Source organism: Aerococcus sp. BD502 (assembly GCF_057919555.1).
Genome location: NZ_CP147972.1, coordinates 403,701 through 459,361, shown reverse-complemented (window position 1 = coordinate 459,361; position 55,661 = coordinate 403,701). Strand labels below are relative to the sequence as shown.

The window sequence follows — 55,661 nt, the reverse complement described above, 5'->3', positions numbered from 1 at the left end:
TACTTCGAAAACTCCTTCCAAGAAACAGGCGCGATCGACCGTTCCGTTATGTTTGTGAACTTGGCGGATGACCCAGCGATTGAACGTTTGGCCACGCCAAAAATTGCCTTAACGGCTGCCGAATACCTCGCTTATGAAAAGGACATGCACGTTTTGGTTATCTTAACGGACATGACGAACTACTGTGAGGCCTTGCGGGAAGTTTCCGCTGCCCGCCGTGAGGTGCCTGGCCGTCGTGGTTACCCAGGCTACTTGTACACGAACTTAGCTACGCTTTATGAGCGGGCCGGTCGGATTCGTGGCGCCAAGGGTTCAGTGACCCAGATCCCAATTCTCACCATGCCAGAAGATGATATCACCCACCCTATTCCTGACTTAACAGGTTATATTACGGAAGGGCAAATCATTCTGGATAATGAGTTGAATAACAACGGGATCAAACCACCAATCAACGTTTTACCTTCCCTATCTCGTTTGAAGGATAAGGGGACTGGGGCGGACAAGACGCGTGAAGACCACGCCGACACCATGAACCAGTTGTTCGCTGCCTACGCTAAAGGTAAAGAAGCGAAAGAATTGGCTGTTGTTTTAGGGGAATCAGCCCTTTCTGATACCGACCGCCTCTACTTGAAATTTACCGACCGCTTCGAAAACGAATATGTCAACCAAGGCTTCGATACCAACCGGGACATTTTTGAATCCTTGGAATTAGGCTGGTCACTCCTCTCCATCCTACCGAAGGGTGAGTTGACCCGGATCAGTGATAAATTGGTCGACAAGTATTATCCAGAAACTGATAGCGAAGCCAAAGGAGCGTGATGCATTATGGCTAACGCCTTAAATGTGAAGCCAACGCGGATGGAGTTGAGGAATCTCAAGAAGTCCTTAACGATTGCCACGCGTGGGCATAAACTCCTCAAGGATAAGCAAGACGAATTGATGCGCCAATTCATTGACCTCATTAAGGAAAATAATGAATTGCGGAAAGATGTCGAAGATGGCTTAACCGGAGCCCTGCAAAATTTTGTCTTGGCTTCCAGCTTGATGAATGAGGCTTTCATCGATGAATTGACGGCCATTCCCACCAAGGAAGTGAGCTTGCATATTCGCAAGGAAAACGTCATGAGTGTTGACGTCCCCAAAATGGACTTCAATTACTCCGAAGAGCAGGAGAGCAAAAATGAAAAATTTGCTTACGGCTACTTAAATACCTCCAGTGAATTGGATGAAGCTATTGACGTTTTGAGTGCGATGATGCCCAAATTACTGGAACTGAGTGAGATCGAAAAAACTTGCCAATTAATGGCAGACGAAATCGAAAGCACCCGTCGCCGAGTTAACGCCCTCGAGTACCGGATGATTCCTGATACTGAAGAGACGATTGCTTATATTGAAGCCAAATTGGAAGAAGAAGAAAGATCCACGAAAACTCGGATTATGAAGTTGAAGGATATGCAAGAAGCTTAAGCATTATATGCCCAGATCGTGTGATCTTGGGCATTTTTACTTGCATAAGTAGGAAAGCTTTGCTATACTATAATTGTCGAAAGACCTTATGGCAAAGATGGAAGTGTGAACCGGGTCAGATCGGGAACGAAGCAGCCCTAAGCATTTTCCTTCTTGTGCTGTAAGCTAGGAAGAGGCCAAGCCTCTTTTTTTATTTAAATTGCTTACTCACATTTTGTTATAGCCAAAGGGCTGGGAGGTTAGCATGCGGGAATTAATCTTGCGCCAGAAATTGTTTAAAGTGTTTGATCAATACGAAGTCAAAGACGATGCGGGTGAAGTGCGCTACCAGGTGAAGCAAAAATTTAGCTTGTGGACCAAGCGTTTCAAGGTTTGGGATGCTGAGGGCCACGAAGTTTTCGCCTTGAAGAAATTACATTTTCATATTTTTCCGCATTTCCGCTGCCGCCTTGCTTCGGGCGAGGAGTTAACCTTGAAGAGTAAATGGTCGCCCATGCGGCGTCGCCTGCAAGTGGACAGTGATGCGGGTACCGTACAAGTCAAGGGGAATTTGTTGGATTACAATTACCACATCAATGTGGACGGGGACCGGATTGGTGAAATTCGGCGGAAATTTTTAAGCATTGGGGATAGCTTTGTTTTAAGTGTCAAGGACCAAGCTGCTGAGCCTTTGGTGTTGGCCATTGCCCTTGTTTTAGATGTCCTTGTTGATGGGGAAAAAGAAGCTGAAGAAGAAAAAACGTCTAGTGAAGACTAGACGTTTAAGGACGTGATGCCTTGCTCTAAATTGAGCAGGGCTTTTTTCATATCTAAGCCACTGGAGAAACCAATTAAATGGCCATTTTTGCCAATGACCCGGTGGCAGGGGGTCACGATCAGATAGGGATTGCGACTGATTGCTTGGCCCACCGCCTGGCAAGCAGTTGGCTTCCCTATTTTTCTCGCAATATCTTGGTAAGTGCGTGTTTCACCATAGGGAATTTGCCGGAGGGTTGCCCAGATTTGCTCCTGGAAGGGGGTTCCCACCGCCTTGGGGTAGTGTAGTTGGAAATTTTTTAATTCCCCAGAAAAATAAGCCAAAAGCTGCTGGACGACGGGTTGGACACTCTCCGTGGAACGGACATAAGTGCCAGGAATTTCCTCTAAATTAAAATTCTCAACGTCTTGCTCCCGCCGAATAAAACGCAGGTGTTTTTGGCGGTCAACGCCGATCCAAAGGTGAAATTGGTGCCAGGTCATATCATCATAGAAAATAACCATCCCAAACCCTCCTCTCTCCCTGAAATGTGCTTTATTGTAGGGCTGTAGCGGAAACGACGCGGTGCATGCTAAATTGCCCGTAGCCGGTGATGACACGGTAGTAGCCGCAGACTTTTTGGTCAATGGCTTCGTCACCGGTATAGACAATTAATGGCCGGCCCTCTAGGGTATGTAATTTGCTAGGCGTGGAGACAATGGTAATATCTTCCTTAGCAATTTTAGCGAGCACGGCGGCAGAAATTTGCTGATTCCCACGGCCGAAGAGATAGCCTTGGCCTCCCATAGGCGTGACCACTAACTTCGTAGGCGCGTCTTTGATAATCTCTAAAATTTGCTGGTCATAGACGTCTTTGGCAACCAGTTCCTTATTTTTAATGATATCGACCCCCAGCATGGTGACGGGCAGGTCTAATTCTTCCATAATGCGACTGGTGGTGGAGCCTGAGCCAATAATGTAGTAGACGTCATCTTCCATCTGGTCAATGACGGTGAGGGCCGCTGATTCTTGGGCGGCTTGGTCGGATTGCGGGGAAATGGATTTCGTCACCTGCATGAAGGATTCATCGTAAGGCACATTCAGGAAGCCGTAAACCTTCGTATGAATTTCATCACGGCGGAAGGCTTCTTCCTCAATATCGATCACTTCTTCTTCTTGCAGGGCGATGCGTTGGTCGGTTAAGACTTTTAAGGCTAACTCTCCTGCATTTTCTGGGGTGCGCCCATAGACGGGAGAGTGAATCTTCACACCGGCCGGAATACCGATGACTGGAATTTTTAGCCCGATCGTATTCACGAGATCACGGGCAGTGCCATCACCCCCAGCAAAAAGGATTAAATCTAGATCTTTGTCTAGGAGGCGCTTGGCTAATTCATAGGTATCTTCTTTTTGGCTTTCGCCTTCTACTTCATAGACGCATTCAAAATTCAGGCCGGCTTCTTGACAAGGTTTTTCGCCCATGTCGCCACTGGCTCCGTAAACGATCAGGTCATCCTTGATTTCTGCTAGGGCACTCAGGGCTTTGGCAGCCTTTTTGGCGCTTTCTGGTTGGGCGCCCCGCCTACGCGCTTCTTCGAGAACCGCTTGGCCATCTGTTCCTTTTAAGCCAACCCGGCCCCCCATCCCTGCGATGGGGTTAATCATAACTCCTAATTTTTTCATGTTATCCTCCTTCAGCTTAGTGGGCGTTTCGTAAACGCTCTAAGTACATTCATTGTACCGATATTTGGGCAAAAAAGCTATTCCTATGCTAAAAAATCCTCCCCCAGAAGCGGGGAGGATTCACCCTTAAAAGTCATCATAAGTCCCGTCTTGCCATAGGACCAGTTCGTTTTTGGCCAGCGAGGCGGGCACATCAATAATTCTTTGGTTAGAGCTGCCACGAAAACGCAAGGTTAAATCCATTTTGGCCAATTCAAAACGCCCATCGACAAGGACATCAATATGCTTTAAAAGCCAAAGTTTGTCTTCGGTTTCCTGGAGCAATTCTTCATAGTAATAGCCGCTCCAACTCCAAATATCTTTTTGGTCGCCAAAACGCTCGCGTACCTTTTTAACGAGGCGGTTCAGGACTTGGGTATTTAAGAAAGGCTCGCCGCCCAAGAGCGTTAGGCCCTGGCAGTAGGGTTTGGCGAGATCACTGAGGATGCGCTCCTCCAATTCGTCGGTATAAGGCACGCCATAATTAAAGTTTTGCACAATTTTATTATAGCAACCCTTGCAGGCGAAGGGGCAGCCGCTCACGTAAATACTGCAGCGCACCCCATCCCCGTCCACAAAATTGAAGGGCTTATAGTCAGCAATCATCTGTTTAGAAAAGCGTTCTGCGGTCCATTCTTTAGGTTTTGGATTGCGCAAAGTCTCACCTTCCTTATCTAAAGCTAATCAGTCGGCATATGTTTCACGCGGGAAGCAATTTCCTTGTGGCGGCCTTCTGCCATGGGTCGAATATTAGGATTGCCTAAGTAGCCGCAGGTCCGCTTGACCACGTCACAGGTTTCCGGATCGGTGTTCCCGCATTGAGGGCATTTAAAGCCATGTTCTGTGGGTAGAAATTCGCCCTTAAAATCACACTCATAACAGCGATCAATCGGAGTATTGGTTCCTAAGTACCCCACCTTGTCATAAGCAAAGTCCCAAACTGCTTCTAGGGCTGTTGGATTTTGCCGCAGGTTGGGGTATTCGCAGTAGTGAATGAAGCCACCGCTACAATACTTGGGATAAGGACTTTCAAACTCTAATTTTTCAAAAGGCGAAGGATTTTTCCGGACGTCATAGTGGAAGCTATTCGTATAGTAGCCTTTGTCGGTGATGTCTTTGACTAGGCCAAATTTCTCCGTATCCAAGCGGCAGAAGCGATCCGTCAGGCTCTCACTTGGTGTGCTATAGACACTGAAATGATAGCCGTATTGCTCGCCCCAGCGATCGGCAGCTTCCTTCAAGCGGCGCACAATGTCCACGGTGAAGGCCTTGGCTTCCTCATTGTGCTCCCAATTGGGACCATAGAAGCAAGTCGCTGCTTCATAGAGGCCAATATAGCCTAGGGAAACAGTCGCACGTTTATTTTTGAAAACTTCATCGACGTCGTCTTCTTCATTGAGTCGTTTGCCAAAAGCGCCATATTGGTAGAGGATGGGGGCATTTTCTGGTTTGGCTTCCTTGGTACGTTCCACTCGGTAGAGGAGGGCTTTTTCCATGAGCTTTAAGCGTTCCTCTAAGAGGGCGTAGAAGTCTTCCTTTTTATGGTTGGCTTCCATAGCAATGCGGGGAATATTTAAGGTCACGACCCCTAAATTCATGCGTCCGCTATTAACTTCTTGGCCATTTTCGTCCCACCAGCCTTGAAGGAAGGAACGGCAGCCCATTGGTGTTTTAAAACTCCCCGTCAATTCGATTAATTTGTCATACATTAAAACATCTGGGTACATCCGTTTGGTGGCACATTCGACCGCCAATTGCTTAATGTCGTAGTTGGGGTCCCGCGGTTCGAGATTGGTGCCCCGGCGAATAGAGAAAATCAATTTAGGGAAGATAGCAGTCCGCTTTTCCCGGCCCAGGCCTCCAATGCGGACATTGAGGATGGCTTTTTGAATTTCTCGGGCAAACCAATCCGTCCCTAAGCCAAAGCCCAAAGTGGTGAATGGCGTTTGCCCATTAGAGGAGTAGAGGGTATTAATCTCATACTCCAGGCTTTGCATGGCATCGTAAATGTCTTTCTTGGTTTTAGTATAGGCATATTGCTCCCTTTTTACTGCATCCTCAATCCAATCCTCACTAAATTGGAGGTGCTTTTGGAAGTTAAGACGGGCGTAGGGAGCCAAGAGTTCATCAATTCGGTCGGCCGAGCATCCCCCATATTGGGAAGAGGCTACGTTAGCAATAATTTGCGCAATTTGAGCGCAGGCCGTGTTAATGGATTTGGGTGACTCAACTTCCGCATTCCCAATGTGAAAGCCATTGGAGAGCATTTCATTAAAATCAATTAAGCAGCAGTTGGTCATCGGTGAATAGGGTGAGTAGTCGAGGTCGTGGAAGTGAATATCTCCCTTCAAGTGGGCATTGGCCACGGCCCAGGGCATCATATTCAAGCCGAGCGCCTTAGCACTCACGCCGGCCGTCAAGTCCCGCGTGGTATTGAAAACCCGTGAGTCCTTATTGGCATTCTCGTTCAAGACGCGTTTATCACCGGCTCTAAATTCCTTTAATTTCACATTGACATCCATTTGCCGGTCGTGGTCATTAATTTTATGGCTGCGGTATTTCTGAAAACGATGGGCCGCCTCCGTATAGGAATGCGCCTTTAAGACATGAACGATGGCATAGGCCATGTTTTCAGTCGTTTTTTCTTCATATTCCGTTTGGTAGTAAGCCAAAACTTCCTCATAGAGAGTTTTAATATCTTGGTCCGCATTGCCAAGGGCTTTTTTTAGAGCGACTTGCACTTGTGAAGGTCGAAAGTTCACCCGGCGGCCATCACGCTTGGTGATTTGCTTTAAACCCACAGCGATTTTGGTGGGAACTGCCGTGTTAGTGGGGTGTTCTTGTAACATAATAATCCTCCTTGGCTTAAAGTAGGCACAACTTATAGTGTTTGCCTTAGTCACTTAATACTATATCTGGTATCTCAGGAAAAATCTAGAGGCTTTGAGAAGATTGCTTACCAAAAAGTAAATATTGTTCCTACTCCCGACCCTCAGGACAAGCTTTCATGAAAAATTTGTTTATTTGCATTGGGAAAAGAAGGCGTCTGAAAAGCATTTTTTGTTTTTAGTCGAAAAATTTGAGGAGCTGATCCACCGTGTCTTGTGACGCAAAATTTGTTATACTATAGAAGAGTATCTAGAAAGGAAGCAGGTGACCTCATGAGCTATCAGGCCTTATATCGGGTGTGGCGGCCCCAGCGTTTCAGTGATCTGGTGGGCCAAGATGCCGTGGCTAAGACGCTGAAAAATGCGATCCGCCACCAGCAAACCAGCCACGCCTATCTCTTTACCGGTCCGCGGGGGACGGGGAAAACGAGTGCGGCAAAAATTTTTGCCAAGGCCATTAATTGCCCCAATCAAGAAGATGGGGAGCCTTGCAATACTTGTGAGCTTTGCCAAGCAATTACCCAGGGCAGCTTGGCCGATGTGATTGAGATTGACGCCGCGTCAAACAATGGGGTGGAGGAGATTCGGGATATCCGGGATAAAGCCCGCTATGCGCCTACTGAGGCTACTTACAAGGTGTATATTATTGATGAGGTGCACATGCTCTCCCAAGGGGCCTTCAACGCCTTACTCAAAACCTTAGAGGAGCCTCCTGAGAATGTTATTTTTATTTTAGCGACGACGGAGCCCCATAAAATTCCCGCTACGATTATCTCCAGAACCCAGCGTTTTAATTTCAAGCGCCTGGATACGGCTGATATTGAAAAGCATTTAGAAAAAATTCTAAAAGAAGAAGGCCTAAAAGCGGAAGACGAAGCCCTCCATATTATTGCTCGCACGGCGAATGGGGGCATGCGCGACGCTTTGAGTTTACTGGATCAAGTGTTATCCTTTTCGGAAGGGAAAATTGCGGCAGAAACAGCCCGCACTATTACGGGGAGTTTGAACGAAGACCAATTGACCGCTTATATTAAGGCGGTTCATGAGGAAGACGTGGAGGCGGCCTTAGCCACTTTAGAAGGTATGCTGGCAGCGGGCGGCGAGCCACATCGCTTCCTCGAAGAATTGCTCTTTTTCTTGAGGGATCTCTACTTGGCGAAGATGCTGGGCGCTGATGCTGACGTTTGGAGCCGGCCTTATCCTGATGCCTTCTTCACTTTGAGTGCGGCCTTGACGCGCGAAGAATTGAATGGCATGCAGGAGCTTGTATTAGAGCGGGTGAGTGACTTACGTTTTGCGAGCCAGCCGCAAATTATTTTGGATTTACTGACGATGCAATTAGCCGCTAGTCACTTTAAGGCTAGCCAAGCCCCCAAGGAAAAAGAAGCCGAAGCGGCTGACCACATGCAGGTGAAACAATTACAAGCCGAAGTCGCCGCCTTGAAAAAGGCGGTCAAGGAAGGGCCAGTGGCGAGTGAATCCACCCAGCCCCTACCGCAAGCACCCAGTCGGCCTAAGGCTAGGGGGCAGGTCGCTGAATTTGAACCCCGCTACCATTTGATTTTTAAAACCTTGCAAGCCGCGACAAATACCGATCGCCGGCAAATCGAAGCCGTTTGGCCGGATATTATCGCTTCCCTGCCTACGGTACAGGCTGCCCTCTTGCAGCAGACTTTCCCAGCAGCTGCTTCCCCCGAGTACTTTGTTTTGCGCTTTGATTATGATTTGCTTTGCCAGAAGGTAGCCGATGACCAGGCCTTACAGCAAACGGTTCAGGAGAAAATTGAGGCTTGGACTGATCATCCGGGGAAAATGCTTTTGCTGACTACAGAGCAATGGGAAAAAGCCCGGGCGCGTTATGTGAAAGCCATGAAGGCTGGTCAGTTGGCTAATTTGCTTGGTGATACGGGGGCACAAGATGCCAACACTGACCCAGATGAAACTGTCCTGGAAAATACAGCTTCAGCTAAGGACGGGGGCAACGAAGCCGTGAAAATGGCAGAAGAAATTTTTGGTAAGGACAATATTTATATTATTGATGACGATGAGACCGTAGAGTAAAGGAGTAAATTATGGCAAATAATATGATGAACATGCAAAAAATGATGAAGCAAGCACAAAAAATGCAGGCGGATATGGAGAAGAAGAGTAAAGACCTCGAGCAGCAGGAATTTACGGGCCAAGATCCCACCGGCATGGTCCAAGTGAAGGTTAACGGGGCTAAAAAAGTCCTCGCCATCGACTTGAAACCCGAAGTGATTGACCCCGAAGATCCAGATATGTTAAGTGATTTAATGCTAACAGCGGTAAATGAAGCCTTAGCCAAGGTGGATAACAAGCAAGCTGATCTCTTCAAAGGACTCGGCGGGGGCTTGCCCGGCTTTTAGGTCGACGGTATGGTGAGGCGAGAGGAGGTTTTCCATGCTGCAATATCCAGATCCCATCGCGCGTTTGATGGAAAGTTTGAAGATGCTGCCGGGTATTGGGAGTAAAACAGCGGCGCGCTTAGCCTTCTATATTTTAGATATGAAGGAACAGGACGTTTTAGATTTTGCCCGCGCCCTGGTCGATGTCAAACGCGAGCTTACTTTTTGTGAAATCTGCGGCAATATTACCGAAGCGTCCCCCTGCTGGCTATGCCGGGATGAGGAGCGTGACCGCAGTTTAATTATGGTCGTGGAAACCTCCCAGGATATCATTGCCATGGAACGCATGCAGGAATACCGGGGCCTCTACCACGTGCTTCACGGCGTACTGTCGCCTTTGGAAGGGCGGGGGCCAGAGGATTTAAATATTCGAAGCCTGCTCGAACGCCTGCAAGATCAGGAGGTCAAGGAAGTGATTATTGCCACCAATGCCACGGCTGAAGGAGAGGCCACCGCCACTTACTTGAAGCGTCTCATTCAGCCGGCCGGTATTAAGGTCAGCCGCATTGCTTATGGCTTGTCGGTGGGCAGTGACATCGAGTACGTCGATGAAGTCACACTGTTTCGGGCCTTGGAAGGTCGGCGGGAGATGGATTAGAAGGAAGGGTAGCTTGTGTTTATCACTTTTGAAGGGCCGGATGGCTCGGGAAAAACGACGCTCATTAAAAAACTCGTGGCCTATTTTGAGCCGCAGTTAAAACGTCCGCTGCTGGTGACGCGTGAGCCGGGGGGAGACCCCTTGGCCGAGGAAATTCGCCAAGTTATTTTGGATCCTAAGCATGGGGCCTTGGATCCGAAAGCCGAGGCGCTTCTCTATGCGGCGAGTCGCTGCCAGCACTTAAGCCGGGTGATCACCCCGGCTTTGGTACGTGGGCAGGTCGTTTTTTGTGACCGTTATGTGGATAGTTCCCTCGCCTACCAAGGCTATGGCCGGGGCCTGGGTGTAGAAGCGGTGCGCGCCATTAATCGCTTTGCCCTGGAAACAGTCCAACCGGATCTCACTCTCTACCTGCGCTTGCCTGCTACTGTTGGCTTGGAGCGGATTCAAGCCCATCGTTCTGAGGAAATGAATCGCTTAGATTTGGAGGCCTTGGCCTTCCATGAACGGGTGGTGGCAGGTTACGAAGCCTTGTACCAGGCGGAGGGCCAGCGGATAGTCGCCTTGCCTGCCGAAAAAAATCCGGCTGAGGTTTTTACCTTGGCTAAACAAGCGATTGAGGAACGTTTTCCCCAAGGTTTAGAAGGTGAAGGAGGCTAGCATGACGCAAGCAGATGGCCACGTGTGGGCCCTTGAACATCAGCAAGCAGCAATAAAACGAGCCTTTGATGGGGTGCTGGAGCGTGGGCAATTGGCCCATGCTTACTTATTTACGGGCCTCCCTGGCAGTGGGCAGGAAGCCTTGGCGGAGTATTTGGCTTGTGGGCTTTTTTGCGAACGCGGTCCCTTGCCTTGTGGAGAGTGCCGGACTTGCCGGCTCATTCAAGCGGGGGCTTTTCCCGGCGTTTTGACTTTAGAGAATCAGGGCGAAAAGCTAAAAATAGATGAAATTCGGCACATCAAGGAAGAACTAGCCCTTACCTCCATTAACCAAGGGCAGAAGGTCATTGTTTTAGAAGATGCGGAAAGGTTGACGACCCAAGCGCAAAACAGTATGCTGAAATTTTTGGAGGAGCCTTACCCTGGGGTCTACCTGTTTTTGACCACCAGCCAGCCCCAAGGCCTCCTGCCGACCATTCAATCCCGCTGCCAATTGATTAATTTGCCACCCATACCCAAAAAAGAGCGCCTTGTCTGGCTAAAAGAAGAAAACTTGCCGGCCAAAACCCAGGAATTGCTAGCAGAATTAACCCATGATCGGTTGAGTGCTAAAAATTTGCTGGCTGACGAAGTCTTTCAGGGGCAGAATAAGGCGGCCTTGCAGTGGCTTTTGTATATTTTCACAACTGACGCTAGGGCCTTGACCATGATTATAAATACTTGGCTTCCTCTCAGTAAGGAAACGGCTGATATCGAGCGCTTGCTTAACATGCTGCTCCTGTTCTGCCGGGATCTTTTTTACTTGAAATACCTGCAATTAGAAGCAGAAACAGGCGTCCAGGGCTTACTCATCCCTGCCGAGCAAAAAACCTACCAAGATATCCTCCAGCAAGCCAGTGAGCAGCAATTAGCTGGCCTCAGCCGCGCCCTCCCTAAGGCCCAAGCCATGCTCAAAGCTAATGTCCAAGTGCAGAGCGTCTTGGAATACGTCGTTTTAAAAGCCTGGCAGGAGAAACCGGTCAGCTGAGCGGGAGTTTTTCTTTCGGGGGGCATGTGCTAAAATGAAAGTATCATGAGTGAAGTGAGGGAATATTTGTGAATAAGCATCCTATGACCAAGCAAATGGAGCAGATGCAAGATCAGTTAGCCTTGCTTGCGGAAGGTTTGACCCAAATTGAAGAGGAATTGAATGAGCAGATTTTAACTAATCACCAATTGCGGGATGAGAATGCCTACTTGCGGGAAAAATTGCAAAATTATACCGACAAGGAACTGGCCAAGGAGCAGGTGGAGCAAACCGAGCAGCGTTCCAAGGCCATGCAGAATTTGGCTAATATTTATGAAGATGGCTTCCATATCTGCAATATTTCCTATGGCCAACGCCGGCCTCATGGGGAGCAATGCATGTTCTGCTTGGATATTTTAGCAGGAAAACGCGATAAATAGGGGAGGTTGTTGTGGTTTTAGGTTTAGAAGCAGGTGAGCGTGTGGACACGCTCCCAAGTTCTCATCCTCTCAAAATTATTCAAAGCAAAAATTATTTAGCCTATTCAACGGATGCCCTTTTTCTGGCTAAATTTACCCATTTACGAGGCCTAGCCAAGGAAAAGGTCGTTGATTTATGCACGGGGAATGGAGTCTTGCCCCTGTGCTTAGCTGATCGCTATCCGGCCGAGATTTGGGGTGTCGAGATACAAGCGCCCCTCTGTGACATGGCCAGGCGCTCAGTTGCTTTGAATGGTTTTGAGGAGCAAATTCATATTTTAGAGGCTTCCATTACAGAAGCTCCGGAAAAATTAGGCCATGATATGTGTGATATTATCACGTGCAATCCCCCTTACTTTAAGGTTTTCCCTGCCTCCCTAAAAAACCCTAATCCCGCCAAGGCCCAAGCCCGCCACGAGCTTTCGATGACCCTTACAGATGTATTTCGAGTTAGCCGGGTCTTATTGAAAAATCGGGGGCAGTTATTTATGGTGCACCGGCCGGACCGCCTGCAGGAATTAATGGTTGCAGGGGAAGCATTTGGCTTTGGCTTGCAGCGCTTGCGCTTTATCCATCCTAAGCCGGGGACTTTGGCAAATATGGTGCTATTAGCCTGGCGGAAGAATGGGGGCCAGCATGGCCTGAAAGTCGAAGCCCCCGCCATCATGTATGATGAAGCTGATGAACTGAATCCTGCTGTACGGGCGGAGCTTTATGAGTAAAAAAGCCCACTACATGTATGTGCTCTCCTGCCAGGATGGGACCTTGTATACTGGCTACACCCCCCATCTAAAAGCACGCTTAAAGACGCACAATGCTGGGAAGGGAGCCAAATATACCCGGCCTGCCTTTCGCCGGCCTTGCCGTTTAATTTATGCTGAAAAATATGACCAAAAAAGCCTAGCTATGGCCAGGGAATATGCCTTTAAGCAATTGCGGCGCCCGCAAAAACTAGCCTATCTCACCCAGCAAGGTGTCAAGCCGAAAAAGGGCCAAGCCTATGTGCTATGCCCGGGCGTTCAGGCAGCCGATATTAAAAAATTTTAGGAGGTGAACCGATGAAAATTCAGCATAGCTACCGTTCCAGAGAAGAGGGCGTTTTATATTTAGTGCCGACACCAATTGGTAATTTAGGTGATCTGACCTACCGGGCGGTCGACATTTTACAGTCGGCAGATTTACTATTGGTGGAAGATAGCCGGCAGACAGGTAAATTGCGCGCCCATTTTGGGATTGAAACCCCCATGCTAAGCTACCAGGAGCATAAGCATGAGGAGCGCTTGCCGGAAATTTTACAACGTTTAGAAGCTGGCGAAACCTTAGCCCAGCTGAGTGATGCTGGTATGCCCAGCATTTCGGATCCGGGACGGGGGCTGGTGGCAGCTTGCCTAGCGGCCGGCTTTCCTGTCTTACCCCTCCCTGGGGCCAGTGCCGGCATCACCGCGCTGGTTGCGAGTGGTCTGGCTAGCCAGCCTTTTACCTTCATCGGTTTTTTACCCAAGAAGAAAAAGGCCCAAGCCGAAGCTTTGCGGCCTTATGCAAGTCGTCCGGAAACCCTAATTTTTTATGAATCTCCCTACCGCTTGGCCAAAACTTTGGAAAATTTGGTGGGGGTTTTTGGCGGTGAGCGTCCCGCCGTGGTGGCCCGTGAATTGACGAAGAAATTTGAGACCTTTTACCGAGGTCAGCTCGGTGAATTGGCGGCCTACTTTGCGAAGGAAAGTACCAAAGGCGAAATCTGCCTGCTTATTGCCGGCCAAAAAAATGCCCAAGGCCAAGATGAGGATGATTTTTGGGAGCGGCATAAGGCCCTGCCCTTAAAAGACCTGGTCCCCCTAGTGGCAGAGGCCAAGGGCTACCGCACGAACGATGCGATTAAATATGTGGCGAAACGCCTGAACGTGAAAAAGCAATATGTCTACCAAACCTACCATGACCCGAAAAAAGGGGGCGTCTAATGCTTTTTTACTTAACCGGTTTTGCCTTAGTTTTAGTGGCCTTCATCATTTTTGTGATGGCGCCGCGTAATCTTTGGGATACTTTGCTGGCTTTGGTTGGCTTTATCATTTTACTGATTCCTTTTCTCTGGAATTTGAATTGGGCCAGCCCTCCCCTGCAAAGTTTTTTGCTTTTTTTCGAGCAAATGGGCAGTGCCATCGGGCCTCTATTGATGTTTCTCTTCGGCTCCTTTATGGTGGCCCAAGCTTGGACCCTATTTCATAAGGAGCAAAATCTTTTGCAATTATCGATTGGCATTGCCTTAGGCCTCTTGCTAATTTCCATTTGTCTCCTACATTACTTGGCGATTTTTGGCTTTCACGTGGGGGAATTTCAGCGCTGGGTCAAAATTCCCGATTTCATGATGACTTACTATGTCTTATTGTTTATCAACTACCTCGTGGTGACCGTGCGCTTAACCTTCATGGAGGATGAGGGGCCGAAGGACTATGTCTTAATTTTAGGGGCTAATTTGCAGCCGGATGGGAGCTTAACCAATGTTTTAAAGCGTCGGCTCAATCAAGCTTTGAGTTACTTAAGCCGCCAGCAATTTCTCCATAAAAAAGAGCCCAAAATTATTGTTTCGGGAGCCAGAACGCAGCCCTATATGAAAAAGAGCGAGGCTAGCAGGATGCGAGATTACCTTATCGCCCATGGGGTAGAAGAGGAGCGTATTTTGCTGGATGAGGAGGCCGAAAACACACACGGGAACTTCTACTATTGCCGGCTCCTATTAGAAGAGGAGAACTTCTGGTCGGAGAAGACAAAAATTGTTTTTATCACCAGCAATTACCATCTTTATCGCAGCCAGCTCTATGCGAATATGGAAGGCCTCTACCAGATGTCAGGCATCGGCGCACGGGCGAGTTTACGCGAATGGCTGAGGAATGGAGTGCGGGAGTATGTGGCCATTCTCTTTATGCACAGGAAGGGTCATTTTTTCCTAAGCCTCTTATTGCTGCTCGCTGGGCTACTGCGTTACTTGCATTTTTACTAAGGCTTTCTTACACTGAAGGCAGTACAGGATTTGTTTTGGAGGTGCTTGAATGCTGAAAGAATTTCGTGATTTCATTGCCCGTGGTAATGTGATGGACATGGCCATTGGGGTTGTCATGGCGTCAGCCTTTACTGCAATTGTCAACTCCCTCGTCGAAGACATCATTATGCCGATTATTGGAGCCTTAATGGGGAATACTGATTTTACCGGCATTACAATTAATATTTTAGGGGCGAAGTTGACGGTAGGGAATTTCATCCAGGCCATTATTACCTTCCTACTGATTGCTTTGGTGCTCTTCTTTGTCACGAAGGCCGTGGCGAAATTAAAGAATGCCTTCATTAGCGATAGCGATGAGGAGGAAGAAGAGGAACCTGCACCCAGCCAAGAAGAAGTGCTCCTCACTGAAATTCGCGATCTCTTGAAAAAAGATGTGGATTAGCTGTTTGAGTTTAAAAGGCTCGTGCTAGCGCTAAAGTTTGAGGCAAGATTAACAAGTTTTTATGGGGTCTGTTTTCGATATGACGTCGGAAGCAGGCCTTTTTATTTTTATTCCTGCACCTTATCCTACGGGGCAAATTTTTTAAACCTAAAGTTTATTGAAGTTGCGATCGCTTTTTTATGAAGAGTACTTAGCCTTCTTGATATTAAAAAGGCCTCCACTTCTCTGCAGTCATTGAGAAGTGGAAGCCTGGAGTTAGGTTAGCATTTTGCCTGGCCACGTTTAGGCTTGGGCTTTAATATACCGGGCAGGGTCGTAGTCTGCCAGGGGCAGCTGTGTTTTTTCTTGGGCGAGCAGGCGAACCAATTCCCGGCCAATTAAGGGCCCGGTCGTTAAGCCACTGGCTCCTAGGCCAGAGGCTACGAGCAGTTTGGGATGGCCTGGCACCGGCCCAAAGAAGGGGGTATAGTCAGAGGTGTAGGCCCGGGTGCCCACTTTTAAACCTTTGGGCTGCGTGAGGTCCAGTTCTGGGAGCAGTTTGGCTACTTGGCTTAAAATAGGCTTTAATTCGGTTAAAGCTGCCGTCAAGTCAAAGCCTTTGTCATCATCATGGGTGGCACCAATATAGAGGCGGTTTTCCCCATGCGGAATAATATCTGCCTCTCCTTCTGGCATAATGAGGGGCCAAGTTGAAACAGGAACATCATAGTAGGCCAGGGCGCCTTTTTGCGGGCGGACATCCACTGTGACGTTAAGGGGGGCTAGGCACTGGGCTAGCCAGGCCCCGGACGCAAAAATAATGGCATCGTAGGCGGTTCCGTTTAATCGGTAGGTCCCTTTAACCACGTTGAGCTGGGCTTTTTCTTGGCGATAAGTTAGCCCCACTTCCTGGGCGGCCGCTAGGAGGTCATTGACCATGGCCTCCCCATCCAAAATTGCCGCTCCTTTTTCAATGGCTAACACATCACCCTTATAGGTCCAAGCCTTGAGGCGGGCTTTTTGTTCCTCAGGGCCAAGGCGCTTCACCGTTTTGATGAGGGGCGCTTCGGCCTTTCTTTTTTCAACGAGGGCTTCTAATTCAGGCAGGAGGTGCTGGCGTTTTTTTAAGAGCCAGGTGGGCCGTTGTTCATAAGCAGTGGTCGCATGGCCTAAAGCTTTTAAATCTTGGAGGAGGTCCTTATAGAAATGCGCGCCCTGATTGGCTAAGCGGTACCAGGCTTGATTGCGCCGCTTGGAAAACCACGGGCAGATAATACCGGCCGAGGCTTTCGTTGCTTGGCCAAAGCCTTCATCATAGAGGGTGACCTGGGGGAAAATTTGGCTGGCGTAGAAGGCTGCAGTCGCTCCCACAATGCCTCCGCCGACAATCGCAACTTTCATTTTACTCATCACCTTGGCCTTTCTTTTTGGGTCGTTTCAACTTGAAGAGGGGCTTTTTCTCACTTTGCCGTTTGACATGCCAATCGAAAATCCGATCGATGACAGGACCAAAATTGAAATAACGCAAAGCCAAACGGTATAAGCTATAGAGGACAAGTGCCAGCCAGAAGACGCCTACCGGAATCGGTATAAGGAAAACCCGGTAGTGCAAGAGAAAAACTGGTAAGCCTAAAGCAAGCAAGCTAAAGAATATGCCGGCTCCTAATTCGCGAATATTTCGGAGTCGCTTCCAGAGGTAGCCACAAGCGCTCTGCCGGATAAAATTGAAAAAGAAAAAGACCGCACATAAAATGAGCAAGTATTGGAAAATAATTCCTAAAATACTGACCTCAATGGGCATGGTCAAGGCTAAGCTGAGCTGCCCGTAATTATAGAGGCCATAACCAAAAAGATAGAGGGAGTAGAAAAAATAGCTGGCTACCAAATATTGATTAATGAAGCCTAAGTAATGCGGCAGTTTTTTTGTATAGGGAGTCATTGGTAATTGGCGCATCTTCTTCCGCGCCCATTGGTAAGGAGTCGCTTCCAGGGCTTCGCGGGCGGGCTGTTTCGCTTCTGCCGCTGTCTCTAAGGCGGTTAACAGCTCCTTTAAGCATTCGTCAACAAGGTAACTCGGTTCGACAGTTGTCATAAAGTAGCTGAGGGTAGAATAATAGTAGAGGCGCCAGGGTTTGGGGAGGGCCTGGGCCCGTTCTTTGTTTTCTCTTTTAAGGTGTTGGCCGCTAGCTGTGGTCGTCGTGGTCATAAGGTACCTCCTTATCTGGCTGATTCAGGGGGGTCAGAATTCCATATTGAGTTAATTGGTGGATGTCTTTGAGGAGCGGGTCGAAGAGGTTGACATGCTGGTCCTCGGCCAATTCATGGGGGAAGTAAACGCGCTCATCGCCCACTTCCTGGCCGGCAATGGCCCGAATCAGAGGGCTGGCGGCGGATAATTCCACCACTTGCCCGTCCTGGCGCTTGAGTTCAATTTGGGTTCGCGGCGCCTGGTCATTAGGATGGTAGAGGTCATAGGGCAAGTCATAATTACTGCTCTCCGACAAGTAATAGGCAGTGTCATAGCCCAAAGCCTCTAGCCGGGCTTTCAATTGCTTGAGGCCCGTTTTTGCTTCTAGCCCCGGATAAGTAACCGACTTGAAAGGCTTTCGATTCATAAAACGCTCCGCCAAGTCCTTTAAGATGGGATCGGGACTAGTATGCTGCCAGTGGTTAAAATAAGCGACCATCACGTGATCATCAAGGGCGAGGTAGTCTTTTAAGGACCATTGCTGATCCAAGAAAGGCAAGAGTAAGGGGGCCGTTTTCTCAAAATAAGTAGGCTGCTTTTTAAAATAATCGCGGGCTCGTTTGAGTAAATGCTTCAAAATCGTTTCCATGCCCCGGGTCACGGGATGAAAGTAGACCTGCAAGTACATCTGATAGCGGCTGACCAAGTAGTCCTCGATCGCATGCATACCAGCATATTGGTAAATAAGGCCTGTTTTAGCTGGCATCATGACACGTAAAATTCGAGTCTGATCGAAACGTCCATAATTTGTTCCCGTAAAATATGAGTCCCGCAGGAGGTAGTCCATGCGATCCGCATCCAATTGACTGGAAATCATTTGTACCACTTGGCTATTGGGGTGCTGGTGGCTAATAACAGCAGCGACTTCCTGAGGAAAAGTGGGTCCAATTTGGACGAGCGCCTGGTGGACAGTCGTATCTTCATTTAAAATGATCGTTTGGGTCAGTGCTTCATGATCCGTTTTAAAAAGCTGCTCAAAGGTATGGGAAAAGGCTCCGTGGCCAATATCATGCAAGAGGGCCGCTGCAAGGGCCAGCAAGCGATTGCTATCGTCCCAGCCTCCATCGCCGATTTCCTGACTAGGGTAATTGCGCTTGAAACGATCACAAATTTGCTGGGTAATTTCATACACCCCCAAAGAATGGCCGAAGCGACTGTGCTCCGCCCCGTGGAAGGTTAAATGGGAAACCCCGAGTTGCTTAATTCGCCGCAGCCTTTGCATTTCGGGGGTGTTAATTAATTCCAGGATGAGGGGATGGCGGACATGGATATCCGCATGAACCGGGTCTAGAAAGATCTTTTCTCTGGGCAGGCGGGCATCTTTTCGCATCGTAGCCTCCTCAATCTATTGGCCGAGTGCTTTTTTAACTTGCCGGTTTTTCTTCTGCATTTTCTTCAAGTATTTTTCGTAATCGAGGCTTGCCGTCTCTAAGTCAACTAATTGCAGTTGATCAGCTTGGACGAGAGTTTGGGTGAATTTTTCCTTGACCGTTTCGAGGTCATTTAATTCCGGAATAAGATCCCCTAAATTGGCCATCGAAGCAGGATTAATGGCGGGATAAGGGGTTTTTTCGCTGGTGTCTGCTTCCGTCACTTCATAGAATTTCCTGAGCAGTTCCCCGCGCTCCTGTTGGGGGCCATTTAAGCTTAGGTAAATATATAAGCCTACCGTGTCACCAATGCGCCGTTGGGAGAGGCCGGCAACCTTTTTCCCTTGCACCCGCAAATCATAAGTGCCGGGGCAGTAGGAGTCGGGCACTTCGCCGGTTTGCACGGCTTCCCCGTAAGGCTTTAGGAGTTCATTTAAAATATTAACCATCAAGTCATAGGCGTGGTCAATCGATAAGCGGCCCTGATCCGGACGAACAGCTAGGGTCAAATTCAAAATCCCCGGGTCATTGACGACCGCCAGACCACCGGAAGGACGGACCACGGGGGCATAGCCATTTTCTTCCAAGAGTTGAATGCCCGCATCGAACTTAGGCAGGCGGGTATCCACCATGCCCAGGTAAACACAGGGAGCGCCTGGCCAGTAGTAGAGGCAGGCATCAGCCGCCAATTCACCTTTGTTCATTTGATTTAAGATACCGTCCGCCAGGGCAAAGGGGCGGAGGGGTTCACTTGCTTCAATACATTCATCGATCAGCCCCAATTTGAGGGGTTGTTTTGCTTTAGTATATAATGGGTTTAGTAGCATGCCATCACCTTTTCATCTAACGTATTACAGCATTATTATAGCATACCACCCAGGCTTAGCAGCAGTTGAGGAGGCTTTTATGGAGGAAGTTTGGCTTGAATTGTACCAGGAAATTTCAGCAGCTGGCGAAAAAGAAGAATTTACCGCAGCGTGTTGCGGCCAATATTTTACCCTTGGGTCACGTTATTACTTGCGCTACCAAGATAAGGAGGATTCGGTGCAAGTGAAATATGATCCTGAAGAAGAAAGCTTAGAAATTTGGCGTCGAAAGCCCGGGAGTAGTTTCCGCCTGGCTTTAGCGTCCACGCCCCAGGTTTCTGTTTACCGCTTTCCGCGAGGCCAGGGCGTTATGAATTTTAAGGGGGCATATGACAAGATCCATTTTTCGTGGAATGCTGAACAGCAAAGAGGCGAATTAACTTGTGCTTATTATCTTAAAACGCTAAACCCTGACGACCAGGGCAGGAATTACCGATTAAAATTGCTTTTTCAGGGCGGGATAGTGTAAAATGAAAAGGTAATGTCATAGAGAAGCAAGGGGTCAGCGCCACGCGCATTTTGGCGCCTTACTTTTTCATTTGGCAAGAACTGCTGGCTGTAAGAACATGGCCAAAAAGTGATTCATGTGAAAGGATGGCTATAGAGTGGAATTAACCCGTTTAAAAGGCCAAAATAAAAATGAAATAGCAATGATTGAAGTGGCCTATGAAATTTTATTAGAAACGAATCAGGTTCATGATTTTAATAGCCTACTAGAAAGTATTCAAAATTACCTCGAACTCCCTACGGAAGAATTAGAACAGCGCATGGTCAATTTCTATACCCAATTGAATGCGGACGGGCGTTTTATTTCCCTCGGTGAAAACCGCTGGGGCTTGCGCTTGTGGTATCCGGTGGGCGCGATCAATGAGGAAATCATCTCGACTTTTGACGATGATGAATTGAAAGCTAAGCATAAATATCGCGGTAAAAATATCATTAAAGAACAAGAAGACGATGACGATGAAGAAGACGTGATCGACTACAATAATGATGATCCAGAAGATGACGGCATCGTTGAGGATTCTTATGGTGACGGCGATGAGGAAGATGAAGATGATCCGGAATTGCGTGACTATAAAGCCGATCTCAATGCCTTGGGTGAAGAAGAGGATGAAGAATTAGAAGATGGGCTCGAAGGCGATTTGAGTTTGGTCGATGAGGACGAGGAGTTAGACGACCAAGACGATGACGACGAGGACTAGCACTAGGGCTAGTTTTTATTGACGAAAGGAACAAGAATGAAAAGGATTTTAATCAAAGGAGGGCAAGCCCTAGAAGGCGAAGTGACCATTAGTGGCGCTAAAAATAGTACAGTCGCCTTAATTCCTGCCGCAATTATGGGCAGGGGCCAGGTTGTTTTAGAAAGTGTGCCTGATATTTCTGATGTGGCCGCCCTCATTGAAATACTCGAAGATTTCCACTGCCAGGTTTCCTATGATGGCTACCGCTTAGAGATCGATGCCACCGACATGAAAAATATCCCCATGCCCGAGGGAAAAATTCAAAGCTTACGGGCATCCTACTATTTTATGGGGGCTCTCTTGGCGCGTTACGGTGAAGGGGTCGTCGGCTTACCCGGTGGCTGCTCGATTGGGCCGCGCCCCATTGACCTGCACATCAAAGGCTTTGAAGCCTTAGGGGCGATCGTGGAGCATCACGACGGCGCCATCCATTTCAAAACGCCGCATGGCTTGCATGGGGCGGATATTTACATGGACGTGGTTAGCGTGGGGGCCACCATTAACGTCATGCTGGCTGCCACGATGGCAGAAGGCGAAACGGTGATTGAAAATGCGGCCCGGGAACCTGAAATTATTGATGTGGTTTCCCTATTGAATAAAATGGGCGCTAAAATTCGCGGGGCTGGGACCTCAACAATTCGGATTGAAGGCGTGCCTCATTTAGAAGGGGCTACCCATCAGATTATTCCCGACCGGATCGAAGCAGGGACTTTCCTAACCGCTGCCGCCGCGGTTGGCCACGGCGTGACCGTTAAAAATGTTATATTTGAACACATCGAAAGTTTCGTCTCTAAAATGGGTGAAATGGGTGTGGCCATGGAAGTGCGCGAGGATGAAATCTTCGTTCAGCCGGCGGAACGCCGCTTGCAGATGGTAAACATCAAAACCATGCCTTACCCAGGCTTTGCCACCGATTTGCAGCAACCTATCCTGCCGCTTCTTCTGACCGCGTATGGGCAAGGCACTATTGTGGACACGATTTACCCCAAGCGCATTAAACATATTCCCGAATTACGACGCATGGGGGCCAAGGTAGGTGTCGTTAAGGATCAAATCCATGTGGAAGGTCCCAACCAGTTGAAAGCTGCGGAAGTGACTGCTTCTGACTTGCGGGCAGGTGCCAGCTTGGTTAATGCAGCTTTAATTGCCGAAGGAACGACGACCATTTATGGGGTCGACCACATCCTGCGTGGCTATGATAAAATCAGTGAGAAATTAACCCGCTTGGGCGCTTCGATTGAACTCATCGATGCCTAAGTTTAAGATGAGACTTGGCTCTCATCTTTTTTAGTTTTTAACGCTTTTAGCAGCTGCCTTGCCCAGAGGCTCTGAGGTCTTTAAGATAAAGAGAAGAAGGAGGGGTTGGATGAGTCGAAAATTTCCAAAAACGAATGTGATGCGCGTGCTCCAGCAAAATCGAATTCCCTATACCCCTTATTATTGGGATATTGTGGGCGATGTAGCGCGAGAAACGAACAGTAAAATTTTTAAAACCTTGGTGACGGTGGGCAAGTCGGGTGAACATTATGTTTTTGTCGTGCCGGTGAAGCGTGAGTTAGACTTGAAAAAAGCTGCCCAAGCCGTCGGGGAGAAAAACATTCATATGATTAAGCAAGAGGAGCTCAGGCCCTTAACGGGTTATGTGCATGGTGGTTGCTCCCCCATTGGGATGAAGAAGCAGTTGACCACGACCTTTGATATTTTAGCCCAAGAAGAAGAACGCATTGTTTTTTCGGCGGGGAAGGTGGGCTATTCGGTGGCCGTTGATGTCAAGGATATCGAAACCCTCATTCCCTTACAATATGCCGATATCAAAACAGACGCTTAAAAACAAAAACTCGCCAGTTTTGAAGCTGACGAGTTTTTACCTTTTCTAACTTTTCAACTTAGCAAGGAATTTTTTATTATTGATTTTGACTCTTTGGTGACGGCCTTGGGCGATCAGACGACGTCCTTCATAGGCTTCTAGGGCGAAGTTAAAGAGGCGACCGTCTTGTACTTTCACCAAGTGAGCTTCTACCTTAACTTCTTGACCGACGCTAGTGGGGGCCAGATGCTTGATATTGATCGCTCCTCCCACGGTGCCTTCATCTTCCTTAAAACGATCGGCAATGAGGGCCTGGGCGGTGGCCTCCATGTAAGCAACTAGCATGGGGGTAGCGAGCACTTCCAATTCACCCGAGCCGAGAGCCTTGGCAGTGTGCTCGGCTTGCACCGTGAAAATTTTTGTTAATTTTTCCATGATAACCTCCTCAATTTTATTCTTTCTTTTATTGTAGCATAGGTTTTTGGCTTATGAGATAAGCAAACCTTGTGTTAAAGTAAAATGAGGAGGGATAAAAATGGCAAAAGTCGCTGTTTTGTTTGCACCAGGTTTTGAAGAAATAGAAGCTTTAACGCCAATCGATGTTTTTCGGCGTGCGGAGATTCCAATTGATATGGTAGGCTTTGACAAAGAAGTGACCGGCGCTCATGGGGTCACGGTCAAAATGGATCAGACGCTAGCATCAGTGAACTTAAAGCATTATGAATTGCTCATTTTACCCGGCGGCCTGCCCGGCGCTACCCATCTTCAGGATCATGCTGAAGTGACCACGGCCCTGGAGGCCTTGGCGTCACGTGGGGATAAAGTTGCAGCAATTTGTGCAGGGCCTATCGCATTGGCCGAAGCAGGAGTTTTAGAGGGGAAAGCCTTCACGTGCTTCCCTGGTTTTGAAGACGAGATTAAAAGCGGTGATCATCAGGCGGATGAACTGGTAGTGGTTTCTGATAACGTGATTACCAGTCGTGGACCGGCGACCGCCTTAGAATTTGCCTATCAGTTAGTAGATATTTGGGGTGGTGACTCAAAACCGATCCGTTCTGCCATGCAATATGATTTTCTTAGGGAACGATTATAAGTCGCAGGTGGATAAACGCCTTGAGAAAGAGGGCATTGCCCTCTTTTTTTAATATTGATATTTTAAGGCTATTGCAGTTATTGGCTGGGTTGATTAGAATGAACAAGCTAGCAAACTGTTATGGATCAATGGACCAGTAAGGAGCGAGCTTTAGATAGCTAGTCATTTTCTAGTTTTTTCTCATTATTTACACTTGGTAAACCAGGCAAGTTCCGCTGCAAACTATAGAAAGAGGACAGGATGACCCAACACGATCAAGAACAATATTTACGTTTAAAAGAATTGGAACAGATGACCTTAAAGGACATTTATGAATATGCAAAAGCTTATCAAATTCGCTATTATAGTCAAATGAATAAAAAGGAACTCATTATCGCTGTCTTACGTGCCCAAGAAGAAGAGCAAGGATATTTTGAGGTGTCGGGGGTGCTGGAAATTACCGGCCCGGAATTTGGCTTCCTTCGTTCCATCAACTATGCCCCAAGTCAAGAAGATATTTATATTTCCAATTCTCAAATCAAGCGTTTTGGCCTAAGGAATGGGGATTTGGTAACAGGAACCGCCCGGCCCCCAAAGAAAAGTGAGCGCTACCTCGGCCTGATGCATGTGTATGCGGTTAACGGGAAGGATCCTGAGGAAGCGAAGCAACGGCCTCATTTCCCCGCTCTGACACCCATTTACCCTGATAAGCCACTTCAATTGGAAACGCCGGCTGGCCCCTTGGCGCCGCGACTTTTGGATTTGCTGGCTCCCATTGGTTACGGACAACGGGCTTTAATCGCAGCTCCGCCTAAAGCAGGAAAGACGACTTTACTGAAGGAAATTGCCCAGGGCATAACGAGCCAGCAGCCGGCTTGTGAACTCTTAGTGCTTCTGATTGATGAGCGCCCAGAAGAGGTGACAGACTTAGAGCGCAGTATTGCCGGAGAAGTGATCTCCTCTACCTTTGACCAGCGTCCAGAACATCACGTCCGAGTTGCGGAATTGGTTTTGGATCGGGCACGGCGTTTAGTGGAGGATAAGCAAGATGTTGTCGTCCTATTGGATTCCCTGACCCGCTTAGCCCGTGCTTATAATCTTGTCGAGCCGCCTTCTGGTCGGACGCTATCGGGAGGGGTTGATCCCGCCGCTTTATATGGGCCCAAACGATTCTTTGGCTCAGCTAGAAATATTGAAGAAGGCGGGAGTTTAACAGTGATTGCCACCACTCTAGTAGAGACAGGCTCACGCATGGATGATATGATTTATGAAGAATTTAAAGGGACGGGCAATATGGAAGTTCACTTAGAGCGGCGACTTGCAGAGCAGCGTATTTTTCCTGCCATCAATTTGAAAACATCCAGTACGCGGCGTGAAGATCTCCTCCTCACCAAGGAGGAGATGCAGGCACTTTGGCAAATGCGTCGACTCCTTAAGGGTGATCCTGTGCAATTTACCGAACGGCTCCTCCATGAACTCAAAGAAACAGAAAATAATGAGCAGTTTATCGCTCGACTTCTCCAGTTGCACGATTAAAAGCGGAGTAGGAAGTATTAACTTTTTCCTTCGAATGCTTGTCAAGAATGAATTATTATGATAGTATTATGAACGTTATACGACAATAATCTCTGGGTTGCGAAATACTCAGGGCGAAAAGGAGAGAAAATCATGAAAGCAGATATCCATCCCGATTACCATAAAGTTGTTTTTATGGACACGACCACTGGCTATAAATTCCTCTCAGGTTCTACCAAGGAAAGCCAAGAAACAGTTGAATGGGAAGACGGCAATACCTATCCGCTAGTACGGGTAGAAATTTCCTCGGACTCTCATCCGTTTTACACAGGCCGTCAAAAATTCAACAAAGCCGATGGTCGCGTGGATCGTTTCAACAAGAAATATGGCTTGACGCAAGACAAAGAATAAGATTTTTAACTGGCTTACTTAGTCCCCGATAGTTAGAGAATATGATCTAACCGTGGGGGCTTTTTTATGTCTCATTTTTCCTAGGAAAATATCCAACCTTTCAAGCCGAAAATTGGACTGGTGGGCTGTGATCGAGATAATTTGCGCACTTAAAGGATATTCTTAAGGAATGGAGGACTTGAGAATTTAGGGACAAAGAGATGAAAGGAGCTTCTTTCTTCTTAGAAAATAGCTTGAGCCTGAGGGTGGCATCAATTAGGATAAGACCAAAGATTGATAGCTTTTTTATAAAAATATATATTTTTAAAATATTTATTGACATTATTTATTTTTTTTGCTATGTTATACTTGCGTTAAGGGCACCTTAATACTGATATAGGAGAAAGGGTCGAGACGAAATGCGGAAACATAAAAGCTTTCGTTCCTTCATTCTGTTGCTGGTTTTGTGTTGTTCCCTGTGACTCTGGTTTCGGCAGAGACTGTTTACTATCGGGGTTCACGCGTAAATTGGGAATATGGCCGTCGTTGGGGTGTTTATAGCTTCTCAGATGTGCAAAGTCACCACTACGAACATTGTTCAACCGCCAATTCCGTCTTTTCTGGTTGGAAAAAGAAAGGTGTACTAGCTCAGGCTCAAGATTATGTTGGGCCTCGTCAGGCCGTGTGTTATTGGGATTGTCGGTAGATAAAATGTAACCGAATTCTTTGTTAATAGGTAGGAGGTGCCTTTCATGTTTCGTGCTTTGAAATGGACGTGCTTAATGATAGCAGGCTTTTTTGTCTTTGCCCTTGCTAGTCTTCGGATAGTGGCGCTCGGTGATCATTATACGGCCTCTCTGGGACGATACTTGTCCAGAGGGCAAGAAATTCATTTGACCCAATTGCCCGAGCAGACGGCCCAAAAAGCCTACGCCACCCTAGAGGAAGCCGTCGCTCTGCAGGGGGCTTTTTTACTGCGCTTGGATCAACTTACTTTCGGTTCTGATCGCACTCTAAACTGTTATCGTCTGGGTGTCACTGGTCAAACAGCAGGGCATGAGTCAGAGCTACACTGGCAATTTATGGGCCAGTCGATATTAAATGAGGAGGCTTATACGCAGCTCTTGCAAGCTAAGGAAGGTCAGACTTTGGGTTTCAATCCCTTGCCAGGCGAACAGCTGGCCCCTTTGCCGGAGATTCGGAGCAGTATGCAGGTGGTGGTGCACCAAATGGCCGATTTGCAGGAGCAGACGAAGACAGTCACAGGGCAATATCGCGTGCTGGGTCTGACGGCCAGTGCCTACGAATCGTTAATCTCTGACCTCAGCCAAGTGACTGGGCAAAAGCCTGAGCAATTGCGTGGGAATTTGCATGGCGAAATAATCACTCCCGCTCTGGGAAAGACGCTTCTTCTTGCTTCGAGTTTTTTATTACTTTTCCTTTTAGGGGTACTTTGGGTCTTCTTGGCCTTGTTTTGGCAGAAGGACTTTGGTGTTTATGCCCTATTGGGTTGGTCAAAAAAGGCCTTTATATGGCAGAAGGCAAGTCCGACCTTTTTGCTGAGTTGTTTCTTTCTGATCTTTTTGCCCTTTATCAGCCTTTTGTACCTTAAGCATTTTTCCCTCAGCTGGGAGCTTATTTTCTATCATTTGACGGGAATTGCCTGGGGCCTGCTCGCCTTTACGATAGTTTTGGTTTTGGGGACACTCCCTATTCTTTTGATTCAACCGCTCAAGGCCATTAAGGGTCAGGTCAATCATCGCTACCTCCTGATCCTAGCAACTTTGACTTACGTGGCGGCAATCCTTGCGCTTGTGGTTGGACTTCATGCTTTAGATGGGCCGTTGTTTCAATTTGAGAAGTACCAAGACGTTTTGCAAGCTTGGGAGCCGGTTAAAAATTGGCAGGTTTTTTATAAACGAAGTGGTCTCGAGAACAGTGGGGGTCGGGATGCACAAGGTCAGTTTGCCCTGGACTTCTATCACTGGTATGCCAGTATCGAAAACCAGCCTGGCGTTTACTTAGCTAATAGCGACTATATTTCCCAGGAGCTTTTAACGGATTGGTCAGCCCAAGGGATCTACCAGCATGTGCCCGAGCGTCCATTCTGGTATTTAGCGGCCTCCGCCTCCTACCTTAATAATCAGTCCTTTACCCCCTCTATTAAGGATGAGAAGCTTGCTGGGGAGGGTATCAGGGTCTATTACTTACCTAATACCTGGTCGGACCAGGAAAAAGAAGCAGTAAAGGCTTGGTTAGAAGAAGATAATCAGCCCGCCGAAGCGCCCATGATCGACACGGCTTTTGAGCACAAGCCACGCTTTGTTTTTCGGGAGTATGAGCCCCAGCGAGAGATTTTTAATTTTGATCCGCGTGGTGACCAACGTCCCTGGGTCAGAGACCCCGTGATTTACCTAGCAACAGCGAATAATATGCGTTATTTTGAAAGTGAGTCCCTGGGTGCTAGTGGCGCTTTGCAGAATTCTTATGTGAAATTAAGTCCAGAGGCCTACAAAAAGTACACAAGCTCAGCCTATCTGAGTCAATATGGCCTGAATCAGGAGGGCTTAAGCTTTGTCTCGATTGAAGCTGTCATTCAGGGCTTAAGTAAATCGCTTGGTGAATTCTTATTGCTGTTTGGCAGCATTGCCGGCCTACTCGCTTTTTTCGCCTTGCTACTGATATTTGGCTTAACTCTAGTTTATGGTTTAGGCATGGGAAGAGTTCTAGCTGTGAAGCGGTTACTTGGCTTTGGCTTAGGGCGGCTCTTTTTACCACCTTACATTTTAGTTGTTGTTATGAATATAGGTGCTTTATTGGCAGGTGTTTTATTGCGAAGTCGCTTTATTCCTGTCTTCTTTAGTGTTTATATACTTGTTCAAGGGCTCCTGCTGTGGTGGCAGAGTCAGAAGCTGGCTAGGCAGCAAATGAGTCAAATGCTGAAGGAAGGTTAGCGTGTGTGGTAGCAGGACCAAGGGTAAGGAGGACGAGGGCATGGCGGAGATATTACTGGAATGCCGAAATTTAGGGAAAACGTATGGTCAAAGGAAGATTCTAAGGGATGTCAATCTAACGATTATGCCCGGTGAACAATTAGCGATCACGGGTCCATCAGGATCAGGGAAATCGACGTTACTTAATATGCTTGGTCTGTTAGAAAATTCAACGAGCGGCCAAATCATTTACCGAGGAAGGCCTTATCCCAAGGCAGCTTCCCACCAGGCAACTTTGATGCGGCGTTGGCATATCAATTATATTTTTCAAGCCCTGGCTCTCCTACCGGAGGAATCGGTGCAGGCTAATTTAACGTTAGCCATGCATTACCAGCATGAAGCTAAGGACCAGCAGGAAAAAAGGATTAAAGCGGTGTTGAAGGCTTTAAAAATAGACCACTTGCAAGGGGAAAAGGTGCAAACTTTATCGGGGGGTGAGCAGCAGCGAGTTGCTATTGCCCGAGCCGTTTTGAAACCGGGTGAGCTGCTACTAGCCGATGAACCCACGGGCTCTTTGGATGCGGCCTTAGCAGAGGAAGTCTTCCATCTCTTGCTTAATTTAACCGCGGACTTTAAGAAAACGTTAGTGCTGGTGACCCATGATGAGCATTTAGCCAGGCAATGCCAACGAGAATTACATCTAACTGGCCAGGGGCAGCTATTGTGGAAGTGAAAAGTCTGGGTCTTTTTATGAGTCGAAAATAGCCGTCAATCCCAAGGACAACAAAGAAATATCCAAAGAAGAAAAGCTGTTCAATCAGCTTTTTTCTTCGAGAAGAATGACTTATTTTGTCGAAGCGCATTTGGAACAGTCTAAATCACTCAGTTTAATTTCTAGCCGCCTTTCGCCAGCTTTATTAAGCTTAGAAAGAAAGGATTTCCTTAAACATTTGTGAAAGTCATCTTTATGCCTTGTTTTTCAGCCCTATCTTTTGCATAATGAAGCAGTAATGAAGGAGGTGGCCATTTTGCGACAAAAATTTAGTCGAATTATCGGTATCATCATGATCCTAGCTGGTTTGTTTCTCGTTGGTCAGCATTTTTTGAGCGGTTATTTTGTCGGTCAAAACCAAGCTGAAGTTTCAGTGGCGGGTATGAGTGCCGCTGATTTGAAAAATAACCAGGGCAAGGAAGGCGAGTTTGACTACAATGCTGTCCGCAATGTCAGTGAAAAGGAAATTAGAGAATCGCGTGAGCGTATTGAAAAGGGCTTAGCCGGACTGAATGTGATTGGGGCTTTGGCCATGCCAGAAGCTGATATTAACGTGTCGATTATGAAAGGTTTATCGGAAGACGTTTTATTATCGGGTGCCGGAACTTTTTATCCTGACCAGGAAATGGGCAAAGGCAATTACCCGCTGGCCAGTCATAATATGAATACGGTGCGGCGGGGTTTACTGCTCTCCCCCATTCTTGATAAGGCCAAAATAGGGCAGAAAATTTATATGACGGACCTAGATAAGGTGTATATCTATGAAGTGGATATGGCAGAGGTGGTGGCGCCCACCCGGGTGGATTTAGTTTCCCCCGAGGCAGAGAAACCGACAGTCACCTTAATGACTTGTACTGCGGATGGCCAACATCGGATGATTGTGCAAGGTAAATTGCAGAAGACTATCCCCTTCAAGGAAGCCGATAAAAAAATACTTGATTATTTTGATATTGAAGCAGAGAAATAAGAAAAACCATCCAGCTCGCTGAAGCACTGGATGGTTTTTCAGTCGTTAAATTGGGCTTTAACTTGGGGATAATTTTCCGGTAGGGAAGGAGCAAAAAAATCTTCCTGGAACTGAAGAGCCTCTTTGGCGATGTTTCGCTGGCTTATATCAAGAGCAGAAGCGAAATATCCGAGCCAATGGAAGAGCCAGGTTTTATCGAAGTTTGCCTCGGCACGATTAAATAACTCTTGCAATTCTTCGGGCTGGGTAACAGTAAGGAAGGCAGCATTGAAGCGCTGATAACTCGCTTGACTAGCTACCATGTCGAGAGGTGCACCCGGTTGCAGGGCTTGCCAGAAGCTTGCAAAGGAGTGAGCTACTTCCTGCCATTGGTCACATTCAACATCCAAATAGCGGACGCTAGGCTGTCTAAAATGTTTTTGATAGTCAAGAAAGAGCACCCGTTTTTTATCTTCCATTAAAATAATACTTTCTTTTGGCAGGAGTGGTCGGTAATGGAAAGAATTTTGCTGGGCCAAGCTGGGAAGTAAGTAAGCTTTAGTGACGGGTTTGGGTCTTAAGCCAGCCAGGTAAGGGACATAAAAGCCGTCTAAAGCATCGCTAGTGGGTTCAGTGGTGGGGCAGAAATTCTTCTGCAGGTAGCCACCGTTACTCAGGGCGAGAATTTGATGAAGCTCTCGGGGTAAATCAGCCACCGCAATGGAGCCATAAAGTAGGCTTTTCGGTAGGTAAGTCGGATATTGTGTTTGAAAAGGTAAGGATTTTAACATGCTTTAGCCTCCCTGCCCAATATACTTAATGTCATTTTTCTTGTCAAGTTGGCTTAGTGTAAAATTATGCTCGGTAAGACTTGAAAAATAAAAAAAGGACATCTATCTTTAAGTTGATCAAAAAAAAGAAAGAAGATGTCCTCATGAATGATATTATCACAGATATTCTAAAAAAGACGGAAAATTGCTCATCTTTAGGTGACTTTGAAGATCTTGTTTATCCGATATTAAGCAATTTTTGCTGTGAATGTCTTGCAGCGGTTTTCACTCAACTTGATCAGCAATTAATTCAAAGATACCAAGCCGAAGGCTGGAAAATTGCTCGCTATGAACCACGCACACTATGTTTTATGTTTGGTGCCGTCACTTTTAGACGCTGTCGGATGAAAAAAGAAGGTCACTCTAGCTTTCTTCCCCTAGATTTGTGTTTAGGCCTAGAAGCAAGAAGTCATCTTTCTTCTCAGGTCAAAGAAAAAATTGCCCAGCTTTGTACGAAGCAAACTTTTCGTGCGACTGCAGAAGCCTTCAATGCTTTAATGCCTTTTAGTATTTCGCATCAGACCGCACATCATATTGTTCAAGAAATTGGGCAAAAAATTTTAAGCTTTGAGAATAAAAAAGCAGAAGAGAAGGAACTGGCTTACTCTCAAAAACGATCCGTTCCTTTTCTGTACATTGAAGGGGATGGGGTTTTAATCACTAAGAAGAAGAAAAAAGGGAAAAGGACAAAACATCTTCAACTACACCGTGTGACTCTCTATGAAGGCGTCGATCGATCCACTTCGCGGCATCAACTTATTCAAGCTCATTATTTTTCTTCTGTTCAATCTAGTGCAGCCCTTCGAGAAAAAGTTAGCCGATTTCTTAACTCCTACTATGATTTACATCAAACGATTGTGATTTCTAATTCGGATGGTGGCAGTGGTTATACGGAGGAAGATTTTAACGAGATGATTGGGGTATGCCTTCGGCATGAACATTTCTGCGATAAATTTCATGTCATTCAAAAAATCAGAACGCGCCTATTTTTTGATCATAAAATACGTCAATTCGTCATTAAAAAAGTGAAAGCTTATGATTTTGAAGGGATTCAAGTTGCTTTGGAGACATGTGAAAGTCGCTGGCAACATCAACAGGAATTTTTGGCTGAAATTGAAGCTCTAAGAGCTTATCTTCAACGGAATTGGTTACTCATTAAACCAGCAGAGCAGCGAGGCTTACCGAACCATTTTTCCGGTGGCGTTTGTGAAGCAGGCCATCGGCTTTATACTTATCGCATGAAAAAGCAAGGACGAAATTGGACCCGTCAAGGCGCAGCAGCGATGGCTGCTATGATCACCGCTCAATCTAATCATTGTTTTGAAGAAGCTGTTCGATCAGATATTGAAGCTAATACAAGCCCATTTATACCCGAATATCCAGGGCTTGTTAGGGCAATACTATGTCACAGGCCGCAACAAAGTTCTTGTGGTGCCCATCAGGGCACGATTCCAAGTGAAGTGTCAAGCAGTATGGTCGGGAAATTATACCATACATTTTGTTAGCTACTTCGCCAAAAGACACGGAGTGCGTGCTAAAGACCTGCGTTAGCAGTGTTAGCAGGCCGTCCGTATATCTGGCTCTCGGAGTGCTGATAGGGTGAGCGTAGCGAGGCCTATCCAACGACATAGAGCCAGAATAGGACGGTCAGGCGTAAGCTTCTATGAAGCGTAAGCCGGTGCCACTGCTTTTCAACGCAGCGTCCTTTAGCACAAAAACGAAGTGACTTTTGAATAATTAGATACGAGATAGAGTTCTTGACGCTTGACCGAGCATTGCTTGACACTAACTCAAGTTGGCCGTGTATTGCGCACCTCGCTTTTTTTTGCTAGAATTGATACACGTGAAATGAGGTGACATCTTGCTTGATAACTATTTGTATGTATTTGTTGATCGGGTTTCCCATCATACGATAACTCGAGGCGTGGGCTTGCGTTATTTTAGTCAAGCAATTAAAAAAATGCCGCAAAATATTCTTTTGCTGGCAGGGAGTCACCCGCTGGCCCAGCGTGACGAGTATACGCGTTTTTTCACTATTCGGGGCGCGGAAGCCGTGCGTGAATTTATCCAGCAGCAGGAGGAGGAAGAGCATTTCCCAAAGAAGTGGGTCGATTTTACCTCCTATGAGCTCCTGCAGCAACTCAGTGATGGTGAGATCGCGGAGTTGCTGTATTTGGCGCATATGCAGCGGCACTTACATGCCCCATTTTTCTATAAGTTACAAAATCGCTATGTGGTTTTACCCCTTGGGCGGCAGATGGATAAAATATACTATCATGATATTAATGAGTTTTACTTGCAACTGTCGAAGCTCCTAGTCGATTGCGGTAGTAAGGCTAATATGAATTTAACCCAGCAAGTCTTTTCTTGGCTTCGACCCAAAGAGCGGACGCTCCAATTAGTCGGACCCAATTTAGAGGTGATGAAAGCTTTGGAGCCTTTACTGCAAGAGGGCTTAATTTTTGATTTGACAGACTTTGATATTTGGGATTCTGATTCAAAGATTACTCTTTATTTAGCGGAAGATGATTGGGAACGTGTTGTTAACCAGCCCATTGCTCGTGTTCCCTTAGGCACTCTCAGCTACAATAAAATATCTCACGATTGGAAGCTGAATACAGAGCCTTTTGAGCGAATTTATGGAGGTTAATATGGAAGTTGTTTTACTGTATGGCGGCAAAAGTGCTGAACATGAGATTTCAGTTTTAACCGCCAAGGATATTATGGCTAACTTAGATTACGAGGAGTATGACTTACAGCCGGTCTATATTACCCGTGAAGGGGAATGGCGGGCCGCTCCTAAAATTACTGGAGCGCCCCTAGCTAATGAGATGAATTTCTACTTAGAATCAGCAGAGGAAGCGAGCTTTCACCAGGAGCCCGAAAAGTCTCTAGGTGTCGTGGTCAAGCCTTGTGATGTGCTCAACGAGAACACGATTGCTTTCCCGGCCTTGCACGGGCCCAATGGGGAGGACGGTACCATTCAAGGCTTATTTGAAAGCTTGCAAGTCCCTTATGCCGGCGCAGGTGTTTTAGCTAGTGCCGCTGGCATGGATAAAATTGTTTCCAAGCAGCTCTTCCTGCAGGCGCAAATTCCCCAAGTGCCCTTTGTGCATTTAACCCGTGAGCAATATGAAGAGGAACAAAGCGTAATTTTAGCTCAAATTGAAGGGAAATTAATTTACCCGTTGTTCATTAAACCAGCTAATATGGGCTCTAGCATTGGGATCTCCAAAGCTAATAATCGCGAGGAGATGCTGTCAGGCTTGAAGGAAGCCTTTCGCTATGACACACGCTTGATTGTTGAACAAGGTGTGGAAGCCCGAGAAATTGAAGTGGGTGTCATTGGGAACCACAAGCCGGAAGTATCCGTCATCGGGGAACTGATTAAGGCAGAAGGCTTCTATGATTACGAGGAAAAATACATTAACAATAAAACCCAAATGGCGATTCCGGCAGATTTACCCGAGGAGTTAAGTAAGCAAATTCAAACTTATGCCAAGGAAGCCTATTTAGCCATTGCGGGCAATGGCTTAACGCGTTGTGATTTCTTCCTGACTCACAATGATAATGTTTACATTAATGAAGTGAATACCATGCCGGGTTTTACGGAGTTTAGCATGTTTCCCCAACTCTGGCAGGCTAGTGGACTCAGTTATCGAGACATGCTATCGAAGCTATTACGTCTAGGGATGGAACGCTTTGAGAGCAAGCGTCAATTAGAAAATAAATGAGGTCAAAATGAAAGCTTTAAGTATTGAAAAAATTGCCGAAGCGGTCGGGGCGACTGATGTTTTCGGGCCTGCGACACCGGAAGTGACTAGTGTGGTTTTCGACTCGCGCTTAGCCCAGCCAGGTAGCCTTTTTGTGCCTTTACAAGGACAGCTGGATGGCCACCAATTTGCGAAAGCTGCCCAAGAGAAGGGCGCCATTGCTACTTTCTGGATGCGTGATAAAGCAGAAATTCCTGAAGGCTTGAGTGCGATTATCGTCTCTGATACTCTCAAAGCCTTGCAAGATCTCGCCAAAGCTTATCTTGCCCTCATCCAGCCCAAAGTGGTTGCCATCACCGGGAGCGCCGGAAAAACGACAACCAAAGATATGACCGCAGCGGCTTTGAGTGCGGGCTTTTCCGTGCATAAAACAGGCGGGAATTACAATAATGAAATTGGCTTGCCTATTATGGTTTTATCCATGCCGGAGGAAACGGAAGTTTTGGTTTTAGAAATGGGCATGAGTGAGCCAGGTGAGATCGAACTATTAAGCCGCCTCGCAGAACCGGACATTGCGGTGATTACCATGATCGGGGAGAGCCACTTGGCTAATTTTGGCTCCCGTGAGAAGATTGCAGCGGCGAAGTTAGAGATCCTCACGGGCTTAAAAGCCCAGGGGACCTTCATCTATCCAGGCAATGAACCGCTTTTGAGCCAGGCGGTGGCCCAAGCCGATTTTAATTGCATTAGCGTGGGCTTAGAGGAAACGGACAATATTTATGCTTTCGACTGTGAATCGGATCAATACTCCGCTAGCTTTAATACCAATTTATCCCCAGCGACCCGCCTTAGTATACCGGTAACGGGACCCTATAATATCAGCAATGCTCTCAATGCTTGTGCTGTAGCTTATTCCCTAGGCCTTTCGGTTGAACAGATTGCGGAACCCTTAAGTCATTTTGAGATGACGAGCAACCGTTTAGCCTGGGTGACAGGACCGCACGGGAGTATGATTTTAGATGATACGTATAATGCTAATCCCCAAGCGATGACGGCAGTACTCCGTCATTTTACCAGCTTGCCTAGAGCGGGAGAAGATCATGAAGGTCGAAAACTTTATGTTTTAGGGGATATGTTAGAATTAGGAGAAGCGAGCTGGGATCGCCATGCCGCCTTGTCAAACGATATCGACTTAGCCCCTGAAGATCAGATTCTTCTCTTTGGGGAGGAGATGGCAGCCTTAGATCAAGCACTAGCAGCTGATTCTAAAATTCAACCGGGTCAAGTTCATTACTTCAAAACACGTGAGCGTTTAGCTTTAAAGCAATGGCTCTTGGCCAATATTGATACTACCGATCAAGTACTTGTCAAGGGCAGTCATGGCATGAATTTACTGGATCTTGTCCATGCCTTAGCCGAAGCGGGCCAAGAGGACACTGAAACGGATACGACAGAATAAAATAAAAGCCTGCCCGTGCGGCAGGTTTTTTTGAAAGGACATTATGGAGAATTTTGCAACTTTACTTGCTGGTCATGAAGCTTTGGTGAAAAATTGCCAGCATTTAGGCTTTCAAAAGCCCACGGCTATTCAAGCAAAGGTGCTGCCTGAGGCCTTGGCTGGCCAAGATATTTTAGCCCAAGCGCCGACGGGAACGGGGAAGACTTTGGCCTTTGCCTTGCCCTTACTCTTGACCCTCAAACCGGACGGGGGAACGATGCAGGCTTTAGTTTTGGTGCCCACGCGTGAATTAGCCCAGCAGATTACCCAAGATTTGGAGGACCTTAAGCCAGGCACCGGCCTGGATGTGATTTCTGTTTACGGAGGCCAAGCTATTCGCCGCCAGCGCTGGCAATTAAAAAGCCCCCGAGCGATTGTCGTGGGGACACCGGGACGGGTCTTGGATTTACTGGAGCGGGGTTTACTACCCCAAAATAATTTGAAAAAACTGATTCTTGATGAGGCTGATGAACTTCTCGACATGGGTTTTATGGAAGAACTGCAAGCCATTCGGCGTCTTTTGCCTAGGAAACGCCAGACGTTACTTTTTTCCGCCACTTGGCCGCGCCTCATGCAACAATTAGCCACGACTTTCTTAAGGGAACCCAAGCATATTAAAACAACGGAAGGCACGGTTACGGCTAGTAATTTGCTGCACTTCTTTACTTTAACGCAGGAAGAGGAAAAATATACCACACTCATTCGCTTTATAGCTGTGGAGCGACCGCGCTTGGCTTTGATATTTTGTCGAACCAAGCAACGGGTGGATGCCCTTGGCCGTTTATTAATGGAGGCGGGCTATGCGGCTGAAGCCTTACATGGAGATCTTAGTCAAAGCAAACGCCAGCTCCTCCTCCAACAGTTTCGGCAGAGAAAAATTACTCTCTTAGTGGCTACGGATGTGGCCGCTCGCGGCTTAGATATTCCGGAAGTGAGCCATGTGATTAATTATGATATTCCTGAACAAGCAGAAAGCTATGTACATCGGGTGGGACGGACAGCAAGGGCTGGCGCTTCTGGCTGTGCTCTGACCTTTGTTGGCCCAGGGGACCAGCCCCAATTAACAGCTATTGAACAATTTAGTCATATTTGTTTGACTCCTTTGAAGCCAAAATCTGAGCGGGAAGCCTTTAATGGAGAAATGCAACGTATTATCCACAAAGCTGAGAGTTTGGCGCAAAAAACATCCGATCATAATCGTTATCAAACGGCAGTAAAACAGCTGACAGCCAAGTTTAGTGCTGATGATTTAGCTTATCTGCTCCTAAAAAGTCAGGAGAAGGCTTTAGATGTGCGCTCGATTCGTCTTAGTCGCATCAGTAGGCCCAAGAAATTTAAGAAGCCATATCAAGCTCGGAAAAAAGGAAAACAGCGGCGAAGGAGGCAACATTAATGCTTAAGGGCATTGGAACTGATTTAGTAGAAATTGAGCGCATTAAGCAAGCAGTCAATCATCAGCCACGTTTCCCCCAGTCAGTTTTGACAGCTCGGGAAATGGATCTGTGGCAGCGGATGACTAGTGAGAAGCGGCGGCTAGAATTTTTAGCTGGTCGGTGGGCAGCTAAGGAAGCTTTTGCCAAGGCTTTAGGGACAGGGCTTGTTGGCGAAGTACAATTTACAGCGATTGAGATTCTGCCTGGAAAATCAGGGCAGCCCCAGATCACCAAAACTCCTTATGAAGGAGAATGCTACGTCTCTATTACGCATACGGATCACTATGCCCAAGCTATGGTAGTTTTAAGTTAGTCATTATTTCCGCTAGCCATCAAGATGTGATAGAATTAGGGAAGAAGATAGCGGAACACTTCGATGTCACCAAGCATTTAGGCGATCAGGAAAAGATGAGTGAAATGGTGAGTCATTTCCGCGAGGTTGGCGGGCAGGTCACTTTTGCCAAATATTCTAATGCTAACAATAAAAAGCTACTAGCCAATGCCTTTGCTCACTATCCTAAGGCTTGGGCGGAGTATTTAGGTAACCGTCAGGTGGCTCACCCGCAAGTTTGATCGTGGTTATTTTGCCCCTGGGGCACTAACACCATCCGCTCGATATTATGACACCCGCTTAGCAGACTTCCAATATGGCTATGTATCCATTGCGATGGAGGGCATGAGAAAAACAACGCCTTATCACGAGATCGGCCATCTGGTTCAGTGGGCAAACCCTGAGGTGGTGCGGATTGAAAAGGAATGGGTGGATCGCCGCACTCAAAACGACGAGTATGTGACCATGGATCAGGCAATTGGGACTAAAAAACCAATGTATGATCGTAACGAAGTGACGAAACCAGACGCTTTTGTCAGTCCCTATGTGGGCAAATATTACGACAACTTTACTGAGGTACTCAGCACGGGCTTAGAGGGCTTGTTTGTTGATGAAAGGTATTTTAAGAAATATGATCGCCATGGGAAAAAGGTTTGGAGCACTTTAGACGAAGACCCTGAGATGTTGCATTTGACACTAGGTCTATTGGTGAAAGGTTAGGGGAAACAGATGAAAACAAAAACATTTGATGAGGGCCTTGAAGCTTACTACCAAGCGGTGGAGGATTATCAAGAAAAATTTGGTCCCTATTCTTTAGATTATACAGTCCCTGTTGTTAATCCTTTAGCGACAGAACCTGAACTTTGGTTTAAGGCCGCCAAGAAATTACGTCAGCGAATCGACAACAACGATCCTTTATCGCAAGAGGTTGGTGATCCTGAAGTCAGGAGACAAGTTATTTATTAATTTTTTTCGTTTTTAAAAAAGTCGTTTTAGGACGGCTTTTTTTGTTTGTCCAAAGCACTCAAGACGTAAAAAGGTGTTGTCTTTTTCGATTGGCGGCGTAACCGCTAAATTTTCGATTAGCAGCGTAACTGCGGAGGTAAAGCACATGTCAGAAGAAAAAAAACAAACCGAAGAAAAAGGCCGGACTTTCACCCGCGACGATGTGGCCAAGATGATCAATGCGGAACGTGACAAATGGGAGACGGCGCAAAAAGAGAAGGAAAACAAGGGCAAGCGGAGATCAGGACAAAAAAGCCTGTAGCTTGGCCTTCACGCAGGCTCTCGCCATTTTGACGACAAAGGTTTAATAAAGCGCAATTTGTGCGATCGTGAAGGATAAAATCAGCCTAGTTTACATTTCTTTTCCTCTAAGCGCCTCAGCACGTGGATTAAACTACTGATCCCACAAGAGACATTGGAATGAGTCACACCCTAAAGGAGATATATTCAACGATCTACACCATAGATGGAAACGATATGAAAGCTCTGTATTTGCTGGTGGACTCAGAGATGCTGTAGTCTTTCTTAGTGAATCATGCTATACTAGCTTTGTTGTTCGTAACCTGCCAACATTAAAAAACTAAAGGAGTTTTACCATGAGAGGAAAAAATGTTCGTTCGCTCGTCACCAATGCTCTGGTGGCGGCAATTTATGTTGCTATTTTCTATTTACTGCCGGAATTTGCTTACGGCCCCCTGCAGTTTCGCTTATCTGAGGGACTTAACCACTTGAACATTTATCACCCTAAATATAAATGGGGAGTGATCGCTGGAGTGTTCATATCCAACCTCTATGGCTTTGCGAATGGTTTAGGCTGGTATGACCTCGTTTTCGGAACTTTGCATACCGCTCTCAGTTTCTTTATTTGCGATTGGCTCTTCCGCCAAATTAAGGAAGAGAAATTCCGCTATTTAACGACTATTTTAGTTTTCTCCGTGATGATCTTTATCGTGGCTTTGGAATTAAAAATGGCCTTTGATCTTCCTTTCTGGGCGACTTATTTCACCACTTTCATCAGTGAAGTCTTTATCTTAAGCTTAACCGCTCCAGTGATGGCCTTCATTAACCGTCGTGTGAAGTTTGCCAAACAAATTTAAGGTAGAGTCATAGGATAATAAGTCTAAAAATAGAAAAAATTATTCGTTTTAATATAATCTGGTGATGGCAATTAGCTATCGCCTTTTTCTATGCTCTCGTTGACCCCCTAAATGGACCATGAGTCAGAGTAGATTAATGCTTAAAGTTGAAGATAAATAAAAAGGTCATTATGCTGAAATCGGTGAATATACAACTGATGAATGCTTGCTTCGATCTCTCTAGTTTTTTGTTTTTTTTTGACTTATTAGCTAGGAATACTTCCGCTTGAATTTTTAACAGCTAAATAAATGTGTGGATAGGAGAGCGGAGACTCATAGAATTTAATAATATTAAAGCTTTGCCGAGAGTGTGTATTAATCTCTCCATACAGTAAGAGGAAATTAGCTATCACAGATTTGCTTAAGAATAAACTTGGCTAATAAGGGGAAACTAGCAGTAGATTAAACCTTGTTGAATGCAGTAGACAATGGCGGCAAGCGTTGATTTGACAGCAAGTTTTTGGCGAATGTTTTGCAAATGATAACAGAGAGCTCGTTTACTAATGAATAGTTGGTTAGCAGCCTCACGCTGGTTGCCAGTATGTATTAAAGCCTCGATAACTGCCTTTTCTCTTCTAGTGAGATGAGGATGTAGGGAGCTGCTTCTGAGGTTCGTGTATCCTTCCCTAAATTTTTTGATCTTTTCGATAAAATGCGGTAAAGGTAACGTGCGTGATATAAAACCTTTAGCACCAATTTTATGGGCACGTAAATGATGGAGGTCGTGCTGTTTGTCACTAAAAAATATGATGCTCTGTTTAGGTTTAAATGACAGAATATCTTTTGCAATTAAGAAAGCGTCTTCGTTATTAAACATATCGAGTAGGATTAATTGGGGATCCTGCCTTTCGACTTCGTCGTAAAGACGCGCTGCCGTACTGCAATAAAATAAATTGATATTTTCTTTTGCTAAAAGTACTTGTAAGCAGGAAGCGACGAGTTCATTATGATCGAAAAGCAAAATATTCATTTTATCCTACTTTCTAGTTTTAAAGTAAAAGCATAATGAGATATAAAGTTAAAATTATTTTAAGAAATCTAAGGGATAAAGTCAAGCTAAAAGAGGAACTTTGCACTAATTACTAGGGAAATAATTAAAATTTTGTACTATATTGAATATGAGCAGTATCTACCGGTAATGTTACTGTAATATTTTATCGGAATGGATACTTGTCCCGCATGTCGTGACATTAAGCCGGTATTGATGCAAGAAAATAAGAAACATCAAGAAAGAATTGTGTATTTCGATGTGAACCTAATAAAAAATCAGAAGGAAGTACAAAAATTAGATATTGATCAGGTGGCTGCATTTATTTTCTTTAATGAAGGTTAGACTTATATTAGAGATGATATTAGTGTAGAAAATATAGCAGACTTGTATGATAAATCCTCTGTAAAGAAAAATAATTTAAGAGAGTAGCTATTGAATATAAGAACTATACATCAAATATTTTTTAGTGAGTCACCCTATTAATTTAATTTGAGAGGGAAAATTTCTTCTTTACTTAATCAGACCGTATGATTCTATATTCATGAAAACTATTAAACGTTCTGTGGTGTCTTATCTTAATAAGGATATAACTTTAAATTTATTTAATTTCTAAAAGCTTTGGGAGTGAAAAATAAAAAGGGATTTGGTTAACTTGTTATCACTGAAAAATTGTTTTTATTCCTTTATTTTGATAATGAAAACAGACTGGGGGAAAAGAAAAAGATGAATGATATTGTTGCTTTGGAAGCAATAAGTAAATATTATGGGGGGCAGGCGGCTCTAAAAAATATTTCCTTAGCATTTAAAGAAGGGGAAATTCATGGTGTTATTGGTCCGAATGGTTCTGGGAAGACAACCTTACTTAAATTGTTAACTCATTTGGCAACACCTAGCGAAGGGAGAATTATTGAAAAACAAAATATTTTACAAGGATCTCTTCTTGAACATCCCGGTTTATTTACTTATTTGACAGCCGCTGATAATTTAAAGTTAAAAATGCTAGCTTTGGGCTTACCAACTTCTCCTTCTGGGGTAGAAAGTTTATTGGACAAGGTTGATTTACGGGAAGTGGAAAATAAGAAAGTTAAGCATTACTCACTAGGTATGCGACAGCGTCTAGGCTTGGCAATGGCTCTAGTGGGGGATCCTGATATTCTATTTTTAGATGAGCCGATTAATGGCTTAGATCCTACTGGGATTATTGAGATTCGATCTTTATTGCAAGCTTTAAATCAAAAAGAAGGAAAAACAGTTATCATATCAAGTCATTTGTTGAATGAATTAGAGAAACTCGCTACTTATTTTACTTTTCTTAATCAGGGCGAGCTGCTCTATCATGAGCCTAAAGCAGTTCTGCAACACGATCTTCAAGCAGCGAATAATGACATCGAAGTCTTTTATGCGCAAATGAGTCGGGGAGGGTCCAATGTTTAACTACTATAAAATGGAATTGTATCGTTTCTTAAAAACTAAAAGTTATTGGCTGTTAACGTTAGCTCTGTTTTTAATAGTAGGGATTAGTGCCTTTACAGTAATACCAGAAGATATTGATATTTCTTCAGCAATTGATGGCGTAAAGGTTGTAACGAACCAAATTGATTTGTCTAATACTTTGTTGGTAAAGACAAGAATAGATGAACTAGTTCTCATTTTTTCAGGTAATTTGATACAAATGTTTACCGCAACTTAGTGTAAAATTATGCTCGGTAAGACTTGAAAAATAAAAAAAGGACATCTATCTTTAAGTTGATCAAAAAAAAGAAAGAAGATGTCCTCATGAATGATATTATCACAGATATTCTAAAAAAGACGGAAAATTGCTCATCTTTAGGTGACTTTGAAGATCTTGTTTATCCGATATTAAGCAATTTTTGCTGTGAATGTCTTGCAGCGGTTTTCACTCAACTTGATCAGCAATTAATTCAAAGATACCAAGCCGAAGGCTGGAAAATTGCTCGCTATGAACCACGCACACTATGTTTTATGTTTGGTGCCGTCACTTTTAGACGCTGTCGGATGAAAAAAGAAGGTCACTCTAGCTTTCTTCCCCTAGATTTGTGTTTAGGACTAGAAGCAAGAAGTCATCTTTCTTCTCAGGTCAAAGAAAAAATTGCCCAGCTTTGTACGAAGCAAACTTTTCGTGCGACTGCAGAAGCCTTCAATGCTTTAATGCCTTTTAGTATTTCGCATCAGACCGCACATCATATTGTTCAAGAAATTGGGCAAAAAATTTTAAGCTTTGAGAATAAAAAAGCAGAAGAGAAGGAACTGGCTTACTCTCAAAAACGATCCGTTCCTTTTCTGTACATTGAAGGGGATGGGGTTTTAATCACTAAGAAGAAGAAAAAAGGGAAAAGGACAAAACATCTTCAACTACACCGTGTGACTCTCTATGAAGGCGTCGATCGATCCACTTCGCGGCATCAACTTATTCAAGCTCATTATTTTTCTTCTGTTCAATCTAGTGCAGCCCTTCGAGAAAAAGTTAGCCGATTTCTTAACTCCTACTATGATTTACATCAAACGATTGTGATTTCTAATTCGGATGGTGGCAGTGGTTATACGGAGGAAGATTTTAACGAGATGATTGGGGTATGCCTTCGGCATGAACATTTCTGCGATAAATTTCATGTCATTCAAAAAATCAGAACGCGCCTATTTTTTGATCATAAAATACGTCAATTGGTCATTAAAAAAGTGAAGGCTTATGATTTCGAAGGAGTTCAAGTTACTTTGGAGACCTGTGAAAGTCGCTGGCACCATCATCAGGAGTTTTTGGCTGAAATTGAAGCTCTAAGAGCTTATCTTCAAAGGAATTGGTTACTCATTAAACCAGCAGAGCAGCGAGGCTTACCAAACCATTTTTCCGGTGGCGTTTGTGAAGCAGGCCATCGGCTTTATACTTATCGCATGAAAAAGCAAGGACGAAATTGGACCCGTCAAGGCGCAGCAGCAATGGCTGCCATTATCACCGCTCAATCTAATCATTGTTTTGAAGAAGCTGTTCGATCAGATATTGAAGCTAATACAAGCCCATTTATACCCGAATATCCAGGGATTGTTAGGGCAATACTATGTCACAGGCCGCAACAAAGTTCTTGTGGTGCCCATCAGGGCACGATTCCAAGTGAAGTGTCAAGCAGTATGGTCGGGAAATTATACCATACATTTTGTTAGCTGCTTCGCCAAAAGACACGGAGTGCGTGCTAAAGACCTGCGTTAGCAGTGTTAGCAGGCCGTCCGTATATCTGGCTCTCGGAGTGCCGATAGGGTGAGCGTAGCGAGGCCTATCCAACGACATAGAGCCAGAATAGGACGGTCAGGCGTAAGCTTCTATGAAGCGTAAGCCGGTGCCACTGCTTTTCAACGCAGCGTCCTTTAGCACAAAAACGAAGTGACTTTTGAATAATTAGATACGAGATAGAGTTCTTTATGATTGACCGAGCATTGCTTGACACTAACTTACCGCAATTGTTTCTTGCCTCTTTTGTGGTGCATTGGTACAATATCGTTTTGAAAAAAATGTGATTTTTAATTCACAAAGTCGATTTTATATTCTGGGAGCCGACTTTTGTGTGGGGGCGATTTATAGCTTTTTAGTTATGGCAGGACTTGTTTGCCTTGATGGCGGAGTAAAATTATTGGTGAATCCGGTATTCCAGCAATTGCCAGTGGGGAATGTATTGCTCTTTCTCCGATTTTTTGTCATTTTCTTCTTATATATTATGGTGCTATGGGCGGCGGTTGCTTTATTTATCCAACTGCTCAACCATCAACTTATTGGTATAGTGCTTTGTTTGATTTACTTCAGTGGTATTCCTTATGGTATGGCCAATTATTTGCTGGGCTCGCTTGGCCTTCACCAAAAGGTTGAACCCTTTCTCCCCTTAGGGCGGACGCTACTTTTGGCGACGCAATATCAGACTTTCAATTTTTGGCATTGGGCTTTATATGGAATTGTAGCGCTTGCTCTTATTTTTGCTTGCCATTTGTGGCTGGTCAACCATCAGGATATTCAAGTCTAGTTTGTTTCTTCCGAGCCTTGCTCACAAAATTTTAATGAAAAGCCTTCCTTTTCAAATCAAAACATGGTATAATTATTTTGAAGCAATCGGAAACGGTTGCATCACCCTTTCATTTTTTGTTTTTTTCTGGCCACTCCTGTCAGGCGGGAGTGGTCTTTATTTTAAAAAGCCCACTTTTCGGTGGGCAAAGTTTAATTTTTATTTTGTTGACGCTGCTTTTTGGCGTCTTTTAATTTTTTGGGGGTGACATCCTGGCCTTTGGGATCGACGACCTTTGTATTTAAGAGAGTTTGACGAAATTGTTCCCGAAAGGCTTTTAAATAGGTGGCGCGTAATTTCTTCTGCTCGGCTTTTTCTTCTTTATTAAGCCCCTCATCTTTTTCCTTGCGGGCTAAGGCATTAATGCGCTCCAATAAGGTATCCATAGTAACCTCCTAACTATTTTTTCTTTTTAATTTTATCTCGTATTTTTAATATAGTGGATTGGCCTATAACATGCAAGGCTAGTGCTATTGGAAATTGTTTTCAAAACTTGTTCGTGTATAATAGAGATAACTTAAGGAGAGGATGATTCGGATGAAAAAGGGCAAGTGGCTATGGTGGATATTAGGGGGGCTAGCAAGCCTGCTCGTGATCGGTATTATCGGTTGGAATATGCTTTATCAACCTGGCGGACAGAAGGATCAATCGGATGAGCCATCCATAGAAGCCATTACCCTACAAAAGCAAGACCCAGTAGCCCTTAAAGGCAAGGCTGCCCTAGAGACAGATGATAAGTACTTCTACCAGGAAGAGCGGGGGCCTTTGGGAGAACTTTTTGTGACTGATGGGCAGACCGTGGAAGCGGGTCAGCCGCTATTTTCCTATCGCCAAGAGGAGGTGGAGAATCAATTGGCTGATTTGAAACGCCAGCAGACACGCTTATATAACGAGCGTCAAGAATTACAGCAGCAAGGCGCTGTGGGTCAAGGGATGAGCCAGGTGGCGCCCTCGCATCCGATTGTGGCTCAGTTTATGAATGCCCCGGTGCAAGAAGCTCCCGAAGCAGTACCTGGGCAGGGGACAATGGGCTTAGAGAATGGGGCAGCTAACCCCGGTCTTAATGAAAGTGGGCAAACGGAAGTCCCCGCTCCTGGTTTTGATACCGGCCAGGCAGCTGAGGCCGCCCAGGCTGCCGAAGCATCCTACCAAGAACAATTACGTGCCTTAAATCAGCAAATTGAAGATGTGGAATGGAACATTCAGCAATTAGAAAATCGAGCCAGTTCCTTGGTAAAAGCCCGTACTCATGGCCGGGTGATGTTGGATTTAGAAGGGCAAAATGACAACAGCAAGCCTTTTGTGCGTGTAATCAGTGAAGATGTCTCCGTGCTTGGCCAAGCAGGTGAGTATGATTTCTACCTCCTTCAAGAAGGTCGGCGGGTTTCTTTGGTAGTGCCTGCTAATAATGAAAAGTTAAAGGGCGAAGTCCTCTCCTTTGAAAATGTGCCTAATGAAAGTAGTAGCCCTGCCCTCGTATCCGATGGAGATATGCAGCCTGGTATAGAGAATGCGGGCGGGAGTAATGGGAATGCCCAGTATGAATTTACCGTCCGGCCCGAAAAGAAAATCCAACCAGGTTTTTCAGTGACGATTACTTTTGAAATGCCGGGCTTTATTGTTCCCGAATCGGCCTTTATTAAGGAACGCGGGAAAACTTATGTCTTCGTCGTTGAAGACGGTCAGGCCAAGAAAAAAGCGGTGACCATTGAAAAACAAGGAAACCGCTATGCCCTCATGAAAGGGGCTAAGGCTGACGATATTTTGGTCCAGGATGTTAAAGGGATGAAAGATGGCCAAGAAGTGCAGGTGGATTTAAACAAAAACGAGGGAGAAGGTGAGGATCGTAATGGCTAAAACTCACCCTCCCATGCTTAGACTTCGCCATGTCAATAAGTATTTTGGCCGTGGAAGCTTGCGGACGCAAGTGCTTCATGATATTCAGCTAACAGTTCAACGCGGGGAATTTATTTCTATTATGGGTCCCTCGGGCTCAGGAAAATCTACCTTGATTAATATCTTGGGGCTTTTGGATCATGACTTTGAGGGCCGCTATGAATTACAGGGCCGGCAATTGGAAAAAAGAACGGACAACGAGATCTCTAAACTAAGAAATGAAATGGTGGGCTTTGTTTTCCAAGACTTTAATTTGATTCAAACAATGACTGTGGCGGAAAATGTGCGCTTGCCCTTGCTTTACCATGGGATGACCGTTCGAGAAACCAAGGACCAGGTGGCTAAAGCCTTAGAGCGTGTGGGCTTAGGGGATAAGTTAGATCAGAAGCCTTTCGAATTATCAGGTGGGCAAAAGCAAAGGGTCGCCATTGCGCGTGCCCTCATTAATGAGCCTGAATTTATTATCGCGGACGAGCCGACTGGGGCTTTGGATACGAAAACATCGACCATGATTATGGATACGATTGAAGCCTTGCACAAGGAAGATGGCGTGACAGTTTTAATGGTGACGCATGATCCGAAATTAGAACGTTACGCTAGCCGGCATTTACGTATTGTGGATGGCCGCTTGTCGGAAATTTCGCCTTCGTCAAGTGATGCTCTTGTTAATACCCAACTAACGGTAAAGGAGGCCCAGCATGCGCTTCAGTGAAATTATTCGTTCTTCCTTAGCCACCATGCGGATGAATGGGCGGCGGACAGTTTTGACAATGATTGGAATTGTCATTGGCATTGCGGCGGTGATTACGATTATGAGCTTGGGAAATGGCTTTAGGAAAAATGCCATGAATGAGTTGACCGATGACGAGGGCGGCCGCCCGAGTCAGACGTTAAGTTTCCAGCCCAGCAATTTTGATGCGTATACTTTTGAAACTTTAGAGCCTTTCAAACGGACAGATTTAGATATATTAGAGCGTGTGCCTGGGGTGGATAAGGTCGAAATGATGAAGAATCAAATGAACGAACAGCCGAAATTCCTGTCGGTGAGCTATGCTAGGCAAAGTGAATCCTACCAAACTGCCAATGTCAAAAAAACTGAAGACGAGATCTTAGCTGGCCGTAATTTGTCCCCTACGGATGATACAGCGACAGCACGGGTTGCAACGGTCAGTAGTAATTATGTGGCTGAGACTTTTGGCGGGGAGGAGGAGAAAGCTCTCGGAAAAATCATGGATATTGAAGGGACGCTATTCACGATTGTGGGAGTTTTTCCTGCGGGTGAAGCCGGTTTTAGTCTGGTCGAAAACGAAGACAGTGAGAGGAGTATGGAAACTTTAGCTGACATTAAAATTCCAATGTCCACCTTTAGCACTTTTCTTGCTGATGATGAAAATGAGCATGCTTGGTCCGTCAAATTATTTTTTGATGAAGGTGTCGATATCAAAAAAGTTTCCCAAAAAGCCGCCGATGCCTTGAACAAGGAAGGCTCGGCAAATTCTGATGGGAGCTATTCCTTCTTCGATATGAGTGATATCATGGAAGGAATTGGCAATGCCTTAAACATGATTACCTATTTCGTGGCTGCTGTCGCTGCGATTTCCTTGTTAATTGCAGGTGTTGGCGTGATGAATATGATGTACATTTCTGTTTCTGAACGCACGAAGGAAATTGGCATTCGGCGTTCCCTAGGAGCCACCAAGGGCAGTATTCAGTGGCAGTTTCTCTGTGAAGGTATTGCGATGACCACTTTCGGCGGGATTATTGGCTACGGCTTTGGCATTGGTATTGCTCTTATAGTTTCTTTATTTTTGCCTTTTGATGCGGCTATTGATTTTGGTACCGCCTTTTTAGCGGTGTTAATTTCAGTCTTGGTGGGGGTCATTTTCAGTGTCTTTCCCGCCCGTGCTGCGGCTGAGAAAAATGTGGTGGAAATTTTACGGTAAATGTGAGAAAGGAGACGCAGCGCATGTTCTACTTAGCACTTGATACGTCGAGTCAGTCTTTGAGCTTGGCTTTGATGCAAGGGGAGGACTTACTCGCGGAATTAACGACCAATACGCAAATTAAGCATTCCAGGCAATTGCTGCCCTTACTCGCTAGTTTGATGGAGCAATTAGATTATAAATATGAAGACTTGGAGGCCGTGGTTGTTAGTCGGGGTCCAGGTTCCTATACGGGCCTGCGCATTGGCGCTACTGTGGCAAAAATGCTTGCTTGGACTTTAAGAATTCCGCTCTATTCAGTAGATAGCTTGGCCTTATTGGCGAGTTCTCTTGGCCCGGTGCCTGGCTTGGTGCTGTCTGTTTTTGATGCACGACGGGGCAATGTTTTTGGCGGTGCTTTCCGCTGGCAAGGCGAGCAATTACAAGCCGTTAGAGAAAGCCAGCATGCACCTTTAGATGTCTGGCTGCCAGAAGTCATCCAAAGTCTACCTGCTGAATTACCTATCACTTTATTGGCGCCTGATTTGAGCCGCCTTAGGACCTATATGGATGTTGTTATGCTAGCTGAAATCCGTGGGCGCCTGGTGGGTCAAGAAACCGTTCTTCGAGCCCCAGAGATGGCGGCCTTGCCCTGGCAGCGGGAGGACGAGATGACCTTTAAGCCCGCTTATCTCAAGCTTGCCGAGGCTGAAGAGCGCTGGTTGGGCGAGCATCCGGAAGCTGACTTGGGTGCTAATTATGTGGAACGCATGGAGTAAAATTAAGGCCTGTTTGACCCGCTGGCGCTGGCAGCAGGAGCAACCTCTTTGGGCACTTTTGCCCTTGCCTAAGCCCTACCATTATCAAGGCCAGCAGGTGACCTTTACTTTTGGCCAAGCGGGGGCAATTGGCGAAATGTTAGCGGTGGAGCGCTTGGCTTATGGGCGCTTGTGGTGGCGGGCGGAGGATTTTTACTTCGATATGGTTGGGCGCCAGAATTCCGCTTATTTACTAGCCTATTTAGATGGCTTGCTTTTGGGTTTTCTAGCTTGCCGCAAGCAAGCTCTAACCCTACATATTTCTAATTTTTTACTCCTGCCCGCTTGGCAAGGCCGGGGTCTGGGGTCTTATTTACTGAAGGAAGCCAAGCATTATGCCCGCCGCCTGCATTGCGTTAAATTAACGTTAGAAGTGAGGGAAGGCAATGTAAAGGCTCAGGCGTTTTATAAAAAACGAGGTTTTTTCATTACGGGTGAGCGGAAAAATTACTACCAGCAAACAGGCGAATCGGCAATTTTGCTGGCTTGCTTGGTGACTAGCGCGGATTAGGAGCGCTTTTTAAAATAGCAGAATGAGGAGGTTTGTATGGGAGTTAATATTTTAGCAATAGAAACAAGCTGTGATGAAACCAGTGCGGCAGTGATTGAGGACGGTCGCCATCTGCGCAGTAATATTGTGGCCACTCAGGTGAAAAGCCATATGCGCTTTGGTGGGGTGGTGCCTGAAATTGCGAGCCGCCACCATGTGGAGCAGATTAATCAGATCATTGCCATGGCCCTCGAAAAAGCTGACCTTACCATGGCTGATATTGCAGCTATTGCAGTGACTAAGGGACCCGGACTAGTGGGGGCTTTACTGATTGGCTTAACAGCCGCCAAAACCCTGGCTCTCGTTCATGGCTTGCCGCTCATTGGGGTCAATCACTTGGTGGGCCATGTCTATGCAAATCGCTTGGTGAACGGAGAACACTACCCTGCCTTAGCCTTGGTGGTCAGTGGCGGACATACAGAATTGCTTTACATGCAGGCGCCCAATAACTTTGTTAAGATTGGCGACACGCGCGATGATGCGGTGGGAGAAGCTTATGATAAAATTGGCCGCGTCTTAGATTTGCCTTACCCCGCAGGCAAACCCATGGATGAATTAGCACAAAAGGGCCAAGATATTTATAACTTCCCACGTCCGATGCTTGGCGATGGTAGCTATGATTTTAGTTTCAGTGGCTTGAAGTCGGCAGTGATTAATCACCTGCATAATATGAAGCAACGCGGGGAAAGTTGGGAGGCTGTGGATATTGCAGCGAGTTTCCAGGCGGCAGCCGTGGAGGTGCTTGTAGAGAAAACTTGCCAGGCTGTGCTGGAAAAACCGGTTAAGCAAGTCATTGTTTGTGGGGGAGTAGCAGCCAATCAAGGTTTGCGCCATGCTTTGACTCAACGCTTGTCTCAGGAAGCTCCAGAGGTGAAGGTAGATTTTCCTCCCATTAGCTTATGCGGTGATAATGCGGCGATGATTGGCGCCGCTGCTTATGAAAATTACCGGCAAGGCGACTTTGCAGATTTAAGTTTAGATGCGATACCAAGTTTAGACTTTGCCTAAGAAAAAAGCATGCCCCAACCTGTCATGGGGGCATGCTTTTTACTCATTCTCATAAGCTTCTAAGGTGAGGAAGAGGTCTTCCCAAGTGGCTAGCGCTTCTTGTAAGTTAGCTTTTTTTGCTTGGACATTTTCGTGATAGCCAGCAATTTTTTCCTGATCCGTGAAGATATCTGGCTGGGTCATCGCTTCTTCTAATTCCGCAATTTCTTCTTCTAGCTTCTGAATTTTTTCTTCTTGCGCTTGAATTTGCCGTTTCACTTTCCGCGCTTCCCGAGCACTATCTCGACTTTTTGAGGAGTTTTCTTTTTTCTTCGGGCTTCCTTTTTCTATGGGAGTGGTTTTTTGCGTGGCAGCCGCCCGGGCCTTTTCCTCGGCTTTTTTGTTTAAGTAGTAATCATAGTCGCCCAGGTAGAGTTTGGAACCTGTAGCGGAAATTTCTAGCACCTGATCCGCCAAGCGGTTAATGAAATAGCGATCGTGGCTGACAAATAGGATGGTGCCATCATAAGCATCGAGCGCTTCTTCTAATACTTCCTTGGAAGGAATGTCCAAGTGGTTAGTTGGCTCGTCCAAAAGCAAGAGATTATCGTGCTCAAGGGAGAGTTGGGCCAGTTCGAGCCGGGCTTTTTCCCCACCAGATAGGCTTCGCACGGTTTTCTTGACCTCATCGCCTGAGAAGAGAAAACGGCCGAGCAGGGTTCGTACCGCTTCTTCGCTCATGAGGGGGTGCTCGTCCCAGATTTCGTGGAGGACATCCTTTTTCGAGCGCAGATTCCCAAGTTCCTGGTCATAGTAGCCTACGCTGACATGGGCCCCGAAGTGGATTTTTCCTTGCCAGGCAGGAAGTTCGCCGATAATTGTTTTTAACAAAGTGGACTTACCGATCCCGTTAGGCCCGACCACTGCGACCACTTCTTCCTTCCTTAAATCTAAATTGATCGGAGCAGAGAGTAGAGTATCGTAGCCCACCCCCACTTGATCCAATTCTAAAACTTTTTGCCCGCTTTCCTGGGCCACGTGGAAATCCATGTGGGCTAACCGGCTAGCGGTCGTGGGCTTTTCTAAGCGCTCCATTTTCTCCAGCTGCTTACGGCGGCTTTGGGCCATTTTTGTGGTCGAGGCCCGGGCAATATTTTTTTGCACGTAATCTTCTAACTCGGCAATTCGTTTTTGCTGTTTTTCGTAGGCTTTTTCTTGCCGTTCCAAGCGAGCCGCTTTTTCTTTAAGGTAGAAGTCGTAATTACCGGCATAATGCTCAAGAGAACGGGCAGTCATTTCCACTGTCTCATTGGTCACGGCGTTCAGGAAGTAGCGGTCGTGGCTGACGAGCAGGAGGGCGCCATGGTATTTGGGCAATTCCTGCTCCAGCCAGTTCAAGCTATCGATATCTAAATGGTTAGTCGGCTCGTCAAGAATTAAAATATCAGGGGCTTCAAGGAGCACCTTGGCCAGAGCGAGCCGGGTTCGCTGGCCGCCGGAGAGGGTACTAATGGGTTGGTCATACATTTCTTCGCCAAACTGGAAGCCGTTCAGCACCATTTTAATGCGGGAGTCCACCGCATAGGCTTGCCGCACTTGAATTTTTTCTTGTAAGCGATCATAGCGGTCCAGGCTAGCTTGGTAGGCAACGCTTTTCGTAGCGTCGGCCAGTTCTGCAAGCTCTTCGGCGGCTTTTTCGGCTTTTTTGAGTAAGGCCAAGTCTTCCTTAAACACCGCCCGCATTTCCTCGTAGATCGTTTGCTCACTCATGAGCCCGCTGTGCTGGTCCATATAGGCAATGCTTAGGCCGCGTTTTTTGTACACCTGTCCCTCGTCCGGTTCGCTAAGGCCGGTGAGAATTTTAAGCAGGGTTGACTTGCCGCTGCCATTCCTGCCGATGAGGGCAATGCGACTATGGTTTTGGATGGTAATATTTAAATTGGCAAACAGTTCCTCCGCCCCAAAATAACGGGCGAGATTATTGCCTTGAAGTACAATCATGATTCACACCACATTTCTCTTAGTATGTTTAGTTTAGCATAGCCTAACCCCAAGGCTCGACCATTTTTGTTCAGAGATGTCTTATTGCCTAATCGCTTGGGTCTTGGTACAATACATGCTGAAGGTGGGGACTTGTCCCCGGTGAGAGGAGCGAATTATGAATAAAATTCCAAAAGCAACAGCCCGGCGCTTGGTTCTCTATTATCGCAGTTTGAAACATTTTAAAGCGCTAGGCTATTCTCGGATTTCTTCAGAAGAGTTGGGGGAAGCTTTGCAGATCGATAGTGCGACGATTCGCCGGGACTTTTCTTATTTTGGAACCTTGGGCAAGCGGGGCTATGGCTATGATGTTTTAGATTTGGTTGAATTTTTTAAGACGGTGCTGAGCCAGGATCAATTGACCGAAGTTGCGATTGTGGGGGTCGGCCATTTGGGCCAGGCCTTAATCAGTTATAATTTTAAACGCTCTAATCAGATTCATATTTCCGTCGCTTTTGACAGTGATCCTAAAAAAATTGGCAGCCAAATGCATGACGTGCCGATTTACAGCCCTGAGCAAATCGTTCAGGAATTGACCCAGCGAAAAATTACGACCGTTATCCTCACGGTGCCGAAAGAAGCGGCCCAAGACATTACTGACCGTCTTGCCGACGCAAATGTCAAGGGGATTTTAAATTTCACCACGGCACATTTGAATGTCCCTGTTTGGATGAATGTGCAAACGGTGGACCTCGCTAATGAACTGCAAACCCTCATCTATTATGTGAATCATCACTAGGAAAAGTCAGGTTAGTACCTGGCTTTTTTCTTAAAGGTCAAAAAATGTCAATAAAAACCTTGCTTTTTATGGGTAAATGGTCTAGTATAGGGAATAGGAATTAGCACTTGATCTAATCGAGTGCTAAGTGCATTAAGTTTCGAATTATGGAGGTTGTAAGATGATTAAACCGTTAAATGAGCGTGTTTTGGTGCAATTAGAAGAAACAGAAGAAAAAACGGCTTCTGGCATTGTTTTACCATCAGCTTCCCAAGAAAACCCTTTTATTGGAAAAGTTGTGGCTGTCGCTGAAGATACCGAAGATTTCAAGGCGCCAGTGAAGGAAGGCGACCGGATTCTTTTTGAGAAATATGCTGGGACCGAAATCAGCTATGATGGCGAAGATTATTTAGTGCTCAAGGCTAAAGATATTATTGCGGTTCTCGCATAAATTTAGCCAAAAATTGAGTTTAACTTTACTTTTCAGCTAGAACATTTTGAGGTGATAAATTATGACAAAGGACATTAAATTCTCAGATTCAGCCCGCCAAGCCCTCGTTAAGGGGATTGACACACTTGCTGATACGGTAAAAATTACCTTAGGGCCTAAAGGACGTAACGTTGTTTTAGAACAAAGCTTTGGCTCACCTTTGATTACCAATGATGGGGTGACGATTGCCAAGGAGATTGAACTCGAAGACCACTATGAAAATATGGGGGCTAAGTTAGTCGCTGAAGTCGCCTCTAAAACGAACGACGTGGCTGGCGATGGGACTACGACCGCAACCATTTTAACGCAAGCGATTGTTCACGAAGGCTTGAAAAACGTTACAGCAGGCGCTAACCCAGTGGGCATTCGCCGGGGGATTGACAAAGCAATTCGCAAAGCTGTTGCTGGCTTAAAAGAACACTCTGTTAAAGTTGAAGACAAGGAAGCCATCGCTAGTGTAGCTGCCATTTCTAGTGGTGACGAAGAAATTGGTGAATTGATTGCTAGTGCCATGGAAAAAGTAGGCGAAGACGGTGTTATCACTGTTGAAGAATCGAAATCCATCGATACCACATTGGATGTGGTGGAAGGGATGCAATTCGATCGCGGCTACCTCTCCCAATACATGGTAACGGACGATGAAAAAATGGAAGCTGCTTTGGATGATCCTTACATTTT

At 46.0% G+C, this 55,661-nt stretch carries 62 protein-coding genes and 1 other RNA gene (2 of these 63 cut by a window edge); 50 read left to right on the top strand and 13 right to left on the bottom strand.

Features of this window, described 5'->3' with window-relative positions:
* From WF803_RS02255 to WF803_RS02240, 4 genes are all read left to right on the top strand, one after another.
* On the top strand, positions 1–819 hold the 3' portion of the coding sequence (locus tag WF803_RS02255) for a V-type ATP synthase subunit B (RefSeq protein ID WP_489611508.1). Its footprint begins 576 nt before the window's first position; 819 of the gene's 1,395 nt are visible here — the last part of the coding sequence; the start codon falls outside the window, past its left edge; the stop codon is at positions 817–819.
* A 6-nt stretch (positions 820–825) separates the two neighbouring features.
* A complete protein-coding gene (locus WF803_RS02250) occupies positions 826–1,467 on the top strand; it encodes a V-type ATP synthase subunit D (RefSeq protein ID WP_489611507.1) in 642 nt (213 codons plus the stop codon).
* Between the two features lie 83 nt (positions 1,468–1,550).
* An RNA gene (ffs, locus tag WF803_RS02245) (signal recognition particle sRNA small type) lies at positions 1,551–1,637 on the top strand.
* A gap of 74 nt (positions 1,638–1,711) precedes the next feature.
* Positions 1,712–2,224, top strand: coding sequence for an LURP-one-related/scramblase family protein (locus WF803_RS02240; protein WP_489611506.1), 513 nt, complete (start codon positions 1,712–1,714; stop codon positions 2,222–2,224).
* Here the strand turns inward: WF803_RS02240 and WF803_RS02235 are convergent.
* From WF803_RS02235 to nrdD, 4 genes are all read right to left on the bottom strand, one after another.
* Entirely contained in the window at positions 2,221–2,727 is a 507-nt protein-coding gene (locus WF803_RS02235) for a methylated-DNA--[protein]-cysteine S-methyltransferase (RefSeq protein WP_489611505.1), read from the bottom strand. The two genes, WF803_RS02240 and WF803_RS02235, sit on opposite strands and share 4 nt — an antisense overlap.
* 31 nt (positions 2,728–2,758) lie before the next feature.
* Positions 2,759–3,886, bottom strand: a complete 1,128-nt coding sequence (locus WF803_RS02230) for an ATP-NAD kinase family protein (protein ID WP_489611504.1) — start codon at positions 3,884–3,886, stop codon at positions 2,759–2,761.
* Between the two features lie 126 nt (positions 3,887–4,012).
* Entirely contained in the window at positions 4,013–4,531 is a 519-nt protein-coding gene (gene nrdG / locus WF803_RS02225) for an anaerobic ribonucleoside-triphosphate reductase activating protein (protein ID WP_489611944.1), read from the bottom strand.
* 74 nt (positions 4,532–4,605) lie between these two features.
* Complete coding sequence (nrdD, locus tag WF803_RS02220; RefSeq protein ID WP_489611503.1) at positions 4,606–6,774, bottom strand: anaerobic ribonucleoside-triphosphate reductase; 2,169 nt, start codon at positions 6,772–6,774, stop codon at positions 4,606–4,608.
* Between the two features lie 312 nt (positions 6,775–7,086).
* Here nrdD and dnaX point away from each other — a divergent pair, with 312 nt between their 5' ends.
* The 11 genes from dnaX to mscL all read left to right on the top strand — a co-directional run bounded on the left by dnaX (position 7,087) and on the right by mscL (position 15,419).
* Positions 7,087–8,874 carry a DNA polymerase III subunit gamma/tau gene (gene dnaX / locus WF803_RS02215; RefSeq protein WP_489611502.1) on the top strand — a complete coding sequence of 596 codons (1,788 nt, stop codon included), beginning with the start codon at positions 7,087–7,089 and terminating at the stop codon, positions 8,872–8,874.
* An 11-nt stretch (positions 8,875–8,885) separates the two neighbouring features.
* A complete protein-coding gene (locus tag WF803_RS02210; RefSeq protein ID WP_489611501.1) occupies positions 8,886–9,200 on the top strand; it encodes a YbaB/EbfC family nucleoid-associated protein in 315 nt (104 codons plus the stop codon).
* 37 nt (positions 9,201–9,237) lie between these two features.
* Entirely contained in the window at positions 9,238–9,837 is a 600-nt protein-coding gene (gene recR / locus WF803_RS02205) for a recombination mediator RecR (protein WP_489611943.1), read from the top strand.
* Between the two features lie 15 nt (positions 9,838–9,852).
* The gene (tmk, locus tag WF803_RS02200) at positions 9,853–10,497 is read left to right on the top strand and encodes a dTMP kinase (RefSeq protein ID WP_489611500.1); all 645 of its coding nucleotides are present in this window, start codon (positions 9,853–9,855) and stop codon (positions 10,495–10,497) included.
* Between the two features lies 1 nt (position 10,498).
* Positions 10,499–11,524, top strand: a complete 1,026-nt coding sequence (holB, locus tag WF803_RS02195) for a DNA polymerase III subunit delta' (protein WP_489611499.1) — start codon at positions 10,499–10,501, stop codon at positions 11,522–11,524.
* 83 nt (positions 11,525–11,607) lie between these two features.
* On the top strand, positions 11,608–11,943 hold the full coding sequence (locus tag WF803_RS02190; RefSeq protein WP_489611498.1) for an initiation control protein YabA: 336 nt from the start codon (positions 11,608–11,610) through the stop codon (positions 11,941–11,943).
* Positions 11,944–11,954: 11 nt separating this feature from the next.
* Positions 11,955–12,704 carry a tRNA1(Val) (adenine(37)-N6)-methyltransferase gene (locus WF803_RS02185; protein ID WP_489611497.1) on the top strand — a complete coding sequence of 250 codons (750 nt, stop codon included), beginning with the start codon at positions 11,955–11,957 and terminating at the stop codon, positions 12,702–12,704.
* Positions 12,697–13,029, top strand: a complete 333-nt coding sequence (locus WF803_RS02180) for a GIY-YIG nuclease family protein (RefSeq protein WP_489611496.1) — start codon at positions 12,697–12,699, stop codon at positions 13,027–13,029. Before WF803_RS02185 ends, WF803_RS02180 begins: the two co-directional genes overlap by 8 nt.
* 11 nt (positions 13,030–13,040) lie before the next feature.
* Positions 13,041–13,940 (top strand): 16S rRNA (cytidine(1402)-2'-O)-methyltransferase, encoded by a 900-nt coding sequence (rsmI, locus tag WF803_RS02175; RefSeq protein ID WP_489611495.1) that lies wholly within the window; start codon positions 13,041–13,043, stop codon positions 13,938–13,940.
* Complete coding sequence (locus WF803_RS02170; protein WP_489611494.1) at positions 13,940–14,977, top strand: YdcF family protein; 1,038 nt, start codon at positions 13,940–13,942, stop codon at positions 14,975–14,977. Before rsmI ends, WF803_RS02170 begins: the two co-directional genes overlap by 1 nt.
* A gap of 49 nt (positions 14,978–15,026) precedes the next feature.
* Entirely contained in the window at positions 15,027–15,419 is a 393-nt protein-coding gene (gene mscL / locus WF803_RS02165; protein WP_489611493.1) for a large conductance mechanosensitive channel protein MscL, read from the top strand.
* A 282-nt stretch (positions 15,420–15,701) separates the two neighbouring features.
* Here mscL and WF803_RS02160 read toward each other — a convergent pair whose 3' ends face one another.
* Genes WF803_RS02160 through WF803_RS02145 form a run of 4 tightly spaced genes read right to left on the bottom strand, consistent with a single transcriptional unit; the run spans position 15,702 to position 19,843 of the window.
* Positions 15,702–16,799: an NAD(P)/FAD-dependent oxidoreductase gene (locus WF803_RS02160; protein ID WP_489611492.1), complete on the bottom strand. Its 1,098-nt coding sequence runs from the start codon at positions 16,797–16,799 to the stop codon at positions 15,702–15,704.
* A 1-nt stretch (position 16,800) separates the two neighbouring features.
* Positions 16,801–17,604, bottom strand: a complete 804-nt coding sequence (locus WF803_RS02155; protein ID WP_489611491.1) for a hypothetical protein — start codon at positions 17,602–17,604, stop codon at positions 16,801–16,803.
* Positions 17,582–18,976: an HD domain-containing protein gene (locus WF803_RS02150; RefSeq protein WP_489611490.1), complete on the bottom strand. Its 1,395-nt coding sequence runs from the start codon at positions 18,974–18,976 to the stop codon at positions 17,582–17,584. The genes WF803_RS02155 and WF803_RS02150 overlap by 23 nt, the downstream gene beginning before the upstream one ends.
* A 15-nt stretch (positions 18,977–18,991) precedes the next feature.
* A complete protein-coding gene (locus tag WF803_RS02145; RefSeq protein WP_489611489.1) occupies positions 18,992–19,843 on the bottom strand; it encodes a lipoate--protein ligase family protein in 852 nt (283 codons plus the stop codon).
* Between the two features lie 79 nt (positions 19,844–19,922).
* Here WF803_RS02145 and WF803_RS02140 point away from each other — a divergent pair, with 79 nt between their 5' ends.
* The 4 genes from WF803_RS02140 to WF803_RS02125 all read left to right on the top strand — a co-directional run bounded on the left by WF803_RS02140 (position 19,923) and on the right by WF803_RS02125 (position 22,954).
* Entirely contained in the window at positions 19,923–20,351 is a 429-nt protein-coding gene (locus tag WF803_RS02140; RefSeq protein ID WP_489611488.1) for a DUF1934 family protein, read from the top strand.
* Positions 20,352–20,487: 136 nt separating this feature from the next.
* Positions 20,488–21,087 (top strand): DNA-directed RNA polymerase subunit delta, encoded by a 600-nt coding sequence (gene rpoE, locus WF803_RS02135; protein WP_489611487.1) that lies wholly within the window; start codon positions 20,488–20,490, stop codon positions 21,085–21,087.
* Between the two features lie 36 nt (positions 21,088–21,123).
* A complete protein-coding gene (murA, locus tag WF803_RS02130; protein WP_489611486.1) occupies positions 21,124–22,383 on the top strand; it encodes a UDP-N-acetylglucosamine 1-carboxyvinyltransferase in 1,260 nt (419 codons plus the stop codon).
* Between the two features lie 109 nt (positions 22,384–22,492).
* A complete protein-coding gene (locus tag WF803_RS02125) occupies positions 22,493–22,954 on the top strand; it encodes an aminoacyl-tRNA deacylase (protein ID WP_489611485.1) in 462 nt (153 codons plus the stop codon).
* A gap of 45 nt (positions 22,955–22,999) precedes the next feature.
* Here WF803_RS02125 and WF803_RS02120 read toward each other — a convergent pair whose 3' ends face one another.
* Positions 23,000–23,368, bottom strand: coding sequence for a thioesterase family protein (locus WF803_RS02120; protein ID WP_489611484.1), 369 nt, complete (start codon positions 23,366–23,368; stop codon positions 23,000–23,002).
* 100 nt (positions 23,369–23,468) lie between these two features.
* Here WF803_RS02120 and WF803_RS02115 point away from each other — a divergent pair, with 100 nt between their 5' ends.
* The 6 genes from WF803_RS02115 to WF803_RS02090 all read left to right on the top strand — a co-directional run bounded on the left by WF803_RS02115 (position 23,469) and on the right by WF803_RS02090 (position 30,582).
* On the top strand, positions 23,469–24,026 hold the full coding sequence (locus tag WF803_RS02115) for a DJ-1 family glyoxalase III (RefSeq protein ID WP_489611483.1): 558 nt from the start codon (positions 23,469–23,471) through the stop codon (positions 24,024–24,026).
* Positions 24,027–24,266: 240 nt separating this feature from the next.
* Positions 24,267–25,541: a transcription termination factor Rho gene (gene rho / locus WF803_RS02110; RefSeq protein ID WP_489611482.1), complete on the top strand. Its 1,275-nt coding sequence runs from the start codon at positions 24,267–24,269 to the stop codon at positions 25,539–25,541.
* A 132-nt stretch (positions 25,542–25,673) separates the two neighbouring features.
* Entirely contained in the window at positions 25,674–25,931 is a 258-nt protein-coding gene (locus WF803_RS02105; protein ID WP_489611481.1) for a type B 50S ribosomal protein L31, read from the top strand.
* A gap of 731 nt (positions 25,932–26,662) precedes the next feature.
* Positions 26,663–28,864 (top strand): hypothetical protein, encoded by a 2,202-nt coding sequence (locus tag WF803_RS02100; protein ID WP_489611480.1) that lies wholly within the window; start codon positions 26,663–26,665, stop codon positions 28,862–28,864.
* A 40-nt stretch (positions 28,865–28,904) separates the two neighbouring features.
* Positions 28,905–29,576, top strand: coding sequence for an ABC transporter ATP-binding protein (locus WF803_RS02095; protein ID WP_489611479.1), 672 nt, complete (start codon positions 28,905–28,907; stop codon positions 29,574–29,576).
* A 295-nt stretch (positions 29,577–29,871) separates the two neighbouring features.
* Positions 29,872–30,582, top strand: a complete 711-nt coding sequence (locus tag WF803_RS02090; RefSeq protein WP_489611478.1) for a class A sortase — start codon at positions 29,872–29,874, stop codon at positions 30,580–30,582.
* A 38-nt stretch (positions 30,583–30,620) separates the two neighbouring features.
* Here the strand turns inward: WF803_RS02090 and WF803_RS02085 are convergent, their stop codons facing one another.
* On the bottom strand, positions 30,621–31,352 hold the full coding sequence (locus tag WF803_RS02085) for a hypothetical protein (RefSeq protein ID WP_489611477.1): 732 nt from the start codon (positions 31,350–31,352) through the stop codon (positions 30,621–30,623).
* A gap of 113 nt (positions 31,353–31,465) precedes the next feature.
* Between WF803_RS02085 and WF803_RS02080 the strand changes: the two genes are divergently transcribed.
* The 11 genes from WF803_RS02080 (at position 31,466) to WF803_RS02030 (ending at position 40,468) form a co-directional block, all read left to right on the top strand.
* Positions 31,466–32,896 (top strand): ISLre2 family transposase, encoded by a 1,431-nt coding sequence (locus tag WF803_RS02080; RefSeq protein WP_489610430.1) that lies wholly within the window; start codon positions 31,466–31,468, stop codon positions 32,894–32,896.
* Positions 32,897–33,252: 356 nt separating this feature from the next.
* Positions 33,253–34,041 carry a hypothetical protein gene (locus WF803_RS02075; RefSeq protein ID WP_489611476.1) on the top strand — a complete coding sequence of 263 codons (789 nt, stop codon included), beginning with the start codon at positions 33,253–33,255 and terminating at the stop codon, positions 34,039–34,041.
* A 1-nt stretch (position 34,042) separates the two neighbouring features.
* Positions 34,043–35,125 carry a D-alanine--D-alanine ligase gene (locus tag WF803_RS02070; protein ID WP_489611475.1) on the top strand — a complete coding sequence of 361 codons (1,083 nt, stop codon included), beginning with the start codon at positions 34,043–34,045 and terminating at the stop codon, positions 35,123–35,125.
* Between the two features lie 7 nt (positions 35,126–35,132).
* The gene (locus WF803_RS02065; RefSeq protein WP_489611474.1) at positions 35,133–36,563 is read left to right on the top strand and encodes a UDP-N-acetylmuramoyl-tripeptide--D-alanyl-D-alanine ligase; all 1,431 of its coding nucleotides are present in this window, start codon (positions 35,133–35,135) and stop codon (positions 36,561–36,563) included.
* A 43-nt stretch (positions 36,564–36,606) separates the two neighbouring features.
* Positions 36,607–37,995: a DEAD/DEAH box helicase gene (locus WF803_RS02060; protein WP_489611473.1), complete on the top strand. Its 1,389-nt coding sequence runs from the start codon at positions 36,607–36,609 to the stop codon at positions 37,993–37,995.
* Positions 37,995–38,348 carry a holo-ACP synthase gene (gene acpS, locus WF803_RS02055; RefSeq protein WP_489611472.1) on the top strand — a complete coding sequence of 118 codons (354 nt, stop codon included), beginning with the start codon at positions 37,995–37,997 and terminating at the stop codon, positions 38,346–38,348. The genes WF803_RS02060 and acpS overlap by 1 nt, the downstream gene beginning before the upstream one ends.
* A gap of 26 nt (positions 38,349–38,374) precedes the next feature.
* Entirely contained in the window at positions 38,375–38,608 is a 234-nt protein-coding gene (locus WF803_RS02050; protein ID WP_489611471.1) for a hypothetical protein, read from the top strand.
* Between the two features lie 103 nt (positions 38,609–38,711).
* On the top strand, positions 38,712–39,086 hold the full coding sequence (locus WF803_RS02045; protein WP_489611470.1) for a hypothetical protein: 375 nt from the start codon (positions 38,712–38,714) through the stop codon (positions 39,084–39,086).
* A gap of 9 nt (positions 39,087–39,095) precedes the next feature.
* Positions 39,096–39,332, top strand: coding sequence for a hypothetical protein (locus WF803_RS02040; RefSeq protein WP_489611469.1), 237 nt, complete (start codon positions 39,096–39,098; stop codon positions 39,330–39,332).
* A gap of 145 nt (positions 39,333–39,477) precedes the next feature.
* A complete protein-coding gene (locus tag WF803_RS02035) occupies positions 39,478–39,633 on the top strand; it encodes a hypothetical protein (RefSeq protein WP_489611468.1) in 156 nt (51 codons plus the stop codon).
* 334 nt (positions 39,634–39,967) lie between these two features.
* Positions 39,968–40,468 carry a QueT transporter family protein gene (locus WF803_RS02030; protein ID WP_489611467.1) on the top strand — a complete coding sequence of 167 codons (501 nt, stop codon included), beginning with the start codon at positions 39,968–39,970 and terminating at the stop codon, positions 40,466–40,468.
* A 430-nt stretch (positions 40,469–40,898) separates the two neighbouring features.
* Here the strand turns inward: WF803_RS02030 and WF803_RS02025 are convergent, their stop codons facing one another.
* Complete coding sequence (locus WF803_RS02025) at positions 40,899–41,477, bottom strand: LuxR C-terminal-related transcriptional regulator (protein ID WP_489611466.1); 579 nt, start codon at positions 41,475–41,477, stop codon at positions 40,899–40,901.
* 192 nt (positions 41,478–41,669) lie between these two features.
* Between WF803_RS02025 and WF803_RS02020 the strand changes: the two genes are divergently transcribed.
* From WF803_RS02020 to WF803_RS02000, 5 genes are all read left to right on the top strand, one after another.
* Positions 41,670–41,840 (top strand): thioredoxin domain-containing protein, encoded by a 171-nt coding sequence (locus WF803_RS02020; RefSeq protein ID WP_489611465.1) that lies wholly within the window; start codon positions 41,670–41,672, stop codon positions 41,838–41,840.
* Positions 41,841–42,221: 381 nt separating this feature from the next.
* On the top strand, positions 42,222–42,932 hold the full coding sequence (locus WF803_RS02015; RefSeq protein WP_489611464.1) for an ATP-binding cassette domain-containing protein: 711 nt from the start codon (positions 42,222–42,224) through the stop codon (positions 42,930–42,932).
* Positions 42,925–43,188 (top strand): hypothetical protein, encoded by a 264-nt coding sequence (locus WF803_RS02010; protein WP_489611463.1) that lies wholly within the window; start codon positions 42,925–42,927, stop codon positions 43,186–43,188. The genes WF803_RS02015 and WF803_RS02010 overlap by 8 nt, the downstream gene beginning before the upstream one ends.
* Before the next feature lie 56 nt (positions 43,189–43,244).
* Positions 43,245–44,675, top strand: a complete 1,431-nt coding sequence (locus WF803_RS02005) for an ISLre2 family transposase (protein ID WP_489610582.1) — start codon at positions 43,245–43,247, stop codon at positions 44,673–44,675.
* 425 nt (positions 44,676–45,100) lie between these two features.
* The gene (locus WF803_RS02000; RefSeq protein ID WP_489611462.1) at positions 45,101–45,523 is read left to right on the top strand and encodes a hypothetical protein; all 423 of its coding nucleotides are present in this window, start codon (positions 45,101–45,103) and stop codon (positions 45,521–45,523) included.
* Between the two features lie 191 nt (positions 45,524–45,714).
* Here WF803_RS02000 and WF803_RS01995 read toward each other — a convergent pair whose 3' ends face one another.
* The gene (locus WF803_RS01995; RefSeq protein ID WP_489611461.1) at positions 45,715–45,948 is read right to left on the bottom strand and encodes a DUF896 domain-containing protein; all 234 of its coding nucleotides are present in this window, start codon (positions 45,946–45,948) and stop codon (positions 45,715–45,717) included.
* A gap of 151 nt (positions 45,949–46,099) precedes the next feature.
* Here WF803_RS01995 and WF803_RS01990 point away from each other — a divergent pair, with 151 nt between their 5' ends.
* The 6 genes from WF803_RS01990 to tsaD are packed head-to-tail and all read left to right on the top strand — an operon-like array spanning position 46,100 to position 51,756.
* Positions 46,100–47,419, top strand: a complete 1,320-nt coding sequence (locus WF803_RS01990; protein WP_489611460.1) for a hypothetical protein — start codon at positions 46,100–46,102, stop codon at positions 47,417–47,419.
* 13 nt (positions 47,420–47,432) lie between these two features.
* Complete coding sequence (locus tag WF803_RS01985; RefSeq protein WP_489611459.1) at positions 47,433–48,170, top strand: ABC transporter ATP-binding protein; 738 nt, start codon at positions 47,433–47,435, stop codon at positions 48,168–48,170.
* On the top strand, positions 48,157–49,401 hold the full coding sequence (locus WF803_RS01980) for an ABC transporter permease (protein ID WP_489611458.1): 1,245 nt from the start codon (positions 48,157–48,159) through the stop codon (positions 49,399–49,401). The genes WF803_RS01985 and WF803_RS01980 overlap by 14 nt, the downstream gene beginning before the upstream one ends.
* A 23-nt stretch (positions 49,402–49,424) precedes the next feature.
* Positions 49,425–50,159 carry a tRNA (adenosine(37)-N6)-threonylcarbamoyltransferase complex dimerization subunit type 1 TsaB gene (tsaB, locus tag WF803_RS01975; protein ID WP_489611457.1) on the top strand — a complete coding sequence of 245 codons (735 nt, stop codon included), beginning with the start codon at positions 49,425–49,427 and terminating at the stop codon, positions 50,157–50,159.
* Positions 50,140–50,709 (top strand): ribosomal protein S18-alanine N-acetyltransferase, encoded by a 570-nt coding sequence (gene rimI / locus WF803_RS01970; RefSeq protein ID WP_489611456.1) that lies wholly within the window; start codon positions 50,140–50,142, stop codon positions 50,707–50,709. The genes tsaB and rimI overlap by 20 nt, the downstream gene beginning before the upstream one ends.
* A gap of 36 nt (positions 50,710–50,745) precedes the next feature.
* Complete coding sequence (gene tsaD, locus WF803_RS01965; protein WP_489611455.1) at positions 50,746–51,756, top strand: tRNA (adenosine(37)-N6)-threonylcarbamoyltransferase complex transferase subunit TsaD; 1,011 nt, start codon at positions 50,746–50,748, stop codon at positions 51,754–51,756.
* Positions 51,757–51,795: 39 nt separating this feature from the next.
* Here tsaD and WF803_RS01960 read toward each other — a convergent pair whose 3' ends face one another.
* On the bottom strand, positions 51,796–53,736 hold the full coding sequence (locus WF803_RS01960; RefSeq protein WP_489611454.1) for an ABC-F family ATP-binding cassette domain-containing protein: 1,941 nt from the start codon (positions 53,734–53,736) through the stop codon (positions 51,796–51,798).
* Positions 53,737–53,893: 157 nt separating this feature from the next.
* Here WF803_RS01960 and WF803_RS01955 point away from each other — a divergent pair, with 157 nt between their 5' ends.
* The 3 genes from WF803_RS01955 to groL form a co-directional block, all read left to right on the top strand.
* Positions 53,894–54,514 carry a redox-sensing transcriptional repressor Rex gene (locus tag WF803_RS01955; protein WP_489611453.1) on the top strand — a complete coding sequence of 207 codons (621 nt, stop codon included), beginning with the start codon at positions 53,894–53,896 and terminating at the stop codon, positions 54,512–54,514.
* Positions 54,515–54,674: 160 nt separating this feature from the next.
* Positions 54,675–54,944, top strand: a complete 270-nt coding sequence (locus WF803_RS01950; RefSeq protein WP_489611452.1) for a co-chaperone GroES — start codon at positions 54,675–54,677, stop codon at positions 54,942–54,944.
* A 61-nt stretch (positions 54,945–55,005) separates the two neighbouring features.
* On the top strand, positions 55,006–55,661 hold the beginning of the coding sequence (groL, locus tag WF803_RS01945; RefSeq protein ID WP_489611451.1) for a chaperonin GroEL. It continues 973 nt past the right edge of the window; 656 of the gene's 1,629 nt are visible here — the first part of the coding sequence; its start codon is at positions 55,006–55,008; its stop codon lies beyond the right edge, outside the window.

What these genes read in the sequence shown, in the direction of transcription:
- WF803_RS02180 (WP_489611496.1), top strand. Translation starts at nt 12,697, where the DNA reads ATGAGTAAAAAAGCCCACTACATGTATGTGCTCTCCTGCCAGGATGGG.
- holB (WP_489611499.1), top strand. Translation starts at nt 10,499, where the DNA reads ATGACGCAAGCAGATGGCCACGTGTGGGCCCTTGAACATCAGCAAGCA.
- WF803_RS01980 (WP_489611458.1), top strand. Translation starts at nt 48,157, where the DNA reads ATGCGCTTCAGTGAAATTATTCGTTCTTCCTTAGCCACCATGCGGATG.
- tsaD (WP_489611455.1), top strand. Translation starts at nt 50,746, where the DNA reads ATGGGAGTTAATATTTTAGCAATAGAAACAAGCTGTGATGAAACCAGT.
- WF803_RS01960 (WP_489611454.1), bottom strand. Translation starts at nt 53,736, where the DNA reads ATGATTGTACTTCAAGGCAATAATCTCGCCCGTTATTTTGGGGCGGAG.
- WF803_RS02190 (WP_489611498.1), top strand. Translation starts at nt 11,608, where the DNA reads ATGACCAAGCAAATGGAGCAGATGCAAGATCAGTTAGCCTTGCTTGCG.
- WF803_RS02230 (WP_489611504.1), bottom strand. Translation starts at nt 3,886, where the DNA reads ATGAAAAAATTAGGAGTTATGATTAACCCCATCGCAGGGATGGGGGGC.
- WF803_RS02040 (WP_489611469.1), top strand. Translation starts at nt 39,096, where the DNA reads ATGAAAACAAAAACATTTGATGAGGGCCTTGAAGCTTACTACCAAGCG.
- WF803_RS01995 (WP_489611461.1), bottom strand. Translation starts at nt 45,948, where the DNA reads ATGGATACCTTATTGGAGCGCATTAATGCCTTAGCCCGCAAGGAAAAA.
- WF803_RS02100 (WP_489611480.1), top strand. Translation starts at nt 26,663, where the DNA reads ATGTTTCGTGCTTTGAAATGGACGTGCTTAATGATAGCAGGCTTTTTT.
- mscL (WP_489611493.1), top strand. Translation starts at nt 15,027, where the DNA reads ATGCTGAAAGAATTTCGTGATTTCATTGCCCGTGGTAATGTGATGGAC.
- WF803_RS02025 (WP_489611466.1), bottom strand. Translation starts at nt 41,477, where the DNA reads ATGAATATTTTGCTTTTCGATCATAATGAACTCGTCGCTTCCTGCTTA.
- rho (WP_489611482.1), top strand. Translation starts at nt 24,267, where the DNA reads ATGACCCAACACGATCAAGAACAATATTTACGTTTAAAAGAATTGGAA.
- WF803_RS02210 (WP_489611501.1), top strand. Translation starts at nt 8,886, where the DNA reads ATGGCAAATAATATGATGAACATGCAAAAAATGATGAAGCAAGCACAA.
- WF803_RS02235 (WP_489611505.1), bottom strand. Translation starts at nt 2,727, where the DNA reads ATGGTTATTTTCTATGATGATATGACCTGGCACCAATTTCACCTTTGG.
- rsmI (WP_489611495.1), top strand. Translation starts at nt 13,041, where the DNA reads ATGAAAATTCAGCATAGCTACCGTTCCAGAGAAGAGGGCGTTTTATAT.
- WF803_RS02155 (WP_489611491.1), bottom strand. Translation starts at nt 17,604, where the DNA reads ATGACCACGACGACCACAGCTAGCGGCCAACACCTTAAAAGAGAAAAC.
- WF803_RS02010 (WP_489611463.1), top strand. Translation starts at nt 42,925, where the DNA reads ATGTTTAACTACTATAAAATGGAATTGTATCGTTTCTTAAAAACTAAA.
- WF803_RS02015 (WP_489611464.1), top strand. Translation starts at nt 42,222, where the DNA reads ATGAATGATATTGTTGCTTTGGAAGCAATAAGTAAATATTATGGGGGG.
- nrdD (WP_489611503.1), bottom strand. Translation starts at nt 6,774, where the DNA reads ATGTTACAAGAACACCCCACTAACACGGCAGTTCCCACCAAAATCGCT.
- WF803_RS02240 (WP_489611506.1), top strand. Translation starts at nt 1,712, where the DNA reads ATGCGGGAATTAATCTTGCGCCAGAAATTGTTTAAAGTGTTTGATCAA.
- WF803_RS01985 (WP_489611459.1), top strand. Translation starts at nt 47,433, where the DNA reads ATGCTTAGACTTCGCCATGTCAATAAGTATTTTGGCCGTGGAAGCTTG.
- WF803_RS02105 (WP_489611481.1), top strand. Translation starts at nt 25,674, where the DNA reads ATGAAAGCAGATATCCATCCCGATTACCATAAAGTTGTTTTTATGGAC.
- tsaB (WP_489611457.1), top strand. Translation starts at nt 49,425, where the DNA reads ATGTTCTACTTAGCACTTGATACGTCGAGTCAGTCTTTGAGCTTGGCT.
- WF803_RS02250 (WP_489611507.1), top strand. Translation starts at nt 826, where the DNA reads ATGGCTAACGCCTTAAATGTGAAGCCAACGCGGATGGAGTTGAGGAAT.
- acpS (WP_489611472.1), top strand. Translation starts at nt 37,995, where the DNA reads ATGCTTAAGGGCATTGGAACTGATTTAGTAGAAATTGAGCGCATTAAG.
- WF803_RS02000 (WP_489611462.1), top strand. Translation starts at nt 45,101, where the DNA reads ATGGCAGGACTTGTTTGCCTTGATGGCGGAGTAAAATTATTGGTGAAT.
- WF803_RS02020 (WP_489611465.1), top strand. Translation starts at nt 41,670, where the DNA reads ATGGATACTTGTCCCGCATGTCGTGACATTAAGCCGGTATTGATGCAA.
- WF803_RS02070 (WP_489611475.1), top strand. Translation starts at nt 34,043, where the DNA reads ATGGAAGTTGTTTTACTGTATGGCGGCAAAAGTGCTGAACATGAGATT.
- WF803_RS02045 (WP_489611470.1), top strand. Translation starts at nt 38,712, where the DNA reads ATGAGAAAAACAACGCCTTATCACGAGATCGGCCATCTGGTTCAGTGG.
- nrdG (WP_489611944.1), bottom strand. Translation starts at nt 4,531, where the DNA reads ATGATTGCTGACTATAAGCCCTTCAATTTTGTGGACGGGGATGGGGTG.
- WF803_RS02115 (WP_489611483.1), top strand. Translation starts at nt 23,469, where the DNA reads ATGGCAAAAGTCGCTGTTTTGTTTGCACCAGGTTTTGAAGAAATAGAA.
- WF803_RS02125 (WP_489611485.1), top strand. Translation starts at nt 22,493, where the DNA reads ATGAGTCGAAAATTTCCAAAAACGAATGTGATGCGCGTGCTCCAGCAA.
- WF803_RS02095 (WP_489611479.1), top strand. Translation starts at nt 28,905, where the DNA reads ATGGCGGAGATATTACTGGAATGCCGAAATTTAGGGAAAACGTATGGT.
- dnaX (WP_489611502.1), top strand. Translation starts at nt 7,087, where the DNA reads ATGAGCTATCAGGCCTTATATCGGGTGTGGCGGCCCCAGCGTTTCAGT.
- WF803_RS02120 (WP_489611484.1), bottom strand. Translation starts at nt 23,368, where the DNA reads ATGGAAAAATTAACAAAAATTTTCACGGTGCAAGCCGAGCACACTGCC.
- WF803_RS02150 (WP_489611490.1), bottom strand. Translation starts at nt 18,976, where the DNA reads ATGCGAAAAGATGCCCGCCTGCCCAGAGAAAAGATCTTTCTAGACCCG.
- WF803_RS02145 (WP_489611489.1), bottom strand. Translation starts at nt 19,843, where the DNA reads ATGCTACTAAACCCATTATATACTAAAGCAAAACAACCCCTCAAATTG.
- WF803_RS02085 (WP_489611477.1), bottom strand. Translation starts at nt 31,352, where the DNA reads ATGTTAAAATCCTTACCTTTTCAAACACAATATCCGACTTACCTACCG.
- WF803_RS02160 (WP_489611492.1), bottom strand. Translation starts at nt 16,799, where the DNA reads ATGAAAGTTGCGATTGTCGGCGGAGGCATTGTGGGAGCGACTGCAGCC.
- WF803_RS02035 (WP_489611468.1), top strand. Translation starts at nt 39,478, where the DNA reads ATGTCAGAAGAAAAAAAACAAACCGAAGAAAAAGGCCGGACTTTCACC.
- WF803_RS02140 (WP_489611488.1), top strand. Translation starts at nt 19,923, where the DNA reads ATGGAGGAAGTTTGGCTTGAATTGTACCAGGAAATTTCAGCAGCTGGC.
- murA (WP_489611486.1), top strand. Translation starts at nt 21,124, where the DNA reads ATGAAAAGGATTTTAATCAAAGGAGGGCAAGCCCTAGAAGGCGAAGTG.
- WF803_RS02065 (WP_489611474.1), top strand. Translation starts at nt 35,133, where the DNA reads ATGAAAGCTTTAAGTATTGAAAAAATTGCCGAAGCGGTCGGGGCGACT.
- rimI (WP_489611456.1), top strand. Translation starts at nt 50,140, where the DNA reads ATGTGGAACGCATGGAGTAAAATTAAGGCCTGTTTGACCCGCTGGCGC.
- WF803_RS01955 (WP_489611453.1), top strand. Translation starts at nt 53,894, where the DNA reads ATGAATAAAATTCCAAAAGCAACAGCCCGGCGCTTGGTTCTCTATTAT.
- WF803_RS01950 (WP_489611452.1), top strand. Translation starts at nt 54,675, where the DNA reads ATGATTAAACCGTTAAATGAGCGTGTTTTGGTGCAATTAGAAGAAACA.
- WF803_RS01990 (WP_489611460.1), top strand. Translation starts at nt 46,100, where the DNA reads ATGAAAAAGGGCAAGTGGCTATGGTGGATATTAGGGGGGCTAGCAAGC.
- WF803_RS02060 (WP_489611473.1), top strand. Translation starts at nt 36,607, where the DNA reads ATGGAGAATTTTGCAACTTTACTTGCTGGTCATGAAGCTTTGGTGAAA.
- WF803_RS02030 (WP_489611467.1), top strand. Translation starts at nt 39,968, where the DNA reads ATGAGAGGAAAAAATGTTCGTTCGCTCGTCACCAATGCTCTGGTGGCG.
- WF803_RS02170 (WP_489611494.1), top strand. Translation starts at nt 13,940, where the DNA reads ATGCTTTTTTACTTAACCGGTTTTGCCTTAGTTTTAGTGGCCTTCATC.